The 54,219-nt window shown below is 61.6% G+C and carries 62 protein-coding genes, 4 tRNA genes and 1 pseudogene (1 of these 67 only partly in view); 37 read left to right on the plus strand and 30 right to left on the minus strand.

What is annotated here, in order from left to right:
* From AC0969_RS03495 to AC0969_RS03530, 8 genes and pseudogenes are all read right to left on the minus strand, one after another.
* Window positions 1-264: the beginning of an RNA pseudouridine synthase gene (locus AC0969_RS03495; RefSeq protein ID WP_479622731.1), read on the minus strand. Its footprint begins 489 nt before the window's first position; the window shows 264 of its 753 coding nt (coding positions 1-264); the start codon lies at window positions 262-264; its stop codon lies beyond the left edge, outside the window.
* A 73-nt stretch (window positions 265-337) separates the two neighbouring features.
* Complete coding sequence (gene ychF, locus AC0969_RS03500; RefSeq protein ID WP_479622732.1) at window positions 338-1,423, minus strand: redox-regulated ATPase YchF; 1,086 nt, start codon at window positions 1,421-1,423, stop codon at window positions 338-340.
* A gap of 215 nt (window positions 1,424-1,638) precedes the next feature.
* Window positions 1,639-1,863 (minus strand): annotated as a pseudogene (locus tag AC0969_RS03505) (type I restriction enzyme endonuclease domain-containing protein); the annotation flags it as partial.
* Window positions 1,859-2,158, minus strand: a complete 300-nt coding sequence (locus AC0969_RS03510; protein WP_479622733.1) for a hypothetical protein — start codon at window positions 2,156-2,158, stop codon at window positions 1,859-1,861. The pseudogene AC0969_RS03505 and the gene AC0969_RS03510, both read right to left, overlap by 5 nt.
* Window positions 2,155-2,523 carry a nucleotidyltransferase domain-containing protein gene (locus AC0969_RS03515; protein WP_479622734.1) on the minus strand — a complete coding sequence of 123 codons (369 nt, stop codon included), beginning with the start codon at window positions 2,521-2,523 and terminating at the stop codon, window positions 2,155-2,157. Before AC0969_RS03515 ends, AC0969_RS03510 begins: the two co-directional genes overlap by 4 nt.
* Window positions 2,510-2,941, minus strand: coding sequence for a nucleotidyltransferase substrate binding protein (locus AC0969_RS03520; protein ID WP_479622735.1), 432 nt, complete (start codon window positions 2,939-2,941; stop codon window positions 2,510-2,512). Before AC0969_RS03520 ends, AC0969_RS03515 begins: the two co-directional genes overlap by 14 nt.
* A 24-nt stretch (window positions 2,942-2,965) precedes the next feature.
* Window positions 2,966-4,561, minus strand: a complete 1,596-nt coding sequence (locus AC0969_RS03525) for a type I restriction-modification system subunit M (RefSeq protein WP_479622833.1) — start codon at window positions 4,559-4,561, stop codon at window positions 2,966-2,968.
* Window positions 4,562-4,565: 4 nt separating this feature from the next.
* A complete protein-coding gene (locus AC0969_RS03530; protein ID WP_479622736.1) occupies window positions 4,566-5,417 on the minus strand; it encodes an MOSC domain-containing protein in 852 nt (283 codons plus the stop codon).
* A 54-nt stretch (window positions 5,418-5,471) separates the two neighbouring features.
* Here AC0969_RS03530 and AC0969_RS03535 point away from each other — a divergent pair, with 54 nt between their 5' ends.
* The 13 genes from AC0969_RS03535 (at window position 5,472) to miaB (ending at window position 18,149) form a co-directional block, all read left to right on the plus strand.
* The gene (locus AC0969_RS03535) at window positions 5,472-6,599 is read left to right on the plus strand and encodes an FAD-dependent monooxygenase (protein ID WP_479622737.1); all 1,128 of its coding nucleotides are present in this window, start codon (window positions 5,472-5,474) and stop codon (window positions 6,597-6,599) included.
* Between the two features lies 1 nt (window position 6,600).
* Window positions 6,601-7,317: a DsbC family protein gene (locus AC0969_RS03540; protein ID WP_479622738.1), complete on the plus strand. Its 717-nt coding sequence runs from the start codon at window positions 6,601-6,603 to the stop codon at window positions 7,315-7,317.
* 52 nt (window positions 7,318-7,369) lie between these two features.
* Window positions 7,370-7,819 carry a DUF3429 domain-containing protein gene (locus AC0969_RS03545; RefSeq protein ID WP_479622739.1) on the plus strand — a complete coding sequence of 150 codons (450 nt, stop codon included), beginning with the start codon at window positions 7,370-7,372 and terminating at the stop codon, window positions 7,817-7,819.
* Window positions 7,820-7,843: 24 nt separating this feature from the next.
* Window positions 7,844-9,652, plus strand: coding sequence for a M61 family metallopeptidase (locus tag AC0969_RS03550; RefSeq protein WP_479622740.1), 1,809 nt, complete (start codon window positions 7,844-7,846; stop codon window positions 9,650-9,652).
* An 82-nt stretch (window positions 9,653-9,734) separates the two neighbouring features.
* Window positions 9,735-10,514, plus strand: coding sequence for an enoyl-CoA hydratase (locus AC0969_RS03555; protein ID WP_479622741.1), 780 nt, complete (start codon window positions 9,735-9,737; stop codon window positions 10,512-10,514).
* 36 nt (window positions 10,515-10,550) lie between these two features.
* Window positions 10,551-10,627 (plus strand) — tRNA-Met (locus AC0969_RS03560).
* An 81-nt stretch (window positions 10,628-10,708) separates the two neighbouring features.
* A complete protein-coding gene (locus tag AC0969_RS03565) occupies window positions 10,709-11,908 on the plus strand; it encodes a multidrug effflux MFS transporter (protein WP_479622742.1) in 1,200 nt (399 codons plus the stop codon).
* Window positions 11,909-11,969: 61 nt separating this feature from the next.
* Window positions 11,970-12,749 carry a sterol desaturase family protein gene (locus AC0969_RS03570; protein WP_479622743.1) on the plus strand — a complete coding sequence of 260 codons (780 nt, stop codon included), beginning with the start codon at window positions 11,970-11,972 and terminating at the stop codon, window positions 12,747-12,749.
* A complete protein-coding gene (locus AC0969_RS03575; protein WP_479622744.1) occupies window positions 12,730-13,602 on the plus strand; it encodes a fatty acid desaturase in 873 nt (290 codons plus the stop codon). Before AC0969_RS03570 ends, AC0969_RS03575 begins: the two co-directional genes overlap by 20 nt.
* The gene (locus AC0969_RS03580; protein ID WP_479622745.1) at window positions 13,586-15,475 is read left to right on the plus strand and encodes an iron-containing redox enzyme family protein; all 1,890 of its coding nucleotides are present in this window, start codon (window positions 13,586-13,588) and stop codon (window positions 15,473-15,475) included. Before AC0969_RS03575 ends, AC0969_RS03580 begins: the two co-directional genes overlap by 17 nt.
* Entirely contained in the window at window positions 15,472-16,359 is an 888-nt protein-coding gene (locus AC0969_RS03585) for a DUF6999 family protein (protein WP_479622746.1), read from the plus strand. Before AC0969_RS03580 ends, AC0969_RS03585 begins: the two co-directional genes overlap by 4 nt.
* A 44-nt stretch (window positions 16,360-16,403) precedes the next feature.
* Window positions 16,404-16,784, plus strand: coding sequence for a hypothetical protein (locus AC0969_RS03590; RefSeq protein ID WP_479622747.1), 381 nt, complete (start codon window positions 16,404-16,406; stop codon window positions 16,782-16,784).
* Between the two features lie 27 nt (window positions 16,785-16,811).
* Window positions 16,812-18,149: a tRNA (N6-isopentenyl adenosine(37)-C2)-methylthiotransferase MiaB gene (gene miaB / locus AC0969_RS03595; protein WP_479622748.1), complete on the plus strand. Its 1,338-nt coding sequence runs from the start codon at window positions 16,812-16,814 to the stop codon at window positions 18,147-18,149.
* Here the strand turns inward: miaB and AC0969_RS03600 are convergent.
* The 3 genes from AC0969_RS03600 to AC0969_RS03610 all read right to left on the minus strand — a co-directional run bounded on the left by AC0969_RS03600 (window position 18,146) and on the right by AC0969_RS03610 (window position 20,122).
* Entirely contained in the window at window positions 18,146-18,919 is a 774-nt protein-coding gene (locus AC0969_RS03600; RefSeq protein WP_479622749.1) for a hypothetical protein, read from the minus strand. The genes miaB and AC0969_RS03600 overlap by 4 nt on opposite strands.
* Window positions 18,920-18,933: 14 nt before the next feature.
* Window positions 18,934-19,599 carry a TetR/AcrR family transcriptional regulator gene (locus AC0969_RS03605; protein WP_479622750.1) on the minus strand — a complete coding sequence of 222 codons (666 nt, stop codon included), beginning with the start codon at window positions 19,597-19,599 and terminating at the stop codon, window positions 18,934-18,936.
* 64 nt (window positions 19,600-19,663) lie between these two features.
* Window positions 19,664-20,122: a phasin family protein gene (locus tag AC0969_RS03610; RefSeq protein ID WP_479622751.1), complete on the minus strand. Its 459-nt coding sequence runs from the start codon at window positions 20,120-20,122 to the stop codon at window positions 19,664-19,666.
* Between the two features lie 157 nt (window positions 20,123-20,279).
* On the opposite strand from AC0969_RS03610, the gene rfbB reads away from it, so the two are divergent.
* From rfbB to rfbC, 4 genes are read left to right on the plus strand one after another with little or no spacing between them, the layout of a single operon-like run.
* Window positions 20,280-21,347, plus strand: coding sequence for a dTDP-glucose 4,6-dehydratase (gene rfbB / locus AC0969_RS03615; protein WP_479622752.1), 1,068 nt, complete (start codon window positions 20,280-20,282; stop codon window positions 21,345-21,347).
* A complete protein-coding gene (rfbD, locus tag AC0969_RS03620; protein ID WP_479622753.1) occupies window positions 21,344-22,249 on the plus strand; it encodes a dTDP-4-dehydrorhamnose reductase in 906 nt (301 codons plus the stop codon). The genes rfbB and rfbD overlap by 4 nt, the downstream gene beginning before the upstream one ends.
* Window positions 22,246-23,142: a glucose-1-phosphate thymidylyltransferase RfbA gene (rfbA, locus tag AC0969_RS03625; protein ID WP_479622754.1), complete on the plus strand. Its 897-nt coding sequence runs from the start codon at window positions 22,246-22,248 to the stop codon at window positions 23,140-23,142. Before rfbD ends, rfbA begins: the two co-directional genes overlap by 4 nt.
* On the plus strand, window positions 23,139-23,687 hold the full coding sequence (gene rfbC, locus AC0969_RS03630) for a dTDP-4-dehydrorhamnose 3,5-epimerase (RefSeq protein WP_479622755.1): 549 nt from the start codon (window positions 23,139-23,141) through the stop codon (window positions 23,685-23,687). The genes rfbA and rfbC overlap by 4 nt, the downstream gene beginning before the upstream one ends.
* Window positions 23,688-23,754: 67 nt before the next feature.
* Here rfbC and AC0969_RS03635 read toward each other — a convergent pair whose 3' ends face one another.
* Entirely contained in the window at window positions 23,755-24,060 is a 306-nt protein-coding gene (locus AC0969_RS03635; RefSeq protein ID WP_479622756.1) for a polyhydroxyalkanoic acid system family protein, read from the minus strand.
* A gap of 97 nt (window positions 24,061-24,157) precedes the next feature.
* On the opposite strand from AC0969_RS03635, the gene AC0969_RS03640 reads away from it, so the two are divergent.
* A complete protein-coding gene (locus tag AC0969_RS03640) occupies window positions 24,158-24,466 on the plus strand; it encodes a DUF1840 domain-containing protein (protein WP_479622757.1) in 309 nt (102 codons plus the stop codon).
* A 69-nt stretch (window positions 24,467-24,535) separates the two neighbouring features.
* Here AC0969_RS03640 and AC0969_RS03645 read toward each other — a convergent pair.
* From AC0969_RS03645 to petA, 6 genes are all read right to left on the minus strand, one after another.
* Window positions 24,536-24,611, minus strand: a tRNA-Thr gene (locus tag AC0969_RS03645).
* A 113-nt stretch (window positions 24,612-24,724) separates the two neighbouring features.
* A complete protein-coding gene (locus AC0969_RS03650; protein WP_479622834.1) occupies window positions 24,725-25,213 on the minus strand; it encodes a ClpXP protease specificity-enhancing factor in 489 nt (162 codons plus the stop codon).
* Window positions 25,214-25,235: 22 nt separating this feature from the next.
* Window positions 25,236-25,847, minus strand: a complete 612-nt coding sequence (locus AC0969_RS03655) for a glutathione S-transferase N-terminal domain-containing protein (protein ID WP_479622758.1) — start codon at window positions 25,845-25,847, stop codon at window positions 25,236-25,238.
* Window positions 25,848-25,943: 96 nt separating this feature from the next.
* On the minus strand, window positions 25,944-26,714 hold the full coding sequence (locus tag AC0969_RS03660) for a cytochrome c1 (protein ID WP_479622835.1): 771 nt from the start codon (window positions 26,712-26,714) through the stop codon (window positions 25,944-25,946).
* Between the two features lie 16 nt (window positions 26,715-26,730).
* Window positions 26,731-28,140 (minus strand): cytochrome b, encoded by a 1,410-nt coding sequence (locus tag AC0969_RS03665; RefSeq protein ID WP_479622759.1) that lies wholly within the window; start codon window positions 28,138-28,140, stop codon window positions 26,731-26,733.
* A gap of 7 nt (window positions 28,141-28,147) precedes the next feature.
* Window positions 28,148-28,747, minus strand: a complete 600-nt coding sequence (gene petA / locus AC0969_RS03670; RefSeq protein WP_479622760.1) for a ubiquinol-cytochrome c reductase iron-sulfur subunit — start codon at window positions 28,745-28,747, stop codon at window positions 28,148-28,150.
* A 152-nt stretch (window positions 28,748-28,899) separates the two neighbouring features.
* Between petA and mscL the strand changes: the two genes are divergently transcribed.
* Window positions 28,900-29,328, plus strand: coding sequence for a large conductance mechanosensitive channel protein MscL (gene mscL / locus AC0969_RS03675; protein WP_479622761.1), 429 nt, complete (start codon window positions 28,900-28,902; stop codon window positions 29,326-29,328).
* A 61-nt stretch (window positions 29,329-29,389) separates the two neighbouring features.
* Here mscL and pdxA read toward each other — a convergent pair whose 3' ends face one another.
* Window positions 29,390-30,421, minus strand: coding sequence for a 4-hydroxythreonine-4-phosphate dehydrogenase PdxA (gene pdxA / locus AC0969_RS03680; protein ID WP_479622762.1), 1,032 nt, complete (start codon window positions 30,419-30,421; stop codon window positions 29,390-29,392).
* Window positions 30,421-31,179: a Nif3-like dinuclear metal center hexameric protein gene (locus AC0969_RS03685; protein WP_479622763.1), complete on the minus strand. Its 759-nt coding sequence runs from the start codon at window positions 31,177-31,179 to the stop codon at window positions 30,421-30,423. Before AC0969_RS03685 ends, pdxA begins: the two co-directional genes overlap by 1 nt.
* Window positions 31,180-31,217: 38 nt before the next feature.
* Between AC0969_RS03685 and AC0969_RS03690 the strand changes: the two genes are divergently transcribed.
* On the plus strand, window positions 31,218-32,360 hold the full coding sequence (locus AC0969_RS03690) for a S1C family serine protease (protein ID WP_479622764.1): 1,143 nt from the start codon (window positions 31,218-31,220) through the stop codon (window positions 32,358-32,360).
* Between the two features lie 58 nt (window positions 32,361-32,418).
* Here the strand turns inward: AC0969_RS03690 and tatC are convergent, their stop codons facing one another.
* The 7 genes from tatC to hisI form a co-directional block, all read right to left on the minus strand.
* Window positions 32,419-33,207, minus strand: a complete 789-nt coding sequence (tatC, locus tag AC0969_RS03695; protein WP_479622765.1) for a twin-arginine translocase subunit TatC — start codon at window positions 33,205-33,207, stop codon at window positions 32,419-32,421.
* A 64-nt stretch (window positions 33,208-33,271) separates the two neighbouring features.
* A complete protein-coding gene (tatB, locus tag AC0969_RS03700; RefSeq protein ID WP_479622766.1) occupies window positions 33,272-33,739 on the minus strand; it encodes a Sec-independent protein translocase protein TatB in 468 nt (155 codons plus the stop codon).
* A 15-nt stretch (window positions 33,740-33,754) separates the two neighbouring features.
* Window positions 33,755-33,994 carry a Sec-independent protein translocase subunit TatA gene (tatA, locus tag AC0969_RS03705; protein ID WP_479622767.1) on the minus strand — a complete coding sequence of 80 codons (240 nt, stop codon included), beginning with the start codon at window positions 33,992-33,994 and terminating at the stop codon, window positions 33,755-33,757.
* 89 nt (window positions 33,995-34,083) lie between these two features.
* Window positions 34,084-34,452, minus strand: coding sequence for a histidine triad nucleotide-binding protein (locus tag AC0969_RS03710; RefSeq protein ID WP_479622768.1), 369 nt, complete (start codon window positions 34,450-34,452; stop codon window positions 34,084-34,086).
* Entirely contained in the window at window positions 34,449-34,844 is a 396-nt protein-coding gene (locus AC0969_RS03715) for a DUF4870 family protein (RefSeq protein ID WP_479622769.1), read from the minus strand. The genes AC0969_RS03710 and AC0969_RS03715 overlap by 4 nt, the downstream gene beginning before the upstream one ends.
* Window positions 34,841-35,221 (minus strand): phosphoribosyl-ATP diphosphatase, encoded by a 381-nt coding sequence (locus AC0969_RS03720; RefSeq protein WP_479622770.1) that lies wholly within the window; start codon window positions 35,219-35,221, stop codon window positions 34,841-34,843. The genes AC0969_RS03715 and AC0969_RS03720 overlap by 4 nt, the downstream gene beginning before the upstream one ends.
* A gap of 5 nt (window positions 35,222-35,226) precedes the next feature.
* Window positions 35,227-35,631, minus strand: coding sequence for a phosphoribosyl-AMP cyclohydrolase (hisI, locus tag AC0969_RS03725; protein WP_479622771.1), 405 nt, complete (start codon window positions 35,629-35,631; stop codon window positions 35,227-35,229).
* 102 nt (window positions 35,632-35,733) lie between these two features.
* Here hisI and gmk point away from each other — a divergent pair, with 102 nt between their 5' ends.
* The 3 genes from gmk (at window position 35,734) to AC0969_RS03740 (ending at window position 38,980) form a co-directional block, all read left to right on the plus strand.
* Window positions 35,734-36,354, plus strand: a complete 621-nt coding sequence (gmk, locus tag AC0969_RS03730; RefSeq protein WP_479622772.1) for a guanylate kinase — start codon at window positions 35,734-35,736, stop codon at window positions 36,352-36,354.
* Between the two features lie 51 nt (window positions 36,355-36,405).
* Window positions 36,406-36,609: a DNA-directed RNA polymerase subunit omega gene (gene rpoZ, locus AC0969_RS03735; protein ID WP_295955342.1), complete on the plus strand. Its 204-nt coding sequence runs from the start codon at window positions 36,406-36,408 to the stop codon at window positions 36,607-36,609.
* Window positions 36,610-36,706: 97 nt separating this feature from the next.
* A complete protein-coding gene (locus AC0969_RS03740; RefSeq protein WP_479622773.1) occupies window positions 36,707-38,980 on the plus strand; it encodes a RelA/SpoT family protein in 2,274 nt (757 codons plus the stop codon).
* On the opposite strand, the gene greB is transcribed toward AC0969_RS03740, so the two are convergent.
* The 3 genes from greB to AC0969_RS03755 all read right to left on the minus strand — a co-directional run bounded on the left by greB (window position 38,977) and on the right by AC0969_RS03755 (window position 39,865).
* Entirely contained in the window at window positions 38,977-39,546 is a 570-nt protein-coding gene (gene greB, locus AC0969_RS03745; RefSeq protein ID WP_479622774.1) for a transcription elongation factor GreB, read from the minus strand. The genes AC0969_RS03740 and greB overlap by 4 nt on opposite strands.
* A gap of 77 nt (window positions 39,547-39,623) precedes the next feature.
* Window positions 39,624-39,700, minus strand: a tRNA-Arg gene (locus tag AC0969_RS03750).
* Between the two features lie 88 nt (window positions 39,701-39,788).
* Window positions 39,789-39,865, minus strand: a tRNA-Arg gene (locus AC0969_RS03755).
* A 131-nt stretch (window positions 39,866-39,996) separates the two neighbouring features.
* On the opposite strand from AC0969_RS03755, the gene AC0969_RS03760 reads away from it, so the two are divergent.
* The 14 genes from AC0969_RS03760 (at window position 39,997) to hemP (ending at window position 54,143) form a co-directional block, all read left to right on the plus strand.
* On the plus strand, window positions 39,997-41,145 hold the full coding sequence (locus AC0969_RS03760; RefSeq protein WP_479622775.1) for an alpha-hydroxy acid oxidase: 1,149 nt from the start codon (window positions 39,997-39,999) through the stop codon (window positions 41,143-41,145).
* 75 nt (window positions 41,146-41,220) lie between these two features.
* Window positions 41,221-42,153 (plus strand): exopolyphosphatase, encoded by a 933-nt coding sequence (locus AC0969_RS03765; protein WP_479622776.1) that lies wholly within the window; start codon window positions 41,221-41,223, stop codon window positions 42,151-42,153.
* A 185-nt stretch (window positions 42,154-42,338) separates the two neighbouring features.
* On the plus strand, window positions 42,339-43,487 hold the full coding sequence (locus AC0969_RS03770; protein WP_479622777.1) for an imelysin family protein: 1,149 nt from the start codon (window positions 42,339-42,341) through the stop codon (window positions 43,485-43,487).
* Between the two features lie 4 nt (window positions 43,488-43,491).
* The gene (locus AC0969_RS03775) at window positions 43,492-44,928 is read left to right on the plus strand and encodes a di-heme oxidoreductase family protein (RefSeq protein ID WP_479622778.1); all 1,437 of its coding nucleotides are present in this window, start codon (window positions 43,492-43,494) and stop codon (window positions 44,926-44,928) included.
* Between the two features lie 13 nt (window positions 44,929-44,941).
* Window positions 44,942-45,961, plus strand: coding sequence for an imelysin family protein (locus AC0969_RS03780; protein ID WP_479622779.1), 1,020 nt, complete (start codon window positions 44,942-44,944; stop codon window positions 45,959-45,961).
* The gene (locus tag AC0969_RS03785) at window positions 45,954-47,063 is read left to right on the plus strand and encodes a DUF1513 domain-containing protein (RefSeq protein ID WP_479622780.1); all 1,110 of its coding nucleotides are present in this window, start codon (window positions 45,954-45,956) and stop codon (window positions 47,061-47,063) included. The genes AC0969_RS03780 and AC0969_RS03785 overlap by 8 nt, the downstream gene beginning before the upstream one ends.
* 335 nt (window positions 47,064-47,398) lie before the next feature.
* Window positions 47,399-49,690, plus strand: coding sequence for a TonB-dependent receptor (locus AC0969_RS03790; protein WP_479622781.1), 2,292 nt, complete (start codon window positions 47,399-47,401; stop codon window positions 49,688-49,690).
* Between the two features lie 16 nt (window positions 49,691-49,706).
* Complete coding sequence (locus tag AC0969_RS03795; protein WP_479622782.1) at window positions 49,707-50,393, plus strand: Fe2+-dependent dioxygenase; 687 nt, start codon at window positions 49,707-49,709, stop codon at window positions 50,391-50,393.
* Window positions 50,390-51,523 carry an alpha-hydroxy acid oxidase gene (locus AC0969_RS03800; protein WP_479622783.1) on the plus strand — a complete coding sequence of 378 codons (1,134 nt, stop codon included), beginning with the start codon at window positions 50,390-50,392 and terminating at the stop codon, window positions 51,521-51,523. Before AC0969_RS03795 ends, AC0969_RS03800 begins: the two co-directional genes overlap by 4 nt.
* Window positions 51,524-51,588: 65 nt before the next feature.
* Window positions 51,589-51,846 carry a (2Fe-2S)-binding protein gene (locus AC0969_RS03805; RefSeq protein ID WP_479622784.1) on the plus strand — a complete coding sequence of 86 codons (258 nt, stop codon included), beginning with the start codon at window positions 51,589-51,591 and terminating at the stop codon, window positions 51,844-51,846.
* A gap of 113 nt (window positions 51,847-51,959) precedes the next feature.
* Window positions 51,960-52,655, plus strand: coding sequence for an energy transducer TonB (locus tag AC0969_RS03810; RefSeq protein WP_479622785.1), 696 nt, complete (start codon window positions 51,960-51,962; stop codon window positions 52,653-52,655).
* A gap of 25 nt (window positions 52,656-52,680) precedes the next feature.
* Complete coding sequence (locus AC0969_RS03815; RefSeq protein ID WP_479622786.1) at window positions 52,681-53,397, plus strand: MotA/TolQ/ExbB proton channel family protein; 717 nt, start codon at window positions 52,681-52,683, stop codon at window positions 53,395-53,397.
* Between the two features lies 1 nt (window position 53,398).
* Window positions 53,399-53,812, plus strand: coding sequence for an ExbD/TolR family protein (locus AC0969_RS03820; protein ID WP_479622787.1), 414 nt, complete (start codon window positions 53,399-53,401; stop codon window positions 53,810-53,812).
* Window positions 53,813-53,918: 106 nt separating this feature from the next.
* Window positions 53,919-54,143 carry a hemin uptake protein HemP gene (gene hemP, locus AC0969_RS03825; protein WP_479622788.1) on the plus strand — a complete coding sequence of 75 codons (225 nt, stop codon included), beginning with the start codon at window positions 53,919-53,921 and terminating at the stop codon, window positions 54,141-54,143.
* Window positions 54,144-54,219: the final 76 nt, after the last annotated feature.

Genomic DNA, 54,219 nt, shown 5'->3' on the forward strand with positions numbered 1-54,219 from the left:
GGCCTGTGCTTTCGGGCCGGGGCCAGCGTCCAGCCCCGCCGTAAAGCCCACGGGCTTGTGCAACACCAGCGTCACCGTGGGCGACACCAGCAGGCTGGCATCCGAGTCCACGGTGATTTTTTGCGCGCCAACGCGGAACATCGGCGCGTCCACCACCTGCCCGTCCACCCGGACCCAGCCGCCCTCGATGTACTTCTCCGCCTCGCTACGGGAGCAGGACAGCTGTTCAGCGAGACGTTTGGCAAGGCGAACCGGTTCGGTCATGGATTATTTACTACAGTATTAATAGCTGCTTGCGCTGATGAAATAAGCGCTAGCGGCCTAAAAGGCTTAAAAATTAAGAGCTAAAAAGGAAGTTCATTACGTCGCCATCTTTGACCACGTATTCCTTGCCTTCTGCCCGCATCTTGCCCGCGTCCTTGGCGCCTTGCTCGCCCTTGAAGGCGATGAAGTCGTCAAACGCGATGGTCTGGGCGCGGATGTAGCCCTTCTCGAAATCGGTGTGGATCACGCCTGCCGCTTGCGGGCCGGTGTCGCCGACGTGGATGGTCCAGGCGCGCACTTCCTTGACACCGGCGGTGAAGTAGGTTTGCAAGCCCAGCAGGGTGTAGGCGGCGCGGATCAGACGGTTCAGGCCGGGCTCGGTCTGGCCCAGCTCGGCCAGGAACATGGCGCGGTCCTCGTCTTCCATCTCGGCCATTTCGGCTTCCATCTTGGCGCTGATAGCCACCACGGGCGCGTTTTGGGCATCGGCATAGGCCTTCAGGCGGTCGAGCATGGGGTTGTTCTCAAACCCGTCTTCGGCCACGTTGGCCACAAACATGGCGGGCTTGGCGGTGATCAGGAAGAATTGCTTGAGCAGCGGCAGCTCGTCCTTGCTGAAGTCCAGCGTGCGCACCGGCTTGGCTTCGTTCAGCGCGGCTTGGCACTTTTCCAGAATCGCCACCAGCTTGATGGACTCCTTGTCGCCCGAGCGGGCCAGCTTGGTCACGCGGTGCAGGGCTTTTTCTACGGCGGCCAGATCGGCCAGGCAGAGTTCGGTCTGGATCACTTCAATGTCAGAGATCGGATCGACCTTGCCCGACACGTGGATCACGTTGTCGTCTTCAAAGCAGCGCACCACATTGATGGTGGCATCGGTTTCGCGGATGTGCGCCAAAAACTTGTTGCCCAAGCCTTCGCCCGTGCTGGCCCCGGCCACCAAACCGGCGATATCGACAAATTCGACGATGGCGGTCTGGATGCGCTCGGGGTTGACGATGGCCGCCAGCTGTTGCAGCCGGGCGTCGGGCACTTCGACGATGCCGACATTCGGCTCGATGGTGCAGAAAGGATAGTTTTCCGCAGCAATGCCCGCCTTGGTCAAGGCGTTAAACAGGGTCGATTTACCGACATTGGGCAAGCCCACAATGCCACATTTCATGGGGAATCCTTAGGAATCAAATACTTTGCCGCCCATGCTTGCAGCATCTGGGCGCAAAGGGTAAAGAGGGGGATGGACAACCGCCGCGCTCGGCGGTGTCGTGGTCAACCCGCCATTGTAATGACCGCATTGAGAGGCCCATGCATCGCGGGTGGCCGCCCGCCCCTCACCCCAACCCTCTCCCCGAAGAGGCGAGGGGGCAAGACAGGGGCGGCCTAGGAGCCGCTCCAGTCGTCGCCCAGCACCTGCATCTGCTGCAAAACCAGCTCCACCGCGCTGTCTTGCAGGTCCGGCGGGTACTTGTATTTGCGCAGAATGCGCTTGACCATCAGCCGCAGCTTGGCGCGCACGCTTTCGCGCTCGGACCAGTCCACGCCGAGGTTCTGGCGCAGGTTCTCGGTCAGCTCGTGGGCGATCTTCTTCAGGGTTTCGTCGTCAAGATGGATCTTCATTTTCCGGTTCATCTGGCATATCCCACATCTCTCGATATGCGTGAATATGCCCAGCCGCGGCAACCGGGTCGATCGTGGAGTAGTAACGGCATAGGCGCTTGAAGACCTGCAGCATGTCTGGGTCGCAGCAAATGCCCAGCATGTGGTCGAGTTGGTGGTCGATGCGGTGGGTGTCGCGCTCGCCACGTTGGATGATGGCATCTACATCCATGTTCGCAGTTGAAATAGCTTGGCGAAACAGGGCAGTGAGCTGTAAGCCCAGGCTTTGCAAGGGTTCGGTCATGGCATCGACCCTGGTTCTGGGTGCTTCTGCGCCGTTCTGTGCCCAGCCTGCAACTCCACATAATCCGCCTCAATGTTGTCGTGAAACGCCACAGGCAGGCGGGACCACAGATGCACCTCCACCAGCATGGGCAAGGAGCTGTTTTGCAGGGCTTCTTTGAGTTCCAGCCAACCATCGACATCTTGCGTAAGGTCTGATGGGTGGCGCAACACCACATCCAGGTCGCTGCCTTCGTGTGCGCCGCCCTTCACGCGGCTGCCGTAGGCCCACACCTGGGCTTGTGGCACATGGGTTTGCAGCATCTTTTGCAATAGCTGCAAGTGCTGTGGCGCCAAGTGCAGCGCGGTGGCTTCACGCTGCGGCATCAAATACTTCCTGCAACTTCAGCGCCATCGCACGCACGTCCAAAAGGTAGGCGGGCAGCAGAACCAGCGTGTTGTTGGCAAAGCCCACGCCGTAGTCGTGCGCGGTGTTGTTGCGGTTGGCGCGGTAGGTTAGCCAACGCTCCACCGCCGCTTGGTCCAGCACACCATGTTTGCCGCTGTGGCGCAGCACGTCGTTGAAAACCAGGCTATCCACACTACGGGGGTTGCCACCAAACAATTTAAGCGCTTTGCGCAGCAGCTTGCCTGCGGTCTCCAACGACAGCTCAAAGCTTTTGATGGCGGCGTTGCGGTACAGGTCGTACATGACCTCATCCGCAGGCGGCGTTTTTTCTAGCGCAAGCAAGGCTTGCTCCAATGTGGCGGCGGTACGCAGCAGGTGTTCGACGTTCAAGCCCATCGGGTTTCTCCTTGTTCTGGCATCTTAGAAACCATACCCCAGCCCTCCCAGCTTCTGGCGAATCAACTGGTCCAGCTCCGCCCCCTTGGCCATTTGCTCGCCCAGTTTCTCGGTGAGCAGCTGCATCTTGGTCGCGAAGTCTGCGTCGTTGTCTTCCACCTCTTCCGCGCCCACGTAGCGGCCCGGGGTGAGTACGTGGCCGTGCTGGGCGATCTCGGCCAGTTTTACGCTGCGGCAGTAGCCGGGGATGTCTTGGTACGGGAGCGGGGAGCCCTCACCCCGGCCCTCTCCCGGGGGGAGAGGGAGTGGGGCGGGTTCACCACGCCAGGCGGCGACGGTGGCGGCGATGCGGTCGATGACCGCGTCGGTGAACTCGCTTTGCACGCGGCTGATCATGCTGGCGAGCTTGCGGGCGTCGATGAACAGCACCTCGCCCTTGCGCTGCTGCTTTTGCTTCACCAGAAACCACAGGCAGGCGGGGATTTGGGTGTTGAAGAACAGCTGGCCGGGCAAGGCGACCATGACTTCGACCACGTCGGCATCGACCATGGCGGCGCGGATCTCGCCCTCGCTGTTCTGGCTGCTGCTCATGCTGCCGTTGGCCAGCACGATGCCGGCGCGGCCCGTGGGCTTGAGGTGGTACAGCATGTGCTGCAGCCAGGCGTAGTTGGCGTTGCCGGCGGGCGGCTCGCCGTAGGCCCAGCGCGGGTCGCCGCTCAAGCTGGCGTGCCACCAGTCGCTGATGTTGAAGGGCGGGTTGGCCAGGATGAAGTCGGCGCGCAGGTCGCGGTGCTGGTTGCGGGTGAAACTGTCGCCGGGCTCTTTGCCCAGGTTGAAGTCGATGCCCCGAATGGCCAAATGCATGACGGCCAAGCGCCAAGTGGTGGGATTGGCATCTTGACCATAAATGGACAAAGCCCCCGAACTCCCGCCGTGCGATTGGGAATATTCCTGCGCTAGCGCCAGCGTGCTGGCAGCGCCGCAACAGGGGTCGTACATCTGCCCACGCACCGGGGCCAAGATCGACACCAGCAGCCAATCGACGCTGCGCGGCGTGTGATCGTCACCGCCGCGCTTGCCCTCGGCGCTGGCGAACATGCCCAGAAAGTACTCGTACACCTGGCCCAGGGTGTCGCGGGCCACGTCGGGGGTGTCGCCGAAGCCTATTGTTGAAACCAGATCGACCAGCTCGCCCAGCTTGCCGTCGGGCAGCTGGGCGCGGGCGTAGCGCTTGTCCAGGATGTTTTTGAGGCGCGGGTTTTCGGCCTCAATCAGGGTCAGCGCGTCGTCGATGTGTTTGCCGATTTCGGGCTGCTTGGCGGCGGCGCGCAGGGCTTCCCAACGGGCGGCTTCCGGCACCCAAAAGATGTTGGCCTCGGTGTAGTAGTCGCGGTCTTCCAGCTCGGCGGCTACGTCTTCGGTACTGGCCTGGCCGTAGAAGTATTCGTCGTCTGGGTCCACCAGGCGCAGGGCCAGGCTGGCGTTATGGGCGGCAAAGGTGTCGGAGATGTATTTGACGAAGATCAGGCCGAGCACCAGGTGCTTGTATTCGGCGGCGTCCATGTTGGCACGCAGCTTGTCGGCGGTGGCCCAGAGTGTTTTTTTGATGTCGCCCTGCATGCAGTCAGTCAAATTTGTAGTCGGCCGAGGCGCTTTGGCCCACGCGCAATTCACCGTCCACCCCGCCCAGCACGATGGCGTTCATGCCAAAGGCCACGGCCCCGCCGACCACGGCGGTTTGGCGGTAGGTTTGCAACATGTCGCCTACGGTGGGCGTGCTGATGGCGGTGAGCGGGTCGATGTTGGGAATCGGGCAGCGTGGGCAGGGTTTGACCATGCGAAGGCGCGCCTCGCCCTGTGCGGTGGTGATGAGCAATTCGTCCAGCCGGTCTTCGTCGTGGGCTTCGATACCGGCCAGCACGATGTTGGGGCGAAAGCGCTCCATCGCCACAGTGGCTTCCCCGGCGGCGGCCAGCTTGGCGTTCAGGCCATCCAGCGAGGCCTCGCTGGTGACCAGCACCGCAAAGCCGTCCGAGAACTGGTTCAGGCCCTGGTCATCGCCGGTCCACTGCGCGCTGGACAGGCGGTGGTGGTCGGGGTCAAAGCGCACCAGGCGCAGGCTTTGGCCCAAAAAATCGCTAAACCACTGCGCTGCCAAGTCGCCCATGTCGAAGGCGGGCACGGTGTCGCTCCATACTGTTGCCTGCACGGCGTGCTCTACTTTGTCTAGCTGCACGTGCAGATCCAGCATGCCTGGGGCCCGTAAAACCATCTCAAAGGTTTTGAGCTGGGGCTGGATGAGAGCCATGCGCGGCAGCGCGCGCTGGGTGACGAACTGGCCCTGCGCGTCCACCACCATCCAGGCGCGGTCGAACTCCAGGCCCGTCTCGGTCAAGGTCACATGGTCCAGCGCCACCCCGGCACAGGATTTGACGGGGTAGACGAACAGGCGGGTGATGGTGGCGCTCACGTCCATAGGGCGATTCCTCGGGCAAATTTGCGCATTGTGCCCCGCTCCTACAATCCCGGAATGGCCCAACCTTTTGACATTTGTATCCGTGGCGCTGGCATTGTCGGCCGCACTTTGGCGTTGTTGCTGGCACGCGACCGGCTCCGCGTGGCGCTGGTGGCCGACCCGGCCCACCCCCACCCTGCCGACGACGTGCGCGCCTACGCGCTGAACACGGCGTCGCACACGCTGCTCGACTCCCTGCGCTGCTGGCCGGATGCAGAGCACGCCACAGCGGTGCAGCAGATGCACGTGTGGGGTGACAAAGGCGGGGAAGTGACCTTCAACGCCAGCCAGCAGGGCGCGCCCGCGCTGGCCTGGATCGTGGATGTGCCCGCGCTGGAAGCCCGCCTAGGCGAGGCGGTGCGCTACCAGCCGATGATCGAGGTGGTGGAATCCCCGGTCAACGCCGCCCTGACGGTGGTCTGCGAAGGCAAAGCCAGCGCCACCCGGGCCGAGCTGGGCGTGGATTTCGACAGCATGCCCTACCACCAGCAGGCCATCGCCACCCGGCTGGTGTGCGAAAAGCCGCACGACCAAACGGCGCGGCAGTGGTTTGCCAACGGCGAGATCCTGGCTTTTTTGCCCTTGCAGGGCGCGGCGGGGAACTCTGTGGCCGTGGTGTGGTCTGTGCAAGAGGAGCGCGCAGCAGGGCTACTGGCCTTGTCGCCCGAAGATTTCTGCGCGGCTTTGCGCGCGGCCAGCCACGGCGCATTGGGCACCCTGGCGCTGGACGGCCCCCGGGCGGCCTGGCCGCTGCACAAGGCGCAAGCCAGCCGCTGGATTGGCCACAAGGACCAACGCGCCTGGGTATTGGCAGGCGATGCAGCCCACACCGTGCACCCGCTGGCAGGCCAGGGGCTGAATTTGGGCCTGGGCGATGCGGCCACGCTAGCGCAGGTGCTGCACGGGCGCGACTACTGGCGCAGCGTGGGCGATGTGAAGTTATTGCGCCAATACGAGCGGACGCGCAAAACAGCGCTGCTGGCCGTGGGCGGGGCGACGGATGGTTTGCAGCAGTTGTTTGCGCGCGGTGATGCCACCACGCAAGGGCTGCGCAACTGGGGTATGCAGGGGTTTGAGCGCAGCGGTTGGGTGAAAGCCTGGGTCGCGCGCCAGGCTATGGGTTTGGAAACAATCGGAAATTGACATGACATTTTTGAAATGGGCAGCCGCCACGGCCATCGCCATCGCCTGCTGGGGCGCACAAGCCCAAGAGGCCACCATCCGCAAGAACCTGGCCGAGCGGATTCCGCAAATGCCCAAGATCGAAGAAATCAGCAAAAGCGCGATGCCCGGCCTGTTTGAGCTGACGTTGGGCGGCGGTGACGTCATGTACACCGATGCCGAAGGCAACTTCCTGATCCAGGGCAACCTGATCGACACCAAGGCCCGCCGCAACCTGACCGAAGAGCGCGTCACCAAACTCAGCGCGGTGGACTTCGACAGCCTGCCCAGCAAGGACGCGGTCACCATCGTGCGCGGCAACGGCAAGCGCAAGATTGCGGTGTTTGAAGACCCCAACTGCGGCTACTGCAAGCGCTTCGAGAAAGATTTGCAAAAGCTGGACAACGTGACCATCACGCTCTACCTGTACCCCATCCTGAGCGCCGATTCCACCGAGAAATCGCGCAACATCTGGTGTGCCAAAGACAAGGCCAAAGCCTGGAACGACTGGATGCTGCGCAACCAAACGCCGGCCACCGCAGCCGCCAGTTGCGATGCGCCCGCGCTGGCCCGCAACGTCGAGTTTGGCAAAAAACACCGCATCACCGGCACGCCCACGCTGCTGTTTGCCGACGGTTCGCGCATCCCCGGCGCAATTCCGGTGGAGCAAATCGAAGCGCAGTTGGCCAAAATAAAATAAGCACCTTTTAGGCCTCTGGCGCATATAAATCATGCGCATGATGCTATTAAATATGAAGCAAAATATCTTCCACGACTTGGCGGCCGAGACACTGATACGCCGCCTGTCCTATCTGGGCCTGGTGCCTTTCGTGCTGCTGGCCGCGCTGATGTGGCTGGTGTCGGCCGACCTGCACCCCTTCATCGCCATCGCGCTGGTCAGCTATGCCGGGGCTATTGCCGCGTTTCTGGGCGGCATCCACTGGGGCATTGGCCTGCGGCCCAATGCACCGCATGCGGTGTGGCACATCGGCTGGGGCGTGATGCCCTCGCTGGTGGCCTGGGTGGCGGTGGTGATGCCGGCCTTTGCCGGCCTGCCGCTGCTGGGCCTGCTGTTGGTGGCCTGCTGCGTGGTAGACCATAAAACCTGGCCCCGCGCCGGGTTGGCCGCCTGGCTGCCGATGCGCCTGCACATCACCATCGTGGCCGTTATTTGCTGCCTTTTGGGCGCGGCAGGAACCTGATCGCGCTGGGGTATTCTTGGCAACATGCCCAACCCCATCCTCCCAGTCCTTCCTGTGCAATACCGCGTGGAGGTGGCCGACCTCCACGCCCACCTGTTCCGCGTCACGCTGACCATCGCCCAGCCCGCCGCCCTGCAACGCGTGTCGCTGCCGGTGTGGATTCCGGGCAGCTACCTGGTACGCGAATTCTCCAAAAACCTGCAACACCTGCACGCCCGCCAGGGCAAACGCGCCCTGCCCGTGCAGCAGCTGGACAAAAACACCTGGGAAGTCGCGGCCCAACCGGCCAAGCCGCTGGTGCTGGTCTGCGAGGTGTATGCCAATGACGCATCGGTGCGCACCGCCTGGCTGGATGCCACACGCGGTTTCTTCAACGGTACCAGCCTGTTTTTGCGGGTGCACGGGCAAGAAGACGTGGCGCACGGGTTGGAGCTGGTGGCGGCCAAGCCCATCGCGCACTGGTCGGTAGCCACCGGACTGACCGCAGCCAACGTAGATGCCGCAGGCTTTGGCCACTACCAGGCCGCCCGCTATGACGAACTGGTGGACTGCCCGGTGGAGCTGGGCACGTTCTGGAGCGGAGAATTCAAGGCCTGTGGCGTGCCACACCGCTTTGTGGTGGCGGGTGCGCCACCCGCGTTTGACGGCGCGCGGCTGCTGGCCGATACCAAGGCGATTTGCGAGGCCGAGATCCGCTTCTGGCATGGCGAGAAACGGGGCAGCAAACCGCCGCACAAAAATTACGTCTTCATGCTGAACGCGGTGGACGACGGCTACGGCGGGCTGGAGCACGGCAACTCCACCGTGCTGGTGTGCAACCGCCGCGACCTGCCACGCACGCCCGAGGTGGATGCCAAAAAAGCCCCCATCAAGCGCAGCGAGGGCTACACCACCCTGCTGGGCCTGATCAGCCACGAATACTTCCACACCTGGAACGTCAAGCGCCTGCGCCCGGCCGAATTTGCACGCTACGCTTTTGATGCCGAACAGTACACCCGGCTGCTGTGGTTCTTTGAAGGCTTCACCAGTTACTACGACGATTTACTGCTGCGCCGCGCGGGCTTGCTGGACAACGCCCACTACCTCAAGCTGCTGAACAAAACCATCAACCAGGTGCAGCAAACGCCTGGCCGCCGGGTGCAGTCCATCGCCCAGGCCAGCATGGATGCATGGGTCAAGTACTACCGGCAAGACGAAAACACCCCCAACGCCACCGTCAGCTACTACACCAAGGGCGCGCTGGTGGCCCTGTGCTTCGACCTGACCCTGCGCGGCGAGGGCCAGACCACACTGGACGAGGTGATGCGCACCCTGTGGCAGCGCTGCCAGGGCGGGCCGATGGCGGAGCAAGACTTCGCCGAAGTGCTGGCCGCGCTGGGCGGGCGCCGCTTTGAGGCCGAAATCGAGGCCTGGGTACACGGCACCGGCGAACTGCCTTTGCACGATCTGCTGGCCGGCCACGGCGTGGCGGTGCATGAAGACCCGGCCCAACTGGCCCAGCGCCTGGGCCTGCGCGTGCATGAGGCACAAGGCGTGCAGGTCAAGGTGGTGCTGCGCGGAGGTGCTGCCGAGCAGGCGGGTATGTCGGCGGGCGACGAATGGCTGGGCGTGGAAACCGCCGCCGGTGGCTGGCGCATGGCCAAGCTGGACGATCTGCTGCTCTATGCCGGCCCCGCCCGCCAGGTCACCGCCCTGGTGGCCCGCGACAAACGCCTGCTGCGCCTGCCGCTGTCCATCCCCAGCAGCGCCAGCACCACCACCTGGCGGCTGGCCACCGAGAACCCACGCGCCGTGACCGCCTGGCTAGAACCCGGCAAAGCATTATTTACATAAAAAGTGCCTCTGGCGCATATAAAACATGCGCCAAAAGCTATCAAAAATATAGCAAATTTATTTTTACATACAAGGACATTGAATGGACTACCAAGCAATCACCGTGCATACCGAAGCGGGCAAGGTCGGCATCGTCACCCTGAACCGTCCCAAGCAGCTCAACGCACTCAACGACCAACTGATGGACGAACTGGGCCATGCGCTCAAGGCGTTTGATGCCGACCCTGCGATTGGCTGCATGGTTGTCACCGGCAGCGAGAAAGCCTTTGCGGCGGGCGCAGACATCGCCGCCATGGCCGCCTACGACTTTGCCGACACTTTCAAAAACGACTTCGTGACCCGCAACTGGGAAACCCTGCGCAGCGTGCGCAAGCCGGTGATTGCCGCCGTGGCGGGCTTTGCTCTGGGCGGCGGCTGCGAGCTGGCGATGATGTGCGACTTCATCATCGCCGCAGACAACGCCAAGTTTGGCCAGCCCGAAATCAAGCTCGGCGTGATTCCCGGCGCGGGCGGCACCCAGCGCCTGCCGCGCGCCGTGGGCAAGTCCAAAGCGATGGACATGGCCCTCACCGGCCGGATGATGGATGCGACCGAGGCCGAGCGCGCCGGGCTGGTCAGCCGCGTGGTACCGCTGGACCAGCTGATGACCGAGGTGCTAGGCGCCGCCCTGATGATTTGCGACTACGGCCAACTGGCCGTGATGGCTACCAAGGAATCGGTCAACCGCGCCTTCGAGAGCAGCCTGAGCGAAGGCATCCTGTTCGAGCGCCGCCTGTTCCACGCCATGTTTTCCACCGCTGACAAACGCGAAGGCATGGACGCGTTTTTGAACAAGCGCAAAGCGGTTTTTACGCACCGTTAAAACCGGAGCAAAATCCGGCATATAATCTTGATCTTCGGTGATATAGCTCAGTTGGTTAGAGCGCAGCATTCATAATGCTGATGTCGGTGGTTCAAATCCACCTATCACCACCACATTTAAAACCCGCAGAGCACACGCTCTGCGGGTTTTTTCGTTTTTGGGTTTCCGTAAAAGTCTGACGAATAGGCCGCCTCATGCCATCGAACTTCTTCCGCACCGCACTGGTCCTGGGCTTGTTGTCCGCCATTGGGCCCTTCGCCATCGACATGTACCTGCCCGCCCTGCCCTCGATTGGCCAGAGTTTGGGGGCCTCTATGGCGGCGGTGCAGCTCAGTCTGATGGCGTTTTTTGTGTCTATGGGCATTGGGCAAATCATCTACGGCCCCGTGTCCGACATGGTGGGCCGCAAAGTGCCCTTGTACTTTGGCCTGCTGCTGTTTGCGGCGGGCAGCATCGGCTGCGCGCTGGCCCCCGACATCCACACCCTGGTGGTGTTGCGCTTTATCCAGGGCCTGGGTGCCTGCGCGGGCATGGTGATTCCACGCGCCATCGTGCGCGACCTGCACACCGGGCATGACGCGGCCCGGCTGATGTCGCTGCTGATGCTGGTATTCAGCGTGTCGCCCATCCTGGCACCGCTGGCGGGCAGCTTTTTGATCGAATGGTTTGGCTGGCGCAGCGTATTCTGGGCGGTCACCGTGGCGGCAGCCCTGGGCCTGGCCCTGCTGGCCACCAGCCTGCCCGAGACCCGGCCCGCATCCGAGCGCGCGCACAGCAGCGTGGGTAGCGCCCTGGCGGGCTACGCCACGCTGCTGCGCGACCGGCATTACCTGGGGCTGGTGCTGATTGGAGCCTTTGGCATGGCCAGCTTTTTTGCCTACCTGGCCAATTCGTCCTTCGTGATGATCGACCACTACGGACTGACGCCGCGCCAGTACAGCCTTACCTTCTCCGTCAACGCGGCAGCCTTTATCGGGGTGTCGCAGTTCACCGGCAAGCTGAGCCAGCGCTTTGGCCTGGTCAAGGTGGTGAACATCGCCGTGACCGGGTTTGCCACCGTGATGGCGGTGCTGCTGCTGGTGAACCTGGCTGGCGTGGACAGGCTGGACGTGCTGATCGCCCTGCTGTTCGTAGGCTTTGGCTTTTTGGGTCTGGTGGTCCCCACCACCGCCGTGCTGGCGCTAGAAGAGCACGGCGCGATTGCGGGCACCGCATCGGCCCTGATGGGCACCCTCCAGTTCGTGGTGGGCGCGCTGGTCATGGCCGTGGTGGGCCTGTTTGTGGATGGCAGCGCCCGGCCTATGGTGCTGGGCATTGCCGGGTCGGCCATCGCCGCGTGGCTGTGTGCGCGCATCACGCTGGGCACCGCACGTGCTGCCGTGCAGGTCGGCTAAATCCCCAAAGTGCTGCGCTAAACTGGGTTGAACAACTACCAGAGCAGCTTCTCTAGACCCGATGCGCGACACCTTGCTTGGCTTTCACTGGTCCCAGATCATGCTGTGGGGTTGCATCTTCTTCGGCCTGCTGTACCTGGGCACGGGGGCCATCAACCTGTACATCGTGCGCAAACTCATGCCCCGGTGGGGCTTTGGTGGCCCGCTGGACCCGCGCCCGCCCGGCCCCGGCCAAACCGCCCGCGAACTCCGCCAATCGGCCATCGCCATCCTGCTGTTTGGCGTGGGCAGCGTGGTGCCCTGGGGCTTTTTGCAACTCGGCTGGGCCCGGCTGTCCATCGGTGCCAGCGGCTGGCAGATCGCGCTGGAAATTGGCATTCTGGTGGTCTGGAACGAGGTGCACTTCTATGCCAACCACTGGCTGCTGCACCGGCCCTGGCTGCGCCAATTCCACCTGGTACACCACCGCTCGGTGGTGGTCACGCCGTGGTCCAGCTACTGCTTTCATCCGGTGGAGGCGATGATGCTGGGCAATGTGATCTTGCTGCCTATGCTGGTGTTTGATTTCAGCGTCTGGTCGCTGCTGGCGGTGCCGGTATTCAGCATCGTGTTCAACAACATCGGCCACTCCAATTACGACTTTTTGCCCGATGCGGACCGCGACCGCTGGTGGCTCAACGGGGCCCGCCGCCACCACCTGCACCACGCCTGCTACCAGGGCAATTTTGGCTTCATGTTTCCGTTCATGGACCGGCTGTGCGGCACCGCCCTGCCACCCGACGCGGCCCAAGCCTCCATTGCCCGCCACTGCGCCCCACCGCATGCTGCGCCACCCCCGTGACGGGCAGTCGCTGCTGTACCTGCTGGCCCTGCCCACGCTGGTGGCATGGCAGTGGGTCTATGGCATGCACTGGTGGCTGTACCTGCCGATGCTGTTTTTAACCTTGGGCATCAGCGTGGTGCACCACAACCACGCCCACCTGAAGATGTGGCGCAGCCGCTGGCCCAACCGTGCCACCGACCTGTGGCTGACCCTGCTGCAAGGCCACCCCGGTTTTGTGTTCTACGCCACCCACAACGCCAACCACCACCGCTACCACCACGGCCCGCGGGACGCCGCGCGCACCTACCGGTTTGGCGGCGACACCAACCATCTGTGGGGCTACCTGCTGCACCCGCTACAAGCTACCTGGGCGCTGTACCCGCTGTTTGGGCGCTGGCTACTGCGGCTGCGGCGGCGTGCGCCGGGTGCATTTCGATACTGCGTGTTGCAGTACCTGCTGGTCGCCGTGCTGTGGGGCAGCTTGGCGCTGCTGGACTGGCAAAAGTGGCTGCTGCTGGTACTGCTGCCGCAACTGCACGGCCTGCACTGGCTGCTGGCCACCAACTACTTGCAGCACGCACATGCCGACGGCCATTCACACATCGATTTCGCCCGCAACTTTGAGGGCGCGCTGAACCCGCTGCTGTTCAACATTGGCCTGCACACCGCCCACCACCAGCAGGGCCGGGCGCACTGGTCTACCCTGCCCGCCTTACACGCTATAACGCGCCACCGGGTCCACCCGCGCCTCAACTGCGGCGGGCTGCTGCCGTATATGTTCACCACCTTTGTGCTGGGCCTGCTGCTGCCGCGTTACCGCAGCAAGCCGCTCATGCAACCCAACGAGACACCTGATGCCCACACGTTTTGACCGCGTTTACATCGAATCCGCAGGCTACTTTTTACCTGGCGCACCCATAGACAATGCCGAGATGGATGCCTACATTGCCCCTTTGAGTCGCATCTCCAGCCGCATCAAGGCACGCATCCTGGCCGAGAACGGCATCCAGCAGCGCCACTACGCGATAGACACCGAGGGCCGCACCACCATCTCCCACGCCCAGATGGCCGCCGCCGCCGTGCGCGACTGCCTGGGCCACGCTGGAGCCAACATCGCCGATGTCTCGCTGCTCAGCGTGGGCTCGTCAGGCGGCGACGCACTGATGCCCGGTTTTGCCAACATGGTGCAGGGCGAGATGGGGGCCCCGCCGATGGGCACGCTGTCCAGCCAGGGCGTGTGTGCGGCAGGGGTTACCGCCATCTTGCATGCCGCGCAGGGCATTGAACTGGGCGTACACCAGAAGGCGCTGGCGGTGGCGGCGGAGCTGCCCTCGCGCATGTTCAAGCGCAGCCGCTTTGGCCCGCGCGGCTACCAGAGCGACTTCGACGCGCATTTTTTGCGCTGGATGCTGTCCGACGGCGCGGGTGCGCTGCTGCTCGGCAACAGTACGCAGGGTCTGCACACCCCGCAAGGCCGCGCCCCGGTGCGCCTCAAGGTCAATTGGATCCACCAGCAAAGTTTTGCAGGCGACTACCCGGTGTGCATGCAGCTAGGCCTGAGCGAAGACCGCAGCACCTCGTTCCTCGACTACCCCAGCGCCAGCGAGGCCGAGGCCGCCGGGGCCTTGTCGCTGCGCCAGGACATCCGGCTGCTGCCGCATTTGTTTGACGTGTGCATCCACGAGTACGTGAAGCTGGTAGACGCGGGCTGGGTGAAATCCAGTGAGATCGACCACTTTCTGTGCCACTACTCGTCTGAAAAATTCATGCCGGTGGTAGCCGACCTGCTGGCCAAGGCCGGGCTGACGATTCCGCCCGAACGCTGGTACAACAACCTGCGCACGCGCGGCAACACCGGGGCTGCGTCGATCTTCATCATGCTGGCCGAGTTCATCGCCACCCACACCTTGAAGCCGGGCGAAAAAATCCTCTGCTTCATCCCCGAATCGGGCCGCATCAGCGCCGCCTACATGCTGCTGGAAGTGGAGGCGGCCGATGCGCCGATCACGCAAACCACACCCACCGCAGTGCCTGCGCAAGCCCCCACCATCCCCGCCCCGCACGACCCGCAGCAGGCCCCGCCCACGCTGCAACCGCTGCTCACCGCCCTGGCCAGCATCTGGCACGGCTACCGCTCGGACGTATGGCGCAGCCCGGTCATCCACAAGCTGGTGGCCGGGCAGTTTGGCGTGGAGGATTACCGCCATTGGACGGCGCAATGGGTGCCCCAGGTGCGCCAAGGCAGCCAGTGGATGCGCAAGGCTGTGGCCGCACTCACCGGCCCGTTCGCCGAACTGGGCGCCTTGATTGAAACCCACGCCAGCGACGAGCAAGACGACTTCCACATCCTCTACCGCGACTATCTGGCGGCGGGCGGCACCCTGCCCCTGGATGCCCTGCACCGCAACCCCGGCGGCGAAGCGTTGAACAGCTACCTGCACGCCCTGGCCGCCACAGAAAACCCGCTGGGCTTGCTGGGTGCCATCTACATCATCGAGGGCACAGGCCAGCGCATCGTGCCGGCCCTGTTGCCGCTGCTGCGCCAGCAGGTGAAGCTGCCGCCCAGCGCGTTTCGCTTCTTGGAGTACCACGGGGCCAACGACGCGCACCATCTGGCCCGCTGGCTCACAGCGGTAGAGATCACCCTGGCGCTGGACCCGCACGCCGCCGATGCGATTTTGCAAACCGCCCGCCACACTGCGCAGTTGTATTTGATGCAGTTTGAACACATCGCCAAGCCATGAAACGCCTGCCCGACCTACTCGCCAAAGACCACGACCCCTCCGACCCCAGCCCCTGGCTGGCGCTGTACCTGGACCAAAGCACGCCCCTGCCCGACCACGTAAAACAGGCTTGGCTGGAAGATTCAAGCTCGGCATCGCGGCAATTCCTACTGCCGTTCGTGCGGCCTCTGGCGCGTACCTGCATCGTGCTGATCCAGATCGTCAAAGTTTTTATGCCCAAGGGCTGGGCCGCCTCCAAGCTGTTGCATAAACTGTTGGCCGAGGGGCTGAAGCGCCTGGTCTCGCCCGAGGCCAATTGGCTGGTGATGCGCCACTTCCACATGGGCGGGCAGATTCTGGAGTTCATCGCCAAAAACGCCCCCACACCGGTGGCCACCAACCCGCTGCGCCCCCTGACGCTGGACGACCTGAAGGACGAGACCTTCCTGAAGCACGACCTGAACCTATTCAACTTTGTGATCCGCCTGAACCAGACCCTGCGCGATGCCGGGCAGCGCCTGCAACACGTGGCACGGCCCGACTTCAGCATGGTGGTGGAGCCGCCTTTGAGCGTGGAACAGTTCCCCAGCGGCCGCCTGAACAAAATCGACCTGCAAACGGCCATCGAGTGCTTCACGCCCATCTACCAGCTGTTTTTGACCGACAACGACTTCTGGCGCGCCGCCAATTCACTGCAACTGGACGAAACCATAGGCATCTACACCGCCACCATCCTGAACGCGCCGCAGCACCTGATTTTGCTGAACAACAAGCACCCCCTGGTGCCGCTGAGCACGCTGCGCGCCGGGCACCGGCTGGTGGTGCACGGCCTGTCCACCGAGATGCTGCACGCGCTATTGATGCAACTGAAGGCCGAACAGGCTAGACAGGCCAGTGGGAACTAAAATCCACCCTCCCCAGCCTCTGGATGTTTACCAAGAACCGCTGTATGCCACGCTCCATCAAAACCCGATTTGCTATATTTAATATAGCTGCCTGCGCAATCACCCTGTGCGCTAGCGCCACTTTTTCTTTAAATTCTCTGGCCCAGACCCGAACCATCCCCGCCGCCGCCTGGCGCGGTGAATTGAGTGTGACCGTGCCGCCGCAGGTGGTGCTGGACGGCAAAACAGACCAACTCGCCCCCGGGGCCCGCATCCACGGCACCAACAACATGCTGCTGTTGTCGGGCAGCCTGGCCGGGCAGACGGTGTGGATTTGCTACACCCGTGAGCTCGGCGGTGCGCTGTCGGAGGTGTGGATCCTGACCGAAGCCGAAATGGCCCAGGACCGCCCAGGTACCAAGCCCAAACGCTTTTTCTTTTTCTAATTCCAGCCCCGGCCCGCAGAGTTCCCCATGTCCAAAAAAGTCTTTATCAAAACCTTCGGCTGCCAGATGAACGAGTACGACTCGGGCAAGATGATTGATGTGTTGCATGCCGCCCAAGGCTATGAGGCCACGCAGAACGTGGACGAAGCCGACCTGATCCTATTCAACACCTGCTCGGTGCGCGAAAAGGCGCAAGAAAAAGTCTTCAGCGACCTGGGCCGCATCAAGCACCTGAAGAAAAAAGGCGTGCAAATTGGCGTAGGCGGCTGCGTGGCCAGCCAAGAGGGCGCGGCCATCATCGCCCGCGCACCATATGTAGACGTGGTGTTTGGCCCGCAAACCCTGCACCGCCTGCCCGAGCTGCTGAACCAGCGCCTGCTGCAAAGCCGCCCGCAGGTGGACATCAGCTTCCCCGAGATCGAAAAGTTCGACCACTTGCCGCCCGCCAGGGTCGAGGGCGCGTCGGCCTTTGTCAGCATCATGGAAGGTTGCTCTAAATACTGTAGCTACTGCGTGGTGCCGTATACGCGCGGCGAAGAAGTTTCGCGCCCGTTTGAAGACGTATTGGTCGAGGTGGCCGGGCTGGCCGACCAGGGCGTGAAGGAGGTTACCTTGCTGGGCCAGAACGTGAATGCCTACCGGGGCAAGATGGGTGACACGGCAGAAATCGCCGACTTCGCGCTGCTGCTGGAATACGTGTCCGACATCCCCGGCATCGAGCGCATCCGCTACACCACCAGCCATCCGAACGAATTCACCCCGCGCCTGATCGAGGCCTACGCCACGCTGCCCAAGCTGGTCAGCCACCTGCACCTGCCGGTACAGCACGGCAGCGACCGCATCCTGATGGCCATGAAGCGCGGCTACACCGCCATGGAATACAAGAGCACAGTGCGCAAGCTGCGCGCCATCCGCCCCGACATGGCGATGAGCAGCGACTTCATCGTCGGCTTCCCCGGCGAGACGGAAGACGACTTTCAGAAAATGATGAAGCTGATTGATGACGTGGGCTTTGACAACAGCTTCAGCTTCATCTTCAGCCCCCGCCCCGGCACCCCCGCAGCCAACCTGGCCGATGACACCCCGCACGAAGTCAAGCTGGCGCGCCTACAGCACCTGCAAGCCGTGCTGAACGACAGCGTGCGCGCCATTGCCGCCCGCCGCCTGGGCACGGTGCAACGCATTCTGGTGGAAGGGCCCTCCAAACGCCCCAGCGCCGAGGGTCTGGAACTGATGGGCCGCACCGAATGCAACCGGGTGGTGAATTTTCAGGGCAATACGCGCCAAATCGGCCAGATGATTGATGTGCGCGTGACCGAAGCCATGTCATTCACCCTGCGCGGTGAAGTGCTGGTACAGGCCTAACTGTCCAGTTCCGCACGCGCCATGGCGGCATCCAGGTGCTCCATGGCATCCACCGGGGCCGCGCTGGCGGCTTGTTCGTAGAGTTGGGTGGCCTCGGCCAGGCGCTGCTCGCCGTCCAGCATCAGCAGGGCATTGGCATATTCGACCATGGCGATGGCGGCACCGGGGGTCAGGCTCAGGGCCTCTTGCAAGAGCTTCAATCCCACGTCTTTGCGCACGCCGTAGGTCATACTGCCAATCAACGCGCCCACTTTGTCGATCACCTCAGCATGGAATGCGCCCAACGCAATATGCGCACCCGCATGCTTGGGCTCTAGCCGGATGGTGCGTTCCAGCGATTCTTTGACCTTGCCGCCTAGCCCTTGCGCCAGCGCCTTGGCCACGCTGATGCCTTGGCTGTAGCGGCCCAGCGCGTAGGCGTGCCAGTACCAGGCGTTGGCGTTTTGCGGCTCCTCCTGGGCCTGGGCCTCGGCGCGTGCGGCCACCTCCAAGAACAGGTCCAACCGCAGGCGCTCAAACGGCTCCAGGTAATTGGCGTAGATGCAGGTGGCCTTGTTGGCCAGGGTCAGCCCGGCACCGCCCAGGGCGATCCCGGCAGCCGCCGCCTTCTGGAATTCGCCGTTGTGGAACAACGCCCAGGCAGCTAGCAGGGGCGTATCGGTGGGCAAGGGCTCAGAATCGCCCCGGTGCAGGCGCGTCCAGCCGAGAGCCGTGCTGGCGGCATCAAAACCATAGGCTCCCGGATGGGGAAAGGCGGTCCATAAAGACATGGTGGGGTCTCCGTTCAGTCTGCGGTGCTGTGGTTGTAGGCCGACACCAGGCCCAGCAAATGCAGGCGCTGGCTGTTCTCCAGGTACGGCAACAGCACATTCAACACATGCTGGGCACCGCGTAACAAGGCCATTTGGGCGCTTTCGGGCTCCAGCGCATGGCGCGGATCACGCACGTATTCAAAACTGAGCCAATAGGTGAGCAGCACCACCATATTGGTGGCCGTAGGCTCGGCCGCGCGGCTGTCGATCTGCAAAGCCCCCGACTGGGCCATACCGTCGAGCAGGGCCCGGATGGCCCGGGTTTTGTGTTGCAGCACCGACTGGAAATGGGTTTCCAGATGCCGGTTGTTGCTCAGCAGATCGTTCAGGTCGCGGTACAGAAACCGGTGCTCCCAGATCAGCTCGAACAGGCGGTGCATGAAAAACCAGGCATCTTCCACATCGCGCACGCCGTCACTGGCGTTGAGCAACTCGGTCAGGCCGCGCTCAAAGCGGTCAAACAGCGCGTTGATGAGCTCTTCTTTGGCCGGGAAGTGGTAGTACAGATTGCCAGGGCTGATGGACAGCTCGGCCGAGATCAGGGTGGTGGAGACGTTGGGCTCGCCAAACCGGTTGAACAGATCCAGCGTCACTTCCAGAATACGTTCAGCCGTGCGGCGCGGCGCTTTTTTCGCCATGGATGTCTTCCCCCGTTATGGAGCATCCACTCTACCTCACACGGCACCGAGGGTTTATTAGGGCTTACGCCTCGGGTTTGCTGGCGCGTTTGGCTTTGGCAGCGGGCTCTTGTTGCGCGGTCAGCGCTTCCACCAGTTTGCCGAGTTCTTCGACCCGCGCGGTCAAGGCCGCCACGTCCTGGGCCGAGGGCACACCCAGGCGCTGCAATGCCTTGGCCACGCGGTCTTCAAAAATATTTTCCAGCTTGTCCCATTGCCCGGTGGCCCGTTCGGTCATACCCTGGGCCATGCTGCTCATCTTGCTGGCAGCCTCGGCCAATTTTTCTTCGGCCATCGCCTGCGACTTGCTCTGCATGCCCATGCCGTCCTTGACCAGGGCTTCAAACACTTTGCTGCCCTCTTCTTGCGCCTTGGCAAAAGCGCCTAAACCCGCCAGCCAGATTTGCTGTGCTGAATCTTTCACACTGGGCTTGGATGTACCGCTGGCGCCGGGGTCGCTGGGGTTGGCTGATTTTTTGTCCATAACAGTCTCTTTAGATAAGGGTGGGGTATGCACTGTACGCAGTGGCGGGTTGTGCGTGTAGAGGCGGGTTTCTAAACGGCCCGGATCGTACTCCAGTGTGGGCTAAACTTTAGCAATCCATGCGCCTGCATAGCGCGCTGATTTACAAGGAAAAATGATGATTCTGGTCACTGGCGGTGCAGGCTTTATTGGTGCTAATTTTGTGTTGGACTGGGTGGCTCAAACGGGTGAGGCGGTGGTCAACCTCGACAAGCTCACTTACGCGGGCAACCTGGAGAACCTGGCCAGCCTGCAAGGCGACAGCCGCCACATCTTCGCCCAGGGCGACATTGGCGACCCCGCCCTGGTGGCGGCCCTGCTGGCCCAGCACCAGCCGCGCGCCGTAATCAACTTTGCGGCCGAGTCCCACGTAGACCGCTCCATCCACAGCCCCGAGGCCTTCATCCAGACCAACGTGATGGGTACCTTCCAGTTGCTGGAGGCGGTACGCGCCTATTGGGGTGGCTTGCAAGGCGATACCAAGACGGCCTTCCGTTTCCTGCACGTATCCACCGATGAGGTCTACGGGTCGCTGGCCGCCACCGACCCGGCCTTTTCTGAGACCCACCAGTACGAGCCCAACAGCCCCTACTCGGCCAGCAAGGCCGCCAGCGACCACCTGGTACGCGCATACCACCACACCTACGGCCTGCCGGTGCTGACCACCAATTGCAGCAACAACTACGGCCCTTACCATTTCCCCGAGAAATTGATTCCACTGATGGTGGTCAACGCGCTGGCGGGCAAGCCCCTGCCAATCTACGGTGACGGCCAGCAAATCCGTGACTGGCTCTACGTCAAGGACCATTGCAGCGCCATCCGCCGGGTACTAGAAGCCGGGCGGCTGGGCGAAACCTACAACGTCGGCGGCTGGAACGAAATGCCCAACCTGGACATCGTGCACACCGTCTGTGGCCTGCTCGACACCCTGCGCCCGCGCGCCGACGGCCAAAGCTATAGCACGCAGATCACCTACGTCACCGACCGCCCCGGCCACGACCGCCGCTACGCCATTGATGCCAGCAAGATCGAGCGCGAACTCGGCTGGAAACCGACTGAGACCTTCGCCACCGGCATCCAGAAAACCATAGAGTGGTATTTGGCGAACCCCGAATGGGTGGCACGGGTACAAAGCGGTGCCTACCGTGATTGGGTGGATACCAATTACGCAGCCCGCGCCGCATGAAGCCGCCCAAAATCCTGCTGCTGGGCAAAAACGGCCAGGTCGGCTGGGAGCTGCAGCGCAGCCTGGCCTCCCTGGGCCTGCTGACCGCGCTGGACCGCCATAGCACCGACTACTGCGGTGACCTGTCTAACCTCGATGGCATCACCGACACCGTGCGCCGCCTACAGCCCGACATCATCGTCAACGCCGCCGCCCACACCGCCGTCGACCGGGCCGAGAGCGAGCCCGACCTGGCCCGCACCCTCAACGCACTAGTCCCCGGCGTGCTGGCCACCGAGGCGGCCAAGCTGGGCGCATGGCTGGTGCACTACTCGACCGACTACGTATTCGACGGCAGCGGCAGCCAGCCCTGGCTGGAAACAGATGCCACCGCACCTTTGAGCGTGTACGGCCAGACCAAACTGGAAGGCGAGCAACGCATCCAGGCCGCCAACGCCCGGCACCTCATCCTCCGCACCAGCTGGGTGTATGCCGCACGCGGTGGCAACTTTGCCAAAACCATGCTGCGGCTGGCCAAAGAGCGCGACAGGTTGACGGTGATTGACGACCAATTCGGCGCGCCCACCGGGGCCGAATTGCTAGCCGACGTGACCGCGCTGGCCTTGCGATCCGCCATCTCTGCACCGTCCCTGGCCGGGCTGTACCACCTGGCCGCAGCGGGCGAGACTTCGTGGAACGGCTACGCCCGCTACGTGCTGGCCCATGCGCAGCAGGCAGGCATCGCCCTGCAAGCCGGGCCAGAGGCAGTCGCCGCCGTGCCCGCCACCAACTTCCCCACCATCGCCCAACGGCCTTACAACAGCCGCCTGGACACCCGCAAACTGCAAACCACTTTTGACCTCACCCTGCCCGACTGGCAAGTCGGCGTAGCCCGCATGCTTCACGAGACCCTCTCCACATGACCATCACCACGTCACGCAAAGGCATCATCCTCGCCGGCGGCTCCGGCACGCGCCTACACCCGGCCACCCTGGCCATCAGCAAGCAACTGCTGCCGGTGTACGACAAGCCGATGATCTACTACCCGCTGAGCACGCTGATGCTGGCGGGCATCCGCGACATACTGATCATCAGCACGCCGCAAGATACCCCCCGCTTCACCCAGTTGCTGGGCGACGGCTCGCAGTGGGGCGTGAACCTGCAATACGCGGTGCAGCCCAGCCCGGACGGCTTGGCGCAGGCGTTTTTGATTGGTGAAGACTTCATTGGCAACCACCCCAGCGCATTGGTGCTGGGCGACAACATCTTCTACGGCCACGACTTCACCCAGCTGCTGGGCACGGCCGATGCCCAAACCACGGGGGCCTCGGTGTTTGCCTACCACGTGCAAGACCCCGAGCGCTATGGCGTGGTGGCCTTTGATGCGCAGGGCAAAGCCAGTAGCATCGAAGAAAAACCGCTTCAGCCACAAAGCAACTACGCCGTGACCGGCCTGTACTTCTACGACAACCAAGTGGTGGACATTGCCAAGGCGGTCAAGCCCAGCCCGCGTGGTGAGCTGGAAATCACCGCCGTCAACCAAGCCTACCTGGACCAGGGCACGCTGAACGTGCAAATCATGCAGCGCGGCTACGCCTGGCTGGACACCGGCACCTTCGAGAGCCTGCTGGAAGCCGGGCAGTTCATCGCCACGCTGGAGCGCCGCCAGGGCCTGAAGATCGCCTGCCCTGAAGAAATCTCTTGGCGCAACGGCTTCATCAGCAGTGAACAGGTCGAGCGCCTGGCCCAGCCGCTGGCCAAGAACGGCTACGGCCAGTACCTGCTGCGCATGCTCAAGGAAGAGATCCGCAAATGAATGTCATCCCCACCAGCATCCCCGACGTACTGATCCTGGAACCCAAGGTGTTTGGCGACGCGCGCGGCTTCTTTTTTGAGAGCTTCAACGGCCAGGCCTTTGCCCAGGCCACCGGGCTGGACGTGGCCTTTGTGCAAGACAACCACTCGCGCTCGGCCCAGGGCGTACTGCGCGGCCTGCACTACCAGATCCAGAACCCGCAAGGCAAGCTGGTGCGCTGCGTGCGCGGTGCGGTGTTTGACGTGGCGGTCGATATCCGCCGCAGCTCCGCCACGTTTGGCCAGTGGGTGGGCGTGGAGTTAAGCGAAGACAACCACCGCCAGCTGTGGGTACCACCAGGTTTTGCGCATGGTTTTGTGGTGCTGACGGAATCCGCCGACTTTCTGTACAAAACCACCGACTACTACGCTCCGGCATTTGAGCGCTGCATCGCCTGGAACGACCCGGCCATAGGCATAGATTGGCCTGTAGGCATAACGCCCCAGCTATCGTCCAAAGACGCGGTAGGCCGCCTATTGGTCGATGCCGAGGTGTTTGAAGGTTAAATTACGTGCCGACCGCAATGCTATTTAAATAATAGCTACTTGCGCTTATAGGATAAGCGCTATCGGCCTATACAACCTGGCTGGCCTTGGCCAACAGCTTGTCCATCTGGCGCGACACCTCGGTTTCAATCTTGCCTTGGAACGCGCTCCACAAGAAGCCCAGCTCAACGTCCAGCACAAAGCGGTCCTCGGTAATTTGCACCGTGCCGGTCACACCTGCGCGGCGAAAACCGATCTCGTCGCAGGTAGCCCCCTCGGTGTATTCGCAAGTCAGGCCCAGCCGGGTTTCGGCTTGCTCCAGCCAGTCGTTGGCCAGTTTGCGGGCACCCAGTAGGCCCAGGGTATGTTCGCGCTGCATGTTGATGTCGGACACTCAGAATCTCCTGTGGGGAATAACGTAAAAGCTGCATCATGCCAGCCAGCGTGCACCGTCGCGGGCACAATAGTGACACCACTTTGAAGGGGCATCCATGCTGTACAAATTTAAATCCAAAGCCGACGGCGACCTCATTCTGCTAGAAGCCAATGGCCGCAAGGTCTTGGAGATTATCGGCAAACTCCCCGGTGCCCAAGGCATCCTCTTGGTCCACGAGATAGCTGCTGCGGTTACCGCACTGCAAGCCGCCGTGGTGCTGGACGATGCAGCCCGCCATGCCGCCACCGCCGAGGCTAAGGCGCATCAAATGGACACCGTGTCACTGCACCAGCGCACCCAGCCCTTCATCAACCTGTTGCGCCGCTGCGAAAAAGAAAACGCTGACATCACCTGGGGGGCTTAAATCGGCAAAGGGGGCTCGGTCGCCCAAAAAAAAAGGTTCTGTGCATTGCTGGACAGAACCTTTTAAGCATGGTGCCGATTGTCGGAATCGAACTGACGACCTTCCGCTTACAAGGCGGGTGCTCTACCAACTGAGCTAAATCGGCGAATTTCGTATTTTACAGAACCGAATGGGACATTTTGGTGACCCTTCGATTTTTTTAGAACTTACGCAGCGCCCTCTGTTTCGTGCACAGACGGCTTGCGTAAGGTCCGGCTTTCATTTGATCCGTTTGAGCGCGGGGCGCAGGCCGCTGGCAGGCCGAGGCGGCTCCGGTGGCTCGTCACCACTGGACTCCACCGGGGCCAATTGCACTACTTTCGGGTTGCTGTCGGGCACCCCAGCCAGCGCAAAAGGCTTGGCGGATTCGTCAGCGGATGCTGCGGCAACCGGCGACGGGAACGCCATGCCCTGCCCATTTTCACGGGCATAAATCGCAATCACGCGGCCAATTGGCACCAAAATTTCACGGGGCGTACCGGCAAAACGTGCTTTGAATTCGATGAAATCATTGCCCAGCTTGAGCGAACTGGTCGCATCAAAGCTGATGTTGAGCACGATCTCACCGTCTTTCACATATTCACGCGGCACCTGCACCGAGTCATCGACCAACACCGCTACGTAGGGTGTCAAGCCGTTGTCGGTACACCATTCATAAAGTGCACGGATCAAATAAGGACGGGTGGATGTCGAATCCAGGGCTTGCATGATGGACAACAGCGGCTCCGAATTACTTGCGCATCACTTTTTCAGACGGCGTCAGCGCTTCAATGTAGGCTGGGCGCGAGAAGATGCGCTCAGCGTATTTCAGCAGCGGTGCGGCGTTCTTGCTCAGGTCAATACCGTAGAAATCCAGACGCCACAGCAGTGGGGCAATCGCCACGTCAAGCATGGAGAAGTTGTCGCCCAGCATGTATTTATTCTTCAAAAACACGGGGGCCAACTGGGTCAGACGGTCGCGGATATGGGCACGGGCTTTTTCCAGGGCTTTTTCGTTGCCTTTGGAAGCGCGGGACTCCAACAAACCGACATGTACAAACAGTTCCTTCTCGAAGTTGAGCAGGAACAGGCGAACCCGGGCGCGGTCCACCGGGTCACCGGGCATCAGTTGGGGATGCGGAAAGCGCTCGTCGATGTACTCGTTGATGATGTTCGATTCGTACAAAATCAAATCGCGCTCCACCAAGATAGGCACTTGGCCATACGGGTTCATCACGCTGATGTCTTCGGGCTTGTTGTAGAGATCTACGTCGCGGATCTCGAAGTCCATGCCTTTTTCAAACAAGACAAAACGGCAGCGGTGGGAAAAAGGGCAGGTCGTGCCTGAGTACAACACCATCATGATGGGGGCTCCTAAAAATCAAAAAGAGTGGGATGCCTATGCAGCCCACTCTGTATGGTCCAAATGGTTATCTGGACCGCGTTGGAATAGAGGGGTTTACTTCACGTCTTTCCAGAACGCAGCATTCAATCGCCAAGCGATGAAGGTAAACACCAGCAAAAACATCAGCACCCACACCCCCACACGGACGCGGGTATTTTGGGCAGGCTCGGCCATCCATTGCATATAGCTCACCAGATCACCCACGGCTTGCTCGTATTGCAACGGGGTCATGGTGCCGGGCGTTACTTGTTCCCAGCCTTTAAAAACCTTGACAGTATGGCCATGCTCTTCCACATCTTGGTAGACCGGCTTGCGGTCGCCTTGCAACTCCCACAGTACATGCGGCATGCCGACATTGGGAAACGCCAGATTATTCCAGCCGGTAGGCTTGGAGGGATCAGGGTAGTAGCTGCGCAGGTAGGTGTAGAGATAGTCTGCACCCGTGCCACCACTGCCCGAACGCGAACGGGTGATCAGGGTCAGGTCGGGCGGATTGGCACCAAACCATTCCTTGGCCTGGCCCGGATCGATAGCCGCCTTCATGGTGTCGCCGACCTTGGTGGTGGCAAACAGCAGGTTGTCCTTGATCTGCTGCTCGGTCAGGCCAATGTCGCGCAGGCGGTTGTAGCGCATGAAGGCCGCCGAGTGGCAGCTCAGGCAGTAATTGACGAACAACTTGGCACCGTTTTGCAGGGCCGCCATGTCGTTGGTTTTGTTGGGGGCCTTGTCCCAGGCAATGGTGTCGCCGCCTGAGGCCTGCACGGCCGTGGTCGCGCCGAAAGACAGGCTCAAAGCCGCCAACACGCCGAGAATCAGTTTTTTCATCATCAGAGTCTCCGGCTTAGTGCGCAGTAAAAGTAACGCGACTTGGCACCGGCTTGGGCGTTCCCAAGCGGCTCCACCAAGGCATCAGCAAGAAGAAGCCAAAGTAGAACAAGGTGCCCACTTGGGATACGCGCTCACCAATAGCCGATGGCGGCTGCACACCCAGGTAACCCAGAACCAGAAAGTTGACGACAAACACGGCATACACATACTTATGCCAGCTAGGACGGTAACGGATCGACTTCACCGGGCTGTAATCCAGCCAAGGCAGGAAGAACAGAATCACCACCGCGCCACCCATTGCGACCACGCCCCAGAACTTGGCATCGATGCTCAGCATCATGGCCACTACACCGGCTGCGGCCACCACGATGATGGCCTTGAAGAACACCGGCATCTTGAACTTGACGATGGCCAGCAGCCCTCCACCGACCACGCAGGCGATCAGGGCGTACATCATTTCGCTGGTGATGGCACGCAGCATCGAATAGAACGGCGTGAAGTACCAGACCGGGGCGATGTGCAGCGGCGTTTTGAGCGAATCGGCGGGGATGAAGTTGTTGTACTCCAGGAAGTAGCCGCCAAATTCAGGTGCAAAGAAGATGATGGCGGTAAACACCATCAGGAACACGCTGACCGCAAAAATGTCATGCACCGAGTAGTAGGGGTGGAAGGGAATGCCGTCCAGAGGGTGGCCTTCGGCATCCTTGGGGGCATTGGGGCCCTTGATTTCCACGCCGTCGGGGTTGTTGGAGCCCACTTCATGCAGCGCAATAATGTGCGCTGCCACCAGGCCCAGCAGTACCAGCGGCACGGCAATCACGTGGAAGCTGAAGAATCGGTTCAAGGTGGCATCGCCCACCACGTAATCACCCCGGATCAGCAAAGCCAGATCAGGACCAACAAACGGAATCGCAGCGAACAGGTTGACGATCACCTGGGCACCCCAGTAAGACATCTGGCCCCAAGGCAGCAGGTAGCCCATGAATGCCTCGGCCATCAAGCACAAGAAAATCGCGCAGCCAAACACCCACACCAGCTCGCGTGGCTTACGGTACGAACCGTACAGCAGACCCCGGAACATGTGGAGGTAGACCACCACAAAGAAGGCAGAAGCTCCCGTGGAGTGCATGTAGCGGATCAGCCAGCCCCAGGGCACGTCGCGCATGATGTACTCGACCGAGGCAAAGGCCAAGTTCGCGTCAGGCTTGTAGTGCATCACCAGGAAAATGCCGGTGACGATTTGCAGCACCAGCACCAACAGCGACAGCGAGCCAAACACGTACCAGAAGTTGAAGTTCTTGGGCGCGTAGTACTCCGACATGTGCTCTTTGTAGAGCTTGCTGGCCGGGAAGCGGTTGTCTACCCAGTTCATCAGCTTTTCAGGCGCGCTGGCGTTGGGCGAGATTTCTTTGAATGTAGCCATATGTCCCTCAAGCCTTCTTGTCTTCACCGATCAGCAGCCGGGTATCGGAGAGATACATGTGCGGCGGCACCGGAAGGTTGTCGGGAGCGGGTTTGTTTTTGAATACGCGGCCCGCCATGTCGAAGGTCGAACCGTGGCAGGGGCAGAGGAAGCCGCCTTCCCAGTCGTTCGGCAGCGAAGCCTGCGGGCCAGGGGTGAACTTATCCGATGGCGAACAGCCCAAATGCGTGCAGATGCCCACCACCACCAGGTATTTATCCTTGATGGAGCGGTTCACGTTGCTGGCGTATTCCGGCGTGAACTCGGACGGGTTGCGCAGCGATTTGGGATCGGCCAACTGGTCGTCCAGCTTGGGCAGCTCGGCGATTTGCTCGGGGGTGCGGTGCAATATCCACACCGGCTTGCCGCGCCACTCCACGGTCATTTTCTCGCCGGGCTTGAGGGCTGAAATATCGGCTTCAACGGCAGCTCCGGCGGCTTTAGCACGCTCTGAGGGCTGAAATGTGCTCACGAACGGGATGGCGGTCGCTACGCCACCCACTGCACCGGCGCAACCGGATGCGATCAACCACGTCCGCTTGCTGGTGTCGACTAGGGTGTCACTCATGGGGGTCCTCAAAATCATCACTTGTTTGGGGTCAACTGCGGATTGTAGCGGAGCGGTTCCGTGCGACTTCACCAGCCAGCAACACTTTGCGCTTTGTGTCGAGGACATTTTGTGGACAATACGGCCCTCAATTAACCGACAAGGAAACATTTATGGGCATGATGGCTGAATTCAAAGAGTTTGCGGTCAAAGGCAATGTGATTGATCTGGCGGTCGGCGTGATCATCGGCGGTGCCTTTGGAAAGATCGTGGACTCGGTGGTGGCCGATCTGATCATGCCGGTAGTCGGCATGGTGTTTGGCAAGATCGACTTTTCCAGCCTGTTCATCGTGCTGGGCAAGGTGCCCGAAGGCACCGGCATGGCGCTGGCAGACCTGAAAAAAGCCGGTGTGCCGGTGTTTGCCTACGGCAACTTCCTCACCGTAGCAGTTAACTTTGCGATCCTGGCCTTCATCATCTTTATGATGGTCAAGCAGATCAACCGCATGAAGAAAGAGGTTCCCGCCGCTCCCGAAGCCGCCCCTGTTACGCCAGAAGACGTGTTGCTGCTGCGCCAGATCCGCGACAGCCTGAACAAGTAAACGCTACCAAAATAGTAGCTACTTACGCCCTCTACTGTAGCGGTAGAGGGCTTTTTTATGCCTAAAATCTGCTGAGCATGCGCGCCATGCGCAGCGCCGCAACCAGGCTGGATGCATTGGCAACACCCGTGCCCGCAATGTCAAACGCCGTGCCGTGGTCCGGGCTGGTGCGCACCAGGGGCAGGCCCAAGGTGACGTTCACGCCCTGCTCCACGCCCAGGTACTTCACCGGAATCAGCCCCTGGTCGTGGTACATGGCCACCACTACATCGAATTCACCGGGCTGGCCGGGCTTGGCGCGGGCGCGCATGAACACGGTATCGGGCGCGAACGGGCCGTGCACGTCCAGCCCCTCGACGCGGGCGGCCTGGATAGCTGGGAGGATGGTGTCTATTTCTTCGCGTCCAAACAAACCGCCCTCGCCCGCGTGCGGGTTCAGCCCGGCCACGGCTATGCGTGGAGCCCGCCCCAGCGCCGCGCCGACCGAGCGGTGCGTGATGCGCAGGGTTCGCAGCACATTGTCAAAAGTTACGGCCTCTATTGCCTGGCGCAGCGATAGATGGATGCTGACCAGCACGGTGCGCAATTCGTCGTTGGCCAGCATCATGCGCACCGGCACGTCCTGCACCGGCTTGTTCAAGTAGGCCGCCGCCTCGGCTTGCAGCAGCTCGGTGTGGCCCGGGTACGGCAGGCCCGCCGCTGCCAGTGCTTCTTTGTGCAGCGGCGCGGTGACCAGTGCTGCTAGCTCGCCGCGCAGCGCCGCGCGGCTGGCCCAGAGCACGCAATCGGCGGCCACCTTACCGGCCAAACTACTGATATGACCATATGGAATGGGCGCAAGCAGCTCGGTTATTTGTAGCACCGGGATGCAGCGCGGCGGAACGCTCCACACCTCGGCGGGAGATGCGATCACGGCCACCGGCAGCGCGGGCTGGCCGGGGCCGCTGACCAAGGCACTGGCCCGGCGCAGCGTGCCGACATCGCCCGCTACAAAGCAGCCTTGGGTGGCATCGGGTGCGTCACGGAAGGCTTTGGCGATGGTTTCCGGGCCAATCCCAGCCGGGTCGCCCAAGGTGATGGCAATGGGTTTCATCAGGCCGGGTTGTGAATGTCAATGAAGGTGTGCTCCAGCCCGAGCTGGGCGGCAACAAAGGCCGCCACGGCCGGTGCGCCATAACGCTCGCTGGCGTGGTGGCCGCAGGCGATGAAGGCCACGCCGCATTCACGGGCGTAATGGGCTTGCGGCTCGGAGATTTCGCCGGTGATGAAGACATCGGCCCCGGCGGCGATGGCGGCTTCAAAGTAGCCCTGCGCACCACCGGTACACCATGCTATTTTTTTAATAGCTGCTTGTGCAGTTGCAATAAGCACGGGAGGCCTATTTAACTGTTTTTCTATGTGTGCGGCCAAATCCTGGGCTGAATCAAATAGGCCGCCGTCGGTACGCTGGCCCAAAAATCCCAGCTGGTTGTCGCCAAAGCAGCCCACGCCCTCCAGCCCCAACTGCACGCCCAGTTGCGCGTTGTTGCCCAGCGTGGGGTGCGCGTCCAGCGGCAGGTGGTAGGCGTAGAGATTGATGTCGTGGCGCAGCAGCAGGGCCAGGCGCTGCTTCATCCAGCCGGTCACGGTGCCCGGCTGCCCGCGCCAGAACAGGCCGTGGTGGACAAAAATCGCATCGGCTTGCGCCGCCACCGCCGCTTCGATCAACGCCAGGCTGGCGGTCACACCCGAGACGATGCGGTGAATTTCGGGGCGGCCTTCGACCTGCAAGCCGTTCGGCCCGTAGTCTTTGAAGCGGGCGGGTTGCAGCAGATCGTCCAGGGCGGACAGCACAGTGAGTTGGTGGGCCATGCGCCGGATTGTGGGTCAAGTTCAGGGACAATCTGCGCATGAAACGTTTTTGGCTCCTCTTTTCCCAATCGGTCACCGTCCTGCTGGCGGCTTATTTTGTGGTGGGCACGCTCCAACCCGCATGGCTGGGCAAGCGGCCTTTCAGTGGCTCCAGCATTTCCTTGATTGAAGCGCCAGCCAGCATTGCCGGCACGCCCGTTGCAGGCAGCTTCAGTGCAGCGGCCAAAAAAGCCGCGCCGGCGGTGGTCAGCATCAACACCAGCAAAATGGCCGAGCGCGATCCGCGCAGCGACGATCCGTGGTTCAAGTTTTTCTTTGGCGAACGCGGCGCGCAATCGCAAATGGGCCTGGGCAGCGGCGTGATCGTCAGCCCGGACGGCTACATCCTGACCAACAACCACGTGGTGGAAGGGGCCGATGCCATCGAAGTCATCCTCAACGATGGCCGCCACGCCCAGGCGCAGGTGATCGGCACCGACCCCGAATCCGACCTGGCAGTACTGAAAATCGGTTTGGACAAGCTGCCGGTGATCGTACTGGGCAGCTCGGATGCACTGCTGGTGGGCGACCCGGTGCTGGCCATCGGCAACCCCTTCGGCGTGGGCCAGACGGTCACCAGCGGCATCATCAGCGCGCTGGGCCGCAACCAGCTGGGCATCAACACCTTTGAGAACTTCATCCAGACCGATGCCGCCATCAACCCCGGCAATTCGGGCGGCGCGCTGGTGGATGCGAATGGCAACCTGATGGGCATCAACACGGCGATCTATTCGCGCTCGGGCGGCAGCATGGGCATCGGCTTTGCGATTCCCGTGTCCACCGCCAAGATGGTGCTGGAAGGCATCGTCACCGACGGCCAGGTTAAACGCGGCTGGATCGGCGTGGAGCCCAGCGAGTTGTCGCCGGAGCTGGCCGAAACCTTTGGTGTGCAGGCCGACCACGGCGTGATCATTACGGGTGTGCTGCAAAACGGCCCGGCTGCGCATGCGGGCATCCGCCCCGGCGATGTGATCTTGCAGGTGGGGAGTCGGCCGGTAAACAATGTGTCCGAGCTGCTCACCAGCGTAGCCATGTTGCAGCCCGGCCAAGCCGCCCCGTTCAGCGTGCTGCGCCAGAACAAACCCTTGGCACTGGAAGTGACCCCCGGTCTACGCCCTAAGCCGACGCAAACAGAGCGCTAGTTGCTAGCATATTAATAGCTACTAGCGCATATTAAATATGCGCCAGAGGCCAATTTGGCTAAGATTCCGCAGGTTCTGCGTCTGGTGCCTGGGTGTGCTTGATGAAGATCTGCGCGGCCCAGATCCCGATCTCGTACAAGATACACATGGGAATCGCCAGCGCCAGTTGCGACACCACATCTGGCGGGGTCACGATAGCGGCAATGATGAAGGCCAGCACCACAAAGTAGCCGCGAAACTCTTTCAGCTTGGTGATGCTGACCAGCCCCATGCGGGCCAGCACGATCACCACAATCGGCACCTCGAACGCCAACCCAAAGGCCAAAAACATGGTCAGCACAAAGCTCAAATACGCTTCAATATCGGGCGTGGCCTTGATGCTCTCCGGCGCAAAGTTCTGGATAAATTTGAACACCTGGCCAAACACAAAGAAGTAGCAAAATGCCACCCCAATGAAGAACAGCAGCGTGCTCGACACCACCAGCGGCAGCACCAGCTTCTTCTCGTGCATGTACAGACCCGGGGCCACAAACGCCCACACCTGCCACAGCACCACCGGCAAGGCCAGCATGAAAGCCGCCATGAACATCACCTGCAACGGCACCAGAAACGGCGAAATCACCGAAGTGGCGATCAGCGAACTGCCGGGTGGCAAGGTAGCCACCAGCGGCGATGCCAGCAGATCGTACAAGGCCGCAGGGCCGGGGTACAGCGCCAGCGCACCGGCGGCAATCGCCACCGCCACCACGGCCTTGATGAGCCGGTCGCGCAACTCCACCAAATGCTGCACAAAGGGCTGCTCGGTTCCGGCTAGTTCGTCGTCTGGGCTTTTGTGGGGATCGGACATGGGGCTTTACACCGGGCCTAGCCCAGAATGGCACCGAGGCCGAACGGCCCCGGTTTGTGGAAGATTAAGTGCGTGAAGAAATGCTCTTGGGCCGGTAGCGGGCCACACGGGCCGCACCCGACAGCGCCTTGGTACGCACCCCGGCGCGGGCTTTGTACCACTGCGGCGTAGCGCCCACCTTGGTGCGCCAGCGCTTGTGTGGATGCTTGTATTCGGGGAAATAGGTGTAGGCATCGTCCGCCACGGCGGGGGTGGCATCGTTTTCAGCCCACTGCTTCTCGAAGTCACTGGCATTGGTCTGGATGGACTGGTGCACGTCACGTGCCGCACCCTCCATCGTTTCCTTCATTTTTTTGAGCTCGTCCAGGTCCATCGAGCGGCTGACTTCGGCCTTCACATCGGCCACGTAGCGTTGGGCCTTGCCCAGCAGCGTACCCACGGTGCGGGCCAAGCGCGGCAGCTTCTCAGGGCCGATGACGATCAAGGCCACCGCACCAATCAGCGCTATCTTGGAGAAACCGAGATCAATCACAGATAGTTAACCGGCTCAGGACTTGGTCTTGGCTTCGACATCAATGGTGTTCTTTTGTGCCGCCGCAGCGGTGCTGGACACCTGGGCCGCAGCCTTGTCGTCTTCGGCGGAGGCCGCGCCGTCCTTCATGCCGTCCTTGAAGCCCTTGACCGCGCCGCCCAGGTCGCCGCCCATGTTCTTCAGCTTCTTGGTGCCAAACACCATCACCACAATCAACAATACGATCAACCAATGCCAAATGGAAAAAGAACCCATGGAATAACTCCTAACAAAGTGTTTCTGATTTTAAACGGCGCAGATGACGGTATCTGCCGCGCTCGGCGATTGACCCTAGCTCCCGCGCATTAACCTTTGAGCCAGGGGCGTGGCCCGCCGATGACATGCACGTGCAAGTGGTGCACCTCTTGCCCACCGTCGTCCCCGGTATTCACGATGACCCGGAAACCGCCCTGTGGATATGGCCTACAGCCCTCTTGCACCGCCAGCTGCGGAGCCAGCACCATCATGCGGCCCAGCACGCCCGCGTGTTCCGGCTGCAATTGCGCCATCGACGGAACATGCAGCTTGGGCACTATCAAAAAGTGCACCGGTGCCCAGGGGTGGATATCGTGAAAAGCAAAAAGTTCTTCGTCTTCATAGACTTTTTTGGACGGAATCTGGCCTGCAATGATTTTGCAAAACAGGCAATTCGGGTCGTGCGGCACCAGGCTCATGCGGCATCCCCCACGGCCTGGCTGGCGTTCATGGCCACCATGCCGCGCACGATGCGGTACAAAAACCACAGCGAAATCAGGCCCCAGGCGATCCAGCCCGGCACGATAAACAAGAACCACAGCGGAGCCGTCACCACATACAGCACTCCGGCCCACAGCACCGAGCGGATACGCCAGCTGAAATGGCTGGCCTGCCAGGTGCCTTCGGCATCGCTCTTTTTCACCAAATCAATCACCAGCGCCACGATCAACAAGAGTGCGCCCGGCTGCGCGCCCGGCACTACCGCGCCCACCGCCACGATCAGGTGCAGCAAATAGCTGATCCAGCCCACGGTTTTCAGGTCCTGGGCCTTTTCGCTGTCGATAGCGCGCACGTCAATGGTGTCTTTCATGGGGACTCCGCCTCTCGGGTTAAAACTTTGCGCAGGGCTTTTTCTTCAATGCCGCTGGTGCCCTCACGACGCTCCAGCTCGGCCAACACGTCGGTGGGGCTGAGGTCAAAGTGCGCCAGCGCCACCATAGTGTGGAACCACAGGTCGGCTACCTCGCCCACCAGCTTGGCTTGCAGCGCCGGGGTGTTGCCACCGTATTCGGCATCTTTGGCGGCCATCACGGCCTCGGTGGCTTCTTCGCCGATTTTTTTCAGGAAAGCGTCCGGCCCTTTGTGCAGCAGGCGGGCCACATAGCTGGCGCTGGGGTCGCCGCCGTTGGCTGCCTTGCGGCTTTCAATGGTGGCGGCCAGCCGGGCCAGGGAGTCATTAGAGGTCATTGCCATTACTTGTAGATAGATTCCGGGTCTTTCAAGACCGGCTCGGTGGCTTTCCAGGCTTTATCGCCAGTGGCGTCGATGTCCAGCACACTGAAAAAGCAGCTGTGGCGGCCTGTGTGGCAGGCAATGCCGGGGGTGTGGCCAAGCTGGGTCACCTTCAGCAAGACCACATCGTTGTCGCAATCTAGCCGAATTTCGTGCACGGTTTGCACATGGCCTGACTCCTCGCCCTTGAACCACAGGCGGTTGCGCGAGCGGCTGAAATACACCGCGCGCCCCAAGGCCGCCGTTTTCTCTAGCGCCTCGCGGTTCATCCAGGCGAACATCAGCACGTCGCCGCTGCCAGCCTCTTGCGCAATCACCGGGACCAGCCCTTGGGCGTCCCATTTCACATCGTTAAGCCAATTCATAGGCCGTATTGTCAGCGATTGCAGAAGCGCATTGGCCTACTGTTGGCGATGGGGGAAATATAGAATGTGCCATTTTTTGACTGCCTACAAGGCCCACACAGCATGGACTACCCCGGAAATTTGATCGTCGTAGCCGCCCCCAGCGGGGCCGGAAAGTCTACCCTGGTCAAGGCTTTGATGGAACTGGACGCCAAAGTGCAGCCCTCGGTATCGCACACCACCCGCGACCCGCGCGGCCAGGAAAAGCACGGGCGCGAATACTTCTTTGCCTCGCAATCTGAATTTGATGCCATGGTGGCGGCCGATGCGTTTGTGGAATGGGCCGAGGTGCATGGCAACCGCTACGGCACCGCCAAAAAAGCCATTGAAGAGCGCATGGCACTGGGGTCCGACGTGGTTTTGGAAATCGACTTCCAGGGTGCGGTGCAAATCAAGCAAATTTTTGCCAACGCGGTGCTGATTTTCATCCTGCCGCCCAGCTGGGAAGAGCTGCGTTCCCGGCTGGAGCGGCGGGGCGAAGATGCCCCCGACGTGATCGAATTGCGCCTGGCCAATGCCGCAATTGAGATGGAACAAGCCCATAAATTCGACTTCGTTATAATCAATGAGCTATTTGACCGGGCAGTTTTCGACCTGAAAACGATTGTGCATGCCCAGCGGCTCAAATTTACGGCCCAGCGCCGTGCCCGAGCCGACACCTTCAAATCCCTAGGTATTTCTTAAGACTTCGCACTTCTGTGCAAGTCGTGTTGCAAAAGTTTTCTGGAGAATTTCATGGCCCGTATCACCGTCGAAGATTGCCTGGTGCAAATCCCTAACCGTTTCCAGCTGGTGCTGGCCGCAACGTACCGGGCCCGCATGCTGAGCCAGGGCCACGCTCCCAAGATCGAAAGCAAGAACAAGCCTGTGGTCACCGCGCTGCGCGAAATCGCAGCAGGCAAAGTCGGCATCGAGATGCTGAAAAAAGTGCCTAACTGATTCCATCCGGCCTAAACCCCACTTTAAAAGGCACCGCAATGCGGTGCCTTTTTTATTGCGCGCATGGCAGATACAAGGTGCAAGCTATATTCAAGCCATGAGTGACACGCATTTTCCTGACGACGGCACGCCGCCCAAACCGCAGCCAAAAAAAGGGGGGAGCCCACCCAGCCCAGCGGCCGCCAATGCCGCAGCCGCCAGCTTTGCGGCGCTGATGGCCAACCTGCACTACCTGGATGCCACCAGCGTAGAGCAGGTGCGCCAGGCCTACCGTTTTGCCGACGAGGCCCATCTCGGCCAGATGCGTAAAAGCGGCGAGCCGTACATCACCCACCCCATTGCCGTCGCCGCCCAATGCGCTGCCTGGAAGCTGGATGCCCAAGCCCTGATGGCCGCCCTGCTACACGACGCGATGGAAGACTGCGGCGTCACCAAACCCGAGCTAATAGAACGCTTTGGCGCGCCGGTGGCCGAGCTGGTCGATGGCCTGACCAAACTCGACAAGCTGCAATTCAACACCCGCGAAGAAAACCAGGCCGAGTCGTTCCGCAAGATGCTGCTGGCCATGGCCCGCGACGTGCGGGTCATTTTGATCAAGCTGGCCGACCGCACCCACAATATGCGCACCATGGGCGATATGCCTCGTGCCAAATGGGCCCGCATTGCCTCCGAAACCCTGGATATTTACGCCCCCATCGCCCACCGCCTGGGGTTAAACCAAACCTACCGCGAACTGCAAGACCTGTCGTTTCGCCACCTGCGACCCTGGCGCTACGCAATTTTGGCCAAAGCCGTCGCCAAGGCCCGCAACCGACGCCGCGACTTAGTACAAAAAGTGCAGCAAGAAGTCGAGGCTGCATTTGCGCAAACTGCCATTTCGGTGCGTATTGCTGGGCGCGAAAAAACGCTGTACTCCATCTACCAAAAGATGGACGACAAGCACCTCACCTTTGCCCAGGTGACCGATATTTACGGCTTTCGGGTCATCGTGCCCCATGTGACGGACTGCTATACCGCCCTAGGGGTGCTGCACCAGCTTTACAAGCCGGTGCCGGGCAAGTTCAAAGACCACATCGCCATTGCCAAGCTCAACGGCTACCAGTCGCTGCACACCACGCTGGTGGGGCCGTCCAGCGTCAACGTCGAATTCCAAATGCGCACCGAGGCCATGCACCTGGTGGCCGAGTCTGGTGTTGCCGCGCACTGGCTGTATAAAAACAACGAGACCGATAGCGCCACCGCCGAACGGTTAGGCACCAAATGGCTGCAATCGCTGCTCGACATCCAGGACGAAACCCGCGATGCCGCCGAGTTCTGGGACCACGTCAAGGTGGATCTGTTTCCCGACGCGGTGTACGTTTTCACGCCCAAAAGCCAGATCATGGCCATGCCGCGCGGTGCCACGGTGGTGGACTTTGCCTACGCCATCCACAGCAATGTGGGCGACCGTACCGTAGCCGCCAAGATCAACGGTGAACAAGTACCGTTGCGCACCGAACTGCGCAACGGCGACATCATTGAAGTGATTACGGCACCGGTATCGGCACCGAATCCGGCCTGGCTGGGTTTTGTACGTACCGGACGGGCCCGCTCCAAAATTCGCCACCACCTGAAAAGCATGGCGCAAACCGAATCCGAGAGCATGGGTGAAAAATTGCTCGCCCAGGCTTTGCGGGCCGAGGGCCTGGAACGGCTCCCGCCCTCCACCCCCGAAGGCCAACCCATCTGGGACAAGTTGCTGCGCTTTACCGGCAACCGCACCCGGATCGAATTGCTCACCGACATCAGTCTGGGCAAACGCGTCGCCAGCATCATTGCGAAGCGTTTGGTGGTGCTGCTGGCAGAGATTGGTGAAAAACCCGATGCCTTGCTGCTGACCCGTGAACGCTACACCGCCCATGAAACCGTGTCGCAAGGTGCCGTGGTGCTGGACGGCAGCGAAAACACCTCGGTGCAGTTTGCCCGCTGTTGCAGGCCGATTCCGGGCGATGCCATCGTCGGCTACCTCGGGCGCGGCGAAGGCTTGGTGGTACACACCGCCGACTGCACGGTTGCCAAACGCTTGCAACACAAGGACAGCGAGCGTTTTATTGCAGTGGACTGGGCAGATGAGCCCGTACGGTTGTTTGAAACCGGTGTCGTCGTGACGGTGCAAAACAGCAAGGGCGTTTTGGCCAAGGCCGCTGCCGCGCTGTCCGCTGCGGAAGTGGACATTACCCACGTGGACATGGGGCAAGAAGGCATCCATGACGCAACCGATTTGCGCTTTTTGGTGTCGGTGCGGGACCACGCCCATTTAGAACTGGCCCTGCGCCAGCTCAAACGCACACCCTCGGTATTGCGGGCGGTACGGGCTAAACCTTCGGCTTAAATCTGCTTTGGGGCCGGGTAATCCACCCGCAGCACTTCAATCTCTTGTGCCCCCACCGGGGACAACAAGCGCACCACATCGCCCACCCGCGCCTTCAGCAGCGCGCGGGCAATCGGGGACACCCAACTGACCTGCCCCTGGGCGGTGTCGGCCTCGTCTATGCCGTAGATCGTGACCGTACGCTCCTGGCCCGAGGCATCCTCATACGCCACGGTGGAGCCGAAGAAAATTTGGTCGTTGCCAAAATGGACGCTGGGGTCCACGACTTCGGCGATTTCCAAGCGCTTGGTCAGGAAGCGGATACGCCGGTCGATCTCGCGCAGGCGTTTTTTCCCGTAGATGTAGTCGCCATTTTCCGAACGATCGCCGTTGCTGGCCGCCCAGTAGATGACATCCACGATCTTGGGTCGATCCACCTCCATCAGCTCGGTGAATTCGGCACGCAAGCGGGCGTAGCCCTGGGGTGTCATGTAGTTTTTGCTGCCTGCGGGCAAGGGCGCGGATGCCGGGGCATCGCCATCGTCGTCCTGGTCGGCATCGGTTTCGCGGGTAAAGGCTTTGCTCATAAGCTGGCTACCTTACCGTGAAAGTGAATGCAAAAAGTAAAAACCCCGCCATCTTGCGATGACGGGGTTTTACATTTTGGTGCGGCTGGCAGGAATTGAACCCACGACCCCTTGGTTCGTAGCCAAGTACTCTATCCAACTGAGCTACAGCCGCTGAGCTCATAATTCTACAACGGATTCTCCTCTACCGAGGAAAACCCAAGTAAAAAGCCCGTAACCTTGCGATTACGGGCTTCTACATTTGGTGCGGCTGGCAGGAATTGAACCCACGACCCCTTGGTTCGTAGCCAAGTACTCTATCCAACTGAGCTACAGCCGCTAAGCTTACTATTCTACAACGGATTCTTTCTTACCGTAAAGCTGTTTGAGAAAAATGCTGCCTAGGCCAAAATTTCTTCAGCCCACGCCGACCTCAAGCCCGCTAGCATCACCGATCTTCAGGAGACAGCTTTGCCCCACGTCATTACCAATATCGAAGACCTGCGCGTGCTGGCGCAAAAACGTGTGCCGCGCATGTTCTACGACTACGCCGACTCCGGCTCGTGGACCGAGAGCACCTACCGCGCCAATTCGGCCGACTTCCAAAAAATCAAGCTGCGCCAGCGGGTGGCAGTCAATATGGCCAACCGCAGCACCCGGGTGAAGATGGTCGGCCAGGATGCCACCATGCCGGTAGCTATAGCCCCCACTGGCCTGACCGGCATGCAGCATGCCGACGGCGAGATTCTGGCGGCGCGGGCAGCCGAGAAGTTCGGCATTCCGTTCACCTTGTCCACCATGAGCATCTGCTCGCTGGAAGACATTGCCGCCCACACCAAGGCCCCGTTCTGGTTCCAGCTTTATTGGATGCGCGACCGTGCCTTCATGGAAGCCCTGATGGAGCGCGCCAAGGCGGCGGGATGCTCGGCCCTGGTGCTGACGCTGGACCTACAGGTGCTGGGCCAGCGCCACAAAGACCTGAAAAACGGCATGACTGCGCCGCCCAAACCCACGCTGGCCAATATCCTCAACCTGATGACCAAGCCGCGCTGGTGTCTGGGCATGGCCGGCACGCGCCGCCACAGCTTTGGCAACCTGGTGGGGCACGCCAAAAACGTCAGCGATATGTCGTCGCTCAGCGCCTGGACCAAAGAGCAGTTTGACCCTCAACTCGACTGGAACGATGTGGAGTGGATCAAAAAGCGCTGGGGCGGCAAGCTGATCCTCAAGGGCATCATGGATGCAGAAGATGCCCGCTTGGCCGCGCACAGTGGTGCCGATGCCATCGTGGTGTCTAACCACGGGGGCCGCCAGTTGGATGGAGCCCCCAGCGCCATCGCAGCGCTACCCGCCATCAACGACGCAGTCGGCTCGGAAATCGAGGTCTGGATGGACAGCGGCATTCGCTCCGGCCAAGACGTTTTGAAGGCCTGGGCCCTGGGTGCACGTGGCACGATGATTGGACGCAGCTTTTTGTACGGGCTGGGCGCGATGGGCGAGGCCGGGGTCACCAAATGCCTGGAAATTCTGCACAAAGAGCTGGATGTCACGATGGCTTTTTGCGGCCATACCCAGATCAGCACGGTCGACAAAAGCATTCTGCTACCCGGCACGTTTTAACTGCCAAGCCTTGGCCTTGGCGGCATAATCATTACACATTTTGTAACCACCAACACGGCAAAAAGGATGGACTCCATGGGCGCTGAAAAATTTCGTTTGGTCACCCGCAGTGATTTCGACGGGCTGGTATGTGCCGTGCTGCTCAACGAGCTGAACATGATTGACGAGATCAAGTTCGTCCATCCCAAGGACATGCAAGACGGCAAAGTGGACATCACCGAGCGTGACATCACCACCAACCTGCCCTACGTTGCGGCTGCGCACATCGCGTTTGACCACCATGCGTCGGAGACCATTCGTAACCAGAGTGGCCTTAAAAACCATGTCATTGATGCCAACGCGCCCTCAGCGGCGCGCGTGGTGTTTGACTACTACGGCGGTGAAAAAGCCTTCCCCAACATCACCGTGGACATGATGGACGCGGTAGACAAAGCCGACTCGGCCCAGTACGTGCGCGAAGAAATCATGGCGCCTGCTGGCTGGGTGCTGCTGAACTATCTGATGGACGCACGTACCGGCCTGGGGCGCTTTCGTGAATTCCGCATCAGCAACTACGCGCTGATGATGGATTTGATCCAGTACTGCCGCGACCACGGCATTGAAGATATTTTGTCGCTGCCCGACGTCAAAGAACGCATCGACATCTACCAAGAGCATGCCGCCAAAGCCAAAGAGCAAATCCAGCGTTGCGCCAAGGTTCACGGCAACCTGGTAGTACTGGACCTGCGCGAAGAAGAGACCATCTGGGCCACCAACCGGTTCATGATTTACGCGCTGTTTCCGCAGTGCAACATCTCCATCCACGTGATGTGGGGCGTGCAAAAACAAAACACGGTGTTTGCCACCGGCAAGTCGATTCTGGACCGCAACAGCAAAACCAATGTGGGCGAACTGATGCTGCAATACGGCGGCGGCGGGCACCATGCGGCAGGCACCTGCCAGGTAGAAAACGACCAGGCCACAAGCACATTGCAAACATTGGTGACGAAGATCAACCTCGACGGGTAAAACACAGGACTTACGCAAGCCCCTCTATGCGCCCAGAGGGCGACACAGGGGGCACTGCGTAAGTTTTAAAACAATTTCCGGGTGCTCCGTATCAAGAATCAATCTCATTACAATAGGCTTTGACCCACCCGCGTAAACCGCAAAGTTCTTGCGATTCGCGGGCCGGAACACCAAGGACCTGTGCCGTGAAATCTCTTTTGCTGAGTGCCGCCCTGCTGACGGCTTTTGCTGCGACCGCCCAAACCACCCCCGTCACCGCTGCCGCTGTCACCGCCGACTACAGCAAGCTGGTGTACGCCAGCTACGAAGATACATTGACCACGGCCCAGGCGCTGCAAGCCGCCATCACCGCCTTCAACGTCGCCCCCAGCGCCGAAGGTTTGGCCAAAGCCCGTACCGCCTGGCTGGCAGCCCGCGAGTTTTACGGCCAGACCGAAGCCTTCCGCTTCTACGCAGGCCCGATTGACGACAAAAACGGCCCCGAAGGCCGCATCAACGCCTGGCCGATGGACGAAGCCTATGTGGACTACGTGGTGGGCAAGCCCAAAGCCGGCATCATCAACAACCCCAAAGCCAAAATCACCGCCAAAAGCCTCTCCGCACTGAACGAACGCGGCGGCGAAGAAAACATTGCCACCGGCTGGCACGCCATCGAATTTTTGCTGTGGGGCCAAGACCTGAGCACCACCGGCCCGGGCAACCGTTCGTTTGAAGACTTTGTGGATGGCAACACCCCCCACGCCGACCGCCGCCGTGAGTACCTGAAGGTGGTCACCGAGCTGCTGGTCAGCGACCTGTCCGGCCTGGCCAAAGCCTGGGCCCCCGATGCCAAAAACTACCGCGCCAAGTTTGAAAAATCCAGCCCCAGCGCCCTGCGCAACATGCTGGTCGGCGTAGGCTCCTTGTCGCGCGGCGAACTGGCCGGTGAGCGCATTGAAGTCGCCCTGGCCTCCAAGAACCAGGAAGACGAGCATTCCTGCTTCTCCGACAACACCCACCGCGATGTGGTGGCCAACGCCACCGGCATTGAAAACGTCTGGCTCGGCCGATTCAAGCGTGCCGACGGCAGCGTGCTGCAAGGCGCGTCGCTGCGCGACCTGGTGGCCTTGAAAGATGCCGCCACCGCCGAACGCACCAGCAGCCACATCGCCGCCAGCGTGAAAGCCGCCGAAGCCATCCGCGCGCCGTTTGACCGCGAAATCGTTGATATCGAAGGCCGCAAGCGCGTGCAGGCCGTGGCCGATGCACTCAAACTGCAAAGCAAAGACTTCCTGGACGCCGCCAAGGCTGTGGGCATCACCAAACTCACCTTGGTAGACCCCGCCAAAGAATAAGCCGATGCGTCAGCCCCTCTTGCAAAAAACAAGCTGGCGCACCCTCATCACCACCGCCCTGACATCAGTCGGGGCGGCTGTGGCGTGGCTAGCCCTGGCAACACCCCCCACTATTAATACCTCAGAAGAAAAACCCGGCGGCGACACCACCGTGTTTGAAGAGGGCCTGAACGCCTTCTCGTTCCCCGCCGCCAATCTGGACGAAGAAGCCCGCACCAACTTTGCTATCGGCAACTCATTTTTCCGCCGCAACTGGGTCGAAGCCCCGTCCTCCACCACCGCCCGCGACGGCCTGGGGCCGCACTTCATCGCCCGCTCCTGCGGCGGCTGCCACACCCAGGACGGACGCGGCGCACCGCCGAACACGTTCAAAAACGGCATCACCGCCGAGCAGCCCATCGGCTTGCTGTTCCGCCTGTCGGTGCTGGACGCACAGGGCAAGCCCCAGCATGAACCCACCTACGGCGAACAGTTCGCCAACTCTGCCGTGCAAGGCGTGCGCCCCGAGGGCAAAGTCCGCATCCGCTACACCGAACTGCCCGGCCAGTTTGCCGATGGCACGCGCTACAGCCTGCGCCAGCCGCACTACCGCTTTACCGACCTGGGCTATGGGCCCATGCAGCCCGGCACCCTGGTGGGCCCGCGCATCGCACCGCAAATGCCCGGCGTGGGCCTGATCGATGCCATCCCCGAGGCCGACATCCTGGCCAACGTGCAGCAGCAAGCCAGCCGCGACGACAACATCAAAGGCATGGTCAACCGCGTCTTCGACCCGTTTGCGGGCAAAGTAGTGGTGGGCCGTTTGGGCTGGAAAGCCAATATGGGCTCGCTGGCGCACCAAACCGCTGGGGCCTTCAATGGCGACATCGGCATCACCTCCGAGCACTTCCCGCAAGAGAACTGCATGCCCCGGCAGAAAGACTGCCGCACCGCGCCGCGCGGGGGCGAAAACGGTAGCCCCGAAATCGACAACGCCACGCTGACCAAAGTCATCCAGTACGAAGCCACGCTGGCCGTGCCCGCCCGGCGCAACTATGACGCTGTGGACGTGCGCCGGGGCCAAGCCCTGTTTGCCCAAGCCCAATGCGCCGTATGCCACCGCCCCAGCTACACCACCGGCAACTCGGCCTTCCCCGCACTGCGCCAGCAAAAGATCACCCCCTACACCGATCTGCTGCTGCACGACATGGGCAAGGGCCTGGCCGATGGCCGCCCCGACGGCCTGGCCAACGGCCAACAATGGCGCACCCCGCCGCTGTGGGGCATTGGCCTGATTCCCGACGTCAATAACCACAGCTTCCTGCTGCACGATGGCCGCGCCCGCAACACGCTGGAAGCGATTTTGTGGCACGGTGGCGAAGCCGATGCGGCCCGCCAGCAGGTGCTGAAAATGCCCAAAACCGACCGAGATGCGCTGGTGAAATTTGTGAACTCCCTCTGACAGAAAGCCCGCCGTGACCCTTTTGATCAACCGCCGCTTAAACCGGCGTGACTGGCTGGCATTCGGCCTGGGTGCGCTGTGCAGCGCCGCCGGGGCGGCTGGCCTGCCCACCCGCATCGCCAGCCCGGCCATCACCCAGACCGACTGGGTACGCAACACCCTGCGCCTGCACTTTGTGCCCGCCGCGCAGGCCTTTGCCCGCTCCAGCGCCGCCCTGGCAGACCTGCTGGCAAGCGGCGGCAAGCTCCCCGCCGCCCGCAGCGCCTGGCGCACCGCGCTGCTGGACTGGGAACGCCTCAACGCCGTAGCCGTCGGCCCGCTGATCGAGCGGCGTAGCGCCCGCAGCATCGACTTCTGGCCCACCCGCCCGGCCATGGTGACCGCCGCCGTACCCAACCCACCGCTGACCGCCGCTGCACTGGACGACCTGGGCGCGCCCGCCAAAGGCCTGCCCGCCCTCGAATGGCTGCTGTGGCAAGCCGCGCCCGATGCCGCCCAACTCGCCTTTGCCACCGCACTGGCCCAAGGCTGCGCCACCGAGGGCCGGGCCCTGCTGGCCGACTTTGAAGCCCTGGCCGCCCGCGCCTGGACCCCCGACACCGCGCTAGCCGCCTTCAACGAATGGTTCAGCCAGGCCGTGGGCGGGCTGGAGCAACTGCGCTGGAAAAAGATGGGCAAACCCGCCCGCAGTGGCCGCGCCAGCGACTGGCCGCGCGCCACCAGCGGCAGCACCCGCGCCGCCTGGCAGGCCCACTGGGCGGGCCTGCAAAACTTCTTGGTCGGCACTAGCCGCAGCCAGGAGCAAGGCAGCCTGAACGGCTACCTGGCCGGTGAAAACCAGCTCGCCCTGTCCGCCCAGCTAGAGGCCGCCGTGGCACTGCTGCACACCCGCGTCCCGGCCGCCGACCCGACCCGGCCCGCCACCGTCACCGCCGCCATGCAGGCCCTGGCCCAAGCCAAAAAGCTGCTCGAAGACAAAATTGCCCCCGAGCTGAAAACCATGGTCGGCTTCTCGGAGTCGGATGGTGATTAACCCCCGCCTGCGCCGCCGCGACTGGCTGGCCTGCATGGCGGCCAGCCTCGCCCTGCCCAGCCACGCAAGCGCATCTGCCCCTGGCCTGCTCACGTCGTGGGTCATCGCCGACCAGGCTTGGGCCGGGGTTTGGCACCTCGGCAGTGCGCCGCGCGGCATCGCCCTGCCCAAGCGTGCCCACGAAGTGCTGCCGCTACCCGCCGTCCTGGGCCTGCCCGGCCAGGCGCTAGCCGTGGCCCGCCGCCCCGGCGAATACCTGCTGCGCTTTGACACCCGCAGCGCCCGCGCCGTGCAGTGGCATGACATCGAAGACGACCGCGTGCTCTGCGGCCACGCCAGCTTTGCGCCCGACGGCAGCGCGCTCTACACATCGGAGACCAGCACCGACACCGGGGCCGGCTTCATCGCCGTGCGCGACCCGGTCAGCCTGGAAAAGCGCACCGAATTTCCCAGCGGCGGGCTCGACCCGCACATGCTGCTGGTAGAGGCCGACGCAAGAGGAGTAAGCACCCTGCTGGTGGCCAACGGCGGCCGGCTCAACCTGCCCGAAACCGGCCGCACCCAACGCAACCTGGGCCGCATGGACTCCAACGTGGCCCGGCTCGATGCCCAAACCGGCACACTCCGCCAAGCTTGGCGGGTGGACGACCCCTTTTTAAGCCTGCGCCACCTGGCCCGCGCCCCCAACGGAGTCGTAGCCGTGGCCATGCAGGCCGAACACACCGATGCCGCCACCCGCAACGCCGCCCCGCTACTGGCCCTGCTGGAGGGCGACAGCCTGCGCAGCATTGCCCTACCCGGCAGCCTGGGAGATCGCGGATTAGGGGGCTACGGCGGTGACATCGCCTGTGTATCTGGCCCGGCAACCGAAGACCGCTTTGTCATTAGCGCCACCCGCAGCGGGCAACTGGCCTGGTGGTCGGCCCAGGGCGGCAGCCCCCAGCAAATGCCCCTGCCCGCCGCCGGAGCCCTGGCCTCAAATGGTTCCGACTGGCTGGCCAGCGGCGCACAAGGCGGCGTGCGCGGCATGCTGGATGCCCACGCCCTGGCGCAGCAGCTAGACCGCGTGCAGTGGGACAACCACGGCAAGTGGCTGGCCTGACGCGTTGATGCTATTAAAAAAATAGCTACTTGCGCAGGTTATATATGCGCTTGAGGCTAATTTCTTATAAATTTTGGCTTGCGCAGGCGAGGCGCAAAAAATCCCAACTTGCGGGTAAATGGCACAAAAGACGTGGCAAGTTTGCAACAAATTTTTACGGATTACTGCATTTCCCCCTTGTGGGAAGGTTTTATAGAAACATTCATAACAAGAATGATTCGCATTATTTTACAATCGCCAGGTGTTTCTTCATCTAGCAAGCCAAGCATTTCGACCTCTGCACAGGTCCACGCATTAGCCAGCTGCCATTTGTAACTTTCTCAAGGCTAAGCTCCATGTCTCGTCGCAAAAATTTCAAGCAAAAACAGGCCCTAGCGCATGTTGTACCTGCACAAGCAGCTATTAAAACCGTAGTGCATTCCAATGCCCAGTTTGCGGTGTTGCCCCTGGGTGCCATGCTGTTGGCGGCATCCGTCAGCGGCTGGGCGCAAACCAGCACAGAGCAAACACTCAAGCCTGTCATCGTCAAAGAAAAAGCCGAAGCGCAAGAAGGTAAAGACGCGCTGCAAACCAAGAAATCCAGCATCGGCAAGGGCAACCAGGACATCCGCGACATTCCCCAGTCGATCACCGTAATGACCGAGCGGCTGCTGGATGACCGCCGCATCGACACCCTGAAAGAAGCCCTGCACCACACCGCAGGCATTACCTTTGCCGCCACCGAAAACGGCACCGACCAAGACATCCGTCTGCGCGGCTTCCCAGTGGCCACCGTGGGCGACTTGCTGATCGACGGTATGCGCGACCCTTCGCAGTACGACCGCGATGCCTTCAACTACGACCGCGTGGAAGTCATGCGCGGTTCGGCCTCCATGCTGTTTGGCCGGGGCTCCACCGGCGGCGTCGTCAACCAGGTCACCAAGCAACCCATGCTGACCACCCAGCACGATGTGGAAGCCACCGTGGGCTCGCGCGGCTACCTGCGCACCACCGGTGACTTCAACCTGCGCCTGGACGAGTACTCGGCCCTGCGCATCAACGCCATGTACAACAAGGCCGACAACGGTGGTGCCAAGATCGACAAATACGGTATCGCCCCCACCTACCGCTTCGGCATTGGCAGTGCCGACGAATTCGCTGTGGGCCTGTTCCATCTGAACGTGGACAACGTACCCCAGTCCAGCGCCCGCTGGCTGGGCAATGGCGTGACCGGCACGCTAGCCGGTGTGCCAAACCTCAAGCCTGGTGCTTTCTACGGCACTGACAGCGACTACCTGCAAGGCAAGGCTACGTATGTCACGTTGAAACACACCCACCGTTTCAGCGACAACGGCGAACTGAAGTCCCAACTGCGCAGCGGCACCTTCGACCGCGCCCAATGGGGCACCAACGCCTCGTTTGCCACGGGCACCACCTCGGCCACCCTGAGCGATGCCACGGTACTGAGCCGTGCGGGTTTATCGCCGCGCAAAGACTCGTACACCGGCACCTACTTCCAAAGCGACTACAGCAAGACCTTCAACTGGTTCGACATGAACCACGAAATCTTGACGGGCTTTGATGCAGCAGTTGAAAAGGCCGACCGCTATGGAGCCTGGGGCACCGTGGGCACCAACTACAACAAGGGCAACACCACCGTGGGCACGCCAGACGATGGCCGCACACTGACCGTAGAGCCCACCTACCGCGACACCGTGGGCTACAAAGCCAAGGCATTCGGCCTGTACGTGCAAGATGTGGTCCAAATCGCCCCGACCTGGAAGGTACTAGCCGGTCTGCGCTACGACAAGTTCGACGGCGACTTCCAGCAGTTCAACTACGCCAATGCGAACACCAATGTTCCATCCACAACGCCCACGACCAGCCTGTCGGAGGGACTATTCAGCCACCGCCTGGGCCTGCTGTACCAGCCATCGAGCAGCGCCTCGTACCACCTGTCGTACGGCACCTCGTTCAACACCTCGGCAGACACCTACCAGTACGTGACAGCCCAAAACTCCAACACCCCTCCAGAGAAAAGCCGCAACATCGAGTTGGGTGCCAAGCTGGACTGGCTGGACGGCCAACTGTCCACCCGGGGCGCGTTGTTCCGCACGGAAAAGTACAACGAACGCACCACCGACTCTGACTTCGCCGGTTCTGCCTACCTGCTGTCGGGCAAGCGCCACTCTGCGGGCGTGGAGCTGGATGTGGTGGGCCGCCTGACCCCCGAGTGGGAGGTGTACCTGTCTTATGCCTGGACCCCGATTGCCAAGATCGACGCAGCCGGTAGCGCAACTGCCGCGCAAGCCTCCGTGGGCAAGCGCGTGGGCCTGACCCCCAAGCGCAGCGGCAGCGTGTGGGTGAGCTACCAGGCGACCTCGCAACTGCGCGTAGCGGGCGGCTTCAACGGCATGTCCAAGAACCGCCCTCTGCAAGGTACTACGGGTGCGGAGTCCACAACCGCCGAGGCCGCAGGCTACGTCACGGCCGACGTGATGGGCGAGTACAAGTTCACCGAAAACACCTACGCCCAAGTGAACGTGTCCAACATCACCAACAAGCTGTACGGCGACCAGCTGTACCCCGGCTTCGTGATCAGCGGCGCACCCCGTACCTACAAACTGACCATCGGTACGCGCTTCTAAGCGCACCTATCTGCCCATGCTGCTGCACCTACCCAACCTCCTGACAACCGATGAACTGAAATGGGCGCACGAGGTCTTGAATGGTGCCGCATGGGCAGATGGGCGCAACACCGCTGGCAACCAAGCGGTGCATGCCAAAAACAACCAGCAGCTGCCCGAAGGCAGCAAAGAAGTGCAACTGCTGCGCGATCTGGTATTGCGTGGCCTGGAGCGCCACGCCATCTTTTTCTCGGCCTCGCTCCCCAAACACGTCTCACCGCCCATGTTCAACCGCTATGGCGGCGAAACCAACCGCTACGACAACCATGTCGATAGCGCCATACGCTACCTCCCCGGTGGAGTCGGACGCGTCCGAACCGACATCTCTTGCACGCTATTTCTCAGCGACCCCGCCAGCTACGACGGTGGCGAGCTCGTCATCAACGAGCTATTTAATCCCCAGCGCATCAAACTGGCAGCGGGCGACATGCTGCTTTATCCCGGCACCAGCGTGCATCGCGTCGAACCGGTGACGCGTGGCCACCGTACCGCCTGCTTTTTTTGGATTCAGAGCATGGTACGCAGCACCGAGCAGCGCAAATTGCTATTCGACATGGACCAGCATTTAATGCACCTGCGCGGCAGCTTGGGGGAAACCGAACCGGCCATCGTGGGCCTCACCGGCACGTACCACAACCTTTTGCGCATGTGGGCCGACACATGAACACTCCCGCCAATGCCCCCAGCGTTGAAAAAATCCCCCCCGGCATCATCAACCTGGAAGACCACGCCCGCCATGCGCAGACGGTGCTGGATGCCAACGCCTGGGCCTATTTCAGTGGCGGCGCGGGCGACGAGATCACCCTGCGCGCCAACCGCAGCGCCTGGGATACGCGCCAGCTCTACCCCCGCGTACTGCAACCCCTGGCCGGTGGCCACACCCGCATCCAGCTGCTGGGCCGCACCCTGGCGCACCCGATTTTGCTGGCCCCGGTAGCGTTCCAGCGCATGGCCCACCCCGACGGCGAGCTGGCCAGTGCCTACGCCGCCGCCGCGTTGGGGGCTGGCATGGTGCTCAGCACCAATTCCAGCATTGCTATTGAAATAATAGCTACTACCGCCCTATCTGAAAGCGCTAGAGGCCATTTTTGGTTCCAACTTTATTTACAAAACGACCGCGCGCACACCGTGGCGTTGGTGCAGCGCGCCGAGCAAGCCGGGTGTGAAGCCCTGGTGCTGACGGTAGATGGCCCCACCGAAGGCGCGCGCGACCGGCAGCGCCGCGCGGGCTTCCGGCTGCCACCGGGGGTGTCGGCAGTGCACCTGGCCGACTTCCAGCCTGCGCCTGCGCTGCCACTGCGCCCCGGCCAAAGCGCCTTGTTCGACGGCCTGTTGGCCCACGCCCCCACCTGGGACGACGTGGCCTGGCTGCAAACCCACACCCGGCTACCGATTCTGCTCAAAGGCATCCTGCACCCCGCCGATGCCCGCCAGGCCGCCGCGCTGGGGCTAGCGGGCATCATCGTCTCCAACCACGGGGGCCGCACGCTGGACACCGCGCCCGCCACCGCCGCCGTGCTGCCGCGCATCAAAGACGCGGTGGGCGACCTGCCGGTGCTGGTGGATGGCGGCATCCGGCGTGGCACCGATGTGCTCAAGGCGATGGCGCTGGGGGCCAGCGCAGTGCTGGTGGGGCGGCCCTATGTGTACGGGCTGGCCAACGCGGGTGCAGTGGGCGTGGCCCATGTGCTGCGCCTGCTGCGCGACGAGCTGGAGATCGCGATGGCCTTGTGCGGCTGCCAAACCCTGGACCAGGCCCAGCCGGCCCTGTTATTTGAAGGTAATCCGCCATAGCTATTGCAAATGCGATGGATTCGTATTTATAATCACAACTTCTTTTAACCACCCTGCTCGCCACCATGATTGTTTGCGTCTGCAACCGCGTTTCTGACCGCGAAATCGTTCGCCACGCGCGGGCCGGTTACGGGTTTGACGACATCCAGCTCGAATTGGGTGTAGCCACCCAGTGCGGCCGCTGCGAAGGCTGTGCCCGCGACATCGTGGCGCAATGCAGCGCCACACACCCCGTAGCGGCCATACAGCTTGCCAGCAGCATTTTGGAGAGTCGGGCATGGAACTCCTCTTCGCACTCCTCATCGCATTTGGCGGCAGCCTGATCTTCGTACTAGGCTCGGCCTGGTGGATCTTCCGTAAATAACTTTTAGCACGCTGCCGCTCGCTTACGGGAACGGCGGTTTGCGTGTGTGGCACGCTCCGAATGAATAGCACCTTGTCCCCTTCCCCCACTTCCGCCCCTTTCGCCCCCCCCCGCTTTAGCCGCAACGTCGTCATCGTCTCCAGCGTGCTGGTGTTCCACGGCGCTGCGCTGTGGGCCTTGCAAAGCGGGCTGGTGCGGCAGGTGGTGGAAATCATCGTGCCGGTAGAAATGCTGGCCCAGATCGTCGAGCCACCCAAGCCCAAGCCGCCTCCGCCCGCACCGCCCGTGCCGGTGAAGCAGCAGGTGGTCAAAACCAAGGCCCCCACACCCCCGCCCGCGCCGCGCCCAATGGCGATTGCCGACCCGACACCCACGCCCAATGCGCCCACCGGGGTGACCACGCCACAGCCGCCCGCTCCGCCCATCGCGGAACCGGTAGCGACCGCCCCCGCAGCCCCGCCTGCCGCACCGCCTGCGCCGCCCAAAATCGTGCTGCCGTCCAGTGACGCGGATTACCTGAATAACCCCAAGCTCAGCTTCCCGGCCATGAGCAAACGGCTGGGCGAGCAGGGCAAAGTGATGGTGCGGGTGTTTATTGGCATTGATGGTCATCCCGAAAAAGCCGAAATCAAGCGGAGCAGCGGCTTTGAGCGGCTGGACAAATCGGCGCTGGAACACATCCTGAAATGCCGCTTCGTGGCGGGCAAGGTGAACGGCGTACCGCAGTCCATGTGGTATGAAGCCCCCGTCAATTTCGTTCTTGAATAATTTTTTTCTTTTTTTGGAGTTTTTAATGGAATCGCAATTCGGTATCGCCAATGTCTGGACGCAAGGCGACTTTGTCACCAAAACCGTCGCCATCATCCTGCTTGCCATGTCGCTGGCCTCGTGGATCGTCATCATCATCAAGGCACTGGATGTTTTGAAGTTCAAAAAAATGGCCTCCAATGCCGCCGACTTCTGGCACAGCGAAGACTTCGCTACCGGCCTGAAAAAGCTGGGCGATGACCCGAGCAACCCGTTCCTGCAGCTGGCCCTGGAAGGCCGCGAAGCCACCGCCCACCACCGCAACACCAAGGCCCATCTGCATGACAGCCTGGACGTGAGCGACTGGGTTACGCGCTGCCTGCGCAACAGCATGGACGAGTTCACCGCCCGGCTGCAGGCGGGTCTGGCCATCCTGGCCTCGGTGGGCTCCACCGCACCGTTCATCGGCCTGTTTGGCACGGTCTGGGGCATTTACCACGCGCTGCTGAGCATCGGCATGTCCGGCCAATCCACCATCGACAAAGTGGCAGGCCCCATCGGCGAAGCGCTGATCATGACGGCCCTGGGCTTGGCGGTGGCGATTCCGGCCGTGCTGGGCTACAACGCCCTGGTGCGCGGTAACAAATCCATCCTGATCCGCCTCAACAGCTTTGCCCACGACCTGCACGCCTTCTTCGTCACCGGTGCCCGCGTGGCCACCGGCAGCGCGGCCAACGTCGTGCCGATGAAGAAAGGCAGCTGATATGGCTTTCGGAACCCAAGACGAACCCGATGAGGTGATGAACGAGATCAACATGACGCCCCTGGTGGACGTGATGTTGGTGCTGCTGATCATCTTCATCATCACCATTCCGGTGATGAAGCACGCCGTCAACATCGACCTGCCCCGCGCCACCAACCAGGTGCAAGACGTGAAGCCCGAAACCATCCGCCTGAGCGTGGATGCCAAAGGCGACTACTGGTGGAACGAGAACCAGGTGGCCGAGGCCAACCTGGTGCCCATGCTGCAAGCCGAAGCCGCCAAAGAGCCGCAGCCCGAGCTGCACATCCGTGGCGACAAGGACGTGCGCTACGAGCGCGTGGCCCAGGTCATGGCGGCAGCGCAGCAGGCGGGGGTGAAGAAGATCGGCTTCATCACCGAGCCGAAAACCCCGTAACAAGAGGCTTACAAAATTAATTCATGAAAGCTGTTGCGATTTAATTGAGAATGGTTATCATTAACCTACCGCAAAAATATTGCAACCTTTCACCAAGGAATTCACCATGTACGCAACCCTCTCAGTCCGCCCCCAGTTCAACCCCACCTCGGGCGAGAACGCCAACAGCGTGCTCCAAGGCATCGACATGGGCAAGGCGGCACCTAAATTGGCTTCGGTGGTAGAAAGCCGTGATCTGCTCAAAGGCCAAAAGGCCGTGGAGATCCTGCACAACGGTTCGGTCTACCGCCTGCAAAACACCAAGCTGGGCAAATTGATCCTGACGAAATAACCGGAACCAACAACCCAGCGTTCAGCCAGAACGCCCCCCACCAGAAACACCGCAGATCTGGCTCCGCCAGTCTGCC

It is taken from the genome of Rhodoferax sp. LB1P47 (assembly GCF_056521445.1).

What these genes read in the sequence shown, in the direction of transcription:
- ychF (WP_479622732.1), bottom strand. Translation starts at nt 1,423, where the DNA reads ATGAAATGTGGCATTGTGGGCTTGCCCAATGTCGGTAAATCGACCCTG.
- AC0969_RS03510 (WP_479622733.1), bottom strand. Translation starts at nt 2,158, where the DNA reads ATGACCGAACCCTTGCAAAGCCTGGGCTTACAGCTCACTGCCCTGTTT.
- AC0969_RS03515 (WP_479622734.1), bottom strand. Translation starts at nt 2,523, where the DNA reads ATGCCGCAGCGTGAAGCCACCGCGCTGCACTTGGCGCCACAGCACTTG.
- AC0969_RS03520 (WP_479622735.1), bottom strand. Translation starts at nt 2,941, where the DNA reads ATGGGCTTGAACGTCGAACACCTGCTGCGTACCGCCGCCACATTGGAG.
- AC0969_RS03525 (WP_479622833.1), bottom strand. Translation starts at nt 4,561, where the DNA reads ATGCAGGGCGACATCAAAAAAACACTCTGGGCCACCGCCGACAAGCTG.
- AC0969_RS03530 (WP_479622736.1), bottom strand. Translation starts at nt 5,417, where the DNA reads ATGGACGTGAGCGCCACCATCACCCGCCTGTTCGTCTACCCCGTCAAA.
- AC0969_RS03535 (WP_479622737.1), top strand. Translation starts at nt 5,472, where the DNA reads ATGGCCCAACCTTTTGACATTTGTATCCGTGGCGCTGGCATTGTCGGC.
- AC0969_RS03540 (WP_479622738.1), top strand. Translation starts at nt 6,601, where the DNA reads ATGACATTTTTGAAATGGGCAGCCGCCACGGCCATCGCCATCGCCTGC.
- AC0969_RS03545 (WP_479622739.1), top strand. Translation starts at nt 7,370, where the DNA reads ATGAAGCAAAATATCTTCCACGACTTGGCGGCCGAGACACTGATACGC.
- AC0969_RS03550 (WP_479622740.1), top strand. Translation starts at nt 7,844, where the DNA reads ATGCCCAACCCCATCCTCCCAGTCCTTCCTGTGCAATACCGCGTGGAG.
- AC0969_RS03555 (WP_479622741.1), top strand. Translation starts at nt 9,735, where the DNA reads ATGGACTACCAAGCAATCACCGTGCATACCGAAGCGGGCAAGGTCGGC.
- AC0969_RS03565 (WP_479622742.1), top strand. Translation starts at nt 10,709, where the DNA reads ATGCCATCGAACTTCTTCCGCACCGCACTGGTCCTGGGCTTGTTGTCC.
- AC0969_RS03570 (WP_479622743.1), top strand. Translation starts at nt 11,970, where the DNA reads ATGCGCGACACCTTGCTTGGCTTTCACTGGTCCCAGATCATGCTGTGG.
- AC0969_RS03575 (WP_479622744.1), top strand. Translation starts at nt 12,730, where the DNA reads ATGCTGCGCCACCCCCGTGACGGGCAGTCGCTGCTGTACCTGCTGGCC.
- AC0969_RS03580 (WP_479622745.1), top strand. Translation starts at nt 13,586, where the DNA reads ATGCCCACACGTTTTGACCGCGTTTACATCGAATCCGCAGGCTACTTT.
- AC0969_RS03585 (WP_479622746.1), top strand. Translation starts at nt 15,472, where the DNA reads ATGAAACGCCTGCCCGACCTACTCGCCAAAGACCACGACCCCTCCGAC.
- AC0969_RS03590 (WP_479622747.1), top strand. Translation starts at nt 16,404, where the DNA reads ATGCCACGCTCCATCAAAACCCGATTTGCTATATTTAATATAGCTGCC.
- miaB (WP_479622748.1), top strand. Translation starts at nt 16,812, where the DNA reads ATGTCCAAAAAAGTCTTTATCAAAACCTTCGGCTGCCAGATGAACGAG.
- AC0969_RS03600 (WP_479622749.1), bottom strand. Translation starts at nt 18,919, where the DNA reads ATGTCTTTATGGACCGCCTTTCCCCATCCGGGAGCCTATGGTTTTGAT.
- AC0969_RS03605 (WP_479622750.1), bottom strand. Translation starts at nt 19,599, where the DNA reads ATGGCGAAAAAAGCGCCGCGCCGCACGGCTGAACGTATTCTGGAAGTG.
- AC0969_RS03610 (WP_479622751.1), bottom strand. Translation starts at nt 20,122, where the DNA reads ATGGACAAAAAATCAGCCAACCCCAGCGACCCCGGCGCCAGCGGTACA.
- rfbB (WP_479622752.1), top strand. Translation starts at nt 20,280, where the DNA reads ATGATTCTGGTCACTGGCGGTGCAGGCTTTATTGGTGCTAATTTTGTG.
- rfbD (WP_479622753.1), top strand. Translation starts at nt 21,344, where the DNA reads ATGAAGCCGCCCAAAATCCTGCTGCTGGGCAAAAACGGCCAGGTCGGC.
- rfbA (WP_479622754.1), top strand. Translation starts at nt 22,246, where the DNA reads ATGACCATCACCACGTCACGCAAAGGCATCATCCTCGCCGGCGGCTCC.
- rfbC (WP_479622755.1), top strand. Translation starts at nt 23,139, where the DNA reads ATGAATGTCATCCCCACCAGCATCCCCGACGTACTGATCCTGGAACCC.
- AC0969_RS03640 (WP_479622757.1), top strand. Translation starts at nt 24,158, where the DNA reads ATGCTGTACAAATTTAAATCCAAAGCCGACGGCGACCTCATTCTGCTA.
- AC0969_RS03650 (WP_479622834.1), bottom strand. Translation starts at nt 25,213, where the DNA reads ATGCAAGCCCTGGATTCGACATCCACCCGTCCTTATTTGATCCGTGCA.
- AC0969_RS03655 (WP_479622758.1), bottom strand. Translation starts at nt 25,847, where the DNA reads ATGATGGTGTTGTACTCAGGCACGACCTGCCCTTTTTCCCACCGCTGC.
- AC0969_RS03660 (WP_479622835.1), bottom strand. Translation starts at nt 26,714, where the DNA reads ATGAAAAAACTGATTCTCGGCGTGTTGGCGGCTTTGAGCCTGTCTTTC.
- AC0969_RS03665 (WP_479622759.1), bottom strand. Translation starts at nt 28,140, where the DNA reads ATGGCTACATTCAAAGAAATCTCGCCCAACGCCAGCGCGCCTGAAAAG.
- petA (WP_479622760.1), bottom strand. Translation starts at nt 28,747, where the DNA reads ATGAGTGACACCCTAGTCGACACCAGCAAGCGGACGTGGTTGATCGCA.
- mscL (WP_479622761.1), top strand. Translation starts at nt 28,900, where the DNA reads ATGGGCATGATGGCTGAATTCAAAGAGTTTGCGGTCAAAGGCAATGTG.
- pdxA (WP_479622762.1), bottom strand. Translation starts at nt 30,421, where the DNA reads ATGAAACCCATTGCCATCACCTTGGGCGACCCGGCTGGGATTGGCCCG.
- AC0969_RS03685 (WP_479622763.1), bottom strand. Translation starts at nt 31,179, where the DNA reads ATGGCCCACCAACTCACTGTGCTGTCCGCCCTGGACGATCTGCTGCAA.
- AC0969_RS03690 (WP_479622764.1), top strand. Translation starts at nt 31,218, where the DNA reads ATGAAACGTTTTTGGCTCCTCTTTTCCCAATCGGTCACCGTCCTGCTG.
- tatC (WP_479622765.1), bottom strand. Translation starts at nt 33,207, where the DNA reads ATGTCCGATCCCCACAAAAGCCCAGACGACGAACTAGCCGGAACCGAG.
- tatA (WP_479622767.1), bottom strand. Translation starts at nt 33,994, where the DNA reads ATGGGTTCTTTTTCCATTTGGCATTGGTTGATCGTATTGTTGATTGTG.
- AC0969_RS03710 (WP_479622768.1), bottom strand. Translation starts at nt 34,452, where the DNA reads ATGAGCCTGGTGCCGCACGACCCGAATTGCCTGTTTTGCAAAATCATT.
- AC0969_RS03715 (WP_479622769.1), bottom strand. Translation starts at nt 34,844, where the DNA reads ATGAAAGACACCATTGACGTGCGCGCTATCGACAGCGAAAAGGCCCAG.
- AC0969_RS03720 (WP_479622770.1), bottom strand. Translation starts at nt 35,221, where the DNA reads ATGACCTCTAATGACTCCCTGGCCCGGCTGGCCGCCACCATTGAAAGC.
- hisI (WP_479622771.1), bottom strand. Translation starts at nt 35,631, where the DNA reads ATGAATTGGCTTAACGATGTGAAATGGGACGCCCAAGGGCTGGTCCCG.
- gmk (WP_479622772.1), top strand. Translation starts at nt 35,734, where the DNA reads ATGGACTACCCCGGAAATTTGATCGTCGTAGCCGCCCCCAGCGGGGCC.
- rpoZ (WP_295955342.1), top strand. Translation starts at nt 36,406, where the DNA reads ATGGCCCGTATCACCGTCGAAGATTGCCTGGTGCAAATCCCTAACCGT.
- AC0969_RS03740 (WP_479622773.1), top strand. Translation starts at nt 36,707, where the DNA reads ATGAGTGACACGCATTTTCCTGACGACGGCACGCCGCCCAAACCGCAG.
- greB (WP_479622774.1), bottom strand. Translation starts at nt 39,546, where the DNA reads ATGAGCAAAGCCTTTACCCGCGAAACCGATGCCGACCAGGACGACGAT.
- AC0969_RS03765 (WP_479622776.1), top strand. Translation starts at nt 41,221, where the DNA reads ATGGGCGCTGAAAAATTTCGTTTGGTCACCCGCAGTGATTTCGACGGG.
- AC0969_RS03775 (WP_479622778.1), top strand. Translation starts at nt 43,492, where the DNA reads ATGCGTCAGCCCCTCTTGCAAAAAACAAGCTGGCGCACCCTCATCACC.
- AC0969_RS03790 (WP_479622781.1), top strand. Translation starts at nt 47,399, where the DNA reads ATGTCTCGTCGCAAAAATTTCAAGCAAAAACAGGCCCTAGCGCATGTT.
- AC0969_RS03795 (WP_479622782.1), top strand. Translation starts at nt 49,707, where the DNA reads ATGCTGCTGCACCTACCCAACCTCCTGACAACCGATGAACTGAAATGG.
- AC0969_RS03800 (WP_479622783.1), top strand. Translation starts at nt 50,390, where the DNA reads ATGAACACTCCCGCCAATGCCCCCAGCGTTGAAAAAATCCCCCCCGGC.
- AC0969_RS03805 (WP_479622784.1), top strand. Translation starts at nt 51,589, where the DNA reads ATGATTGTTTGCGTCTGCAACCGCGTTTCTGACCGCGAAATCGTTCGC.
- AC0969_RS03815 (WP_479622786.1), top strand. Translation starts at nt 52,681, where the DNA reads ATGGAATCGCAATTCGGTATCGCCAATGTCTGGACGCAAGGCGACTTT.
- AC0969_RS03820 (WP_479622787.1), top strand. Translation starts at nt 53,399, where the DNA reads ATGGCTTTCGGAACCCAAGACGAACCCGATGAGGTGATGAACGAGATC.
- hemP (WP_479622788.1), top strand. Translation starts at nt 53,919, where the DNA reads ATGTACGCAACCCTCTCAGTCCGCCCCCAGTTCAACCCCACCTCGGGC.